This is a genomic window from Oceaniferula marina (assembly GCF_013391475.1).
In the GTDB taxonomy this organism is placed as follows: domain Bacteria; phylum Verrucomicrobiota; class Verrucomicrobiia; order Verrucomicrobiales; family Akkermansiaceae; genus Oceaniferula; species Oceaniferula marina.
Map to the genome: position 1 here is coordinate 1 of NZ_JACBAZ010000003.1, position 57,671 is coordinate 57,671.

The 57,671-nt window shown below is 45.6% G+C and carries 33 protein-coding genes (1 of these 33 running past the window's edge); 1 reads left to right on the top strand and 32 read right to left on the bottom strand.

Features of this window, described 5'->3' with window-relative positions; translation table 11 throughout:
* Positions 1–532: 532 nt before the first annotated feature.
* From HW115_RS08270 to HW115_RS08350, 16 genes are all read right to left on the bottom strand, one after another.
* Entirely contained in the window at positions 533–847 is a 315-nt protein-coding gene (locus tag HW115_RS08270) for a potassium channel family protein (protein ID WP_178932154.1), read from the bottom strand.
* 205 nt (positions 848–1,052) lie between these two features.
* Positions 1,053–2,024, bottom strand: coding sequence for a glycoside hydrolase family protein (locus tag HW115_RS08275; RefSeq protein ID WP_178932155.1), 972 nt, complete (start codon positions 2,022–2,024; stop codon positions 1,053–1,055).
* A 78-nt stretch (positions 2,025–2,102) separates the two neighbouring features.
* Positions 2,103–3,533 (bottom strand): sialate O-acetylesterase, encoded by a 1,431-nt coding sequence (locus HW115_RS08280; RefSeq protein WP_178932156.1) that lies wholly within the window; start codon positions 3,531–3,533, stop codon positions 2,103–2,105.
* Positions 3,530–4,909: an arylsulfatase gene (locus HW115_RS08285; protein ID WP_178932157.1), complete on the bottom strand. Its 1,380-nt coding sequence runs from the start codon at positions 4,907–4,909 to the stop codon at positions 3,530–3,532. The genes HW115_RS08280 and HW115_RS08285 overlap by 4 nt, the downstream gene beginning before the upstream one ends.
* 111 nt (positions 4,910–5,020) lie before the next feature.
* Positions 5,021–8,905: a PVC-type heme-binding CxxCH protein gene (locus HW115_RS08290; RefSeq protein WP_178932158.1), complete on the bottom strand. Its 3,885-nt coding sequence runs from the start codon at positions 8,903–8,905 to the stop codon at positions 5,021–5,023.
* Positions 8,902–9,744 carry a sugar phosphate isomerase/epimerase family protein gene (locus HW115_RS08295; protein WP_227021378.1) on the bottom strand — a complete coding sequence of 281 codons (843 nt, stop codon included), beginning with the start codon at positions 9,742–9,744 and terminating at the stop codon, positions 8,902–8,904. The genes HW115_RS08290 and HW115_RS08295 overlap by 4 nt, the downstream gene beginning before the upstream one ends.
* A gap of 24 nt (positions 9,745–9,768) precedes the next feature.
* A complete protein-coding gene (locus tag HW115_RS08300) occupies positions 9,769–10,701 on the bottom strand; it encodes a glycoside hydrolase family 43 protein (protein WP_178932159.1) in 933 nt (310 codons plus the stop codon).
* A 433-nt stretch (positions 10,702–11,134) separates the two neighbouring features.
* Positions 11,135–11,836: a hypothetical protein gene (locus tag HW115_RS08305; protein ID WP_178932160.1), complete on the bottom strand. Its 702-nt coding sequence runs from the start codon at positions 11,834–11,836 to the stop codon at positions 11,135–11,137.
* Positions 11,837–11,857: 21 nt separating this feature from the next.
* Entirely contained in the window at positions 11,858–15,475 is a 3,618-nt protein-coding gene (locus tag HW115_RS08310) for a hypothetical protein (protein ID WP_178932161.1), read from the bottom strand.
* 56 nt (positions 15,476–15,531) lie between these two features.
* The gene (locus tag HW115_RS08315) at positions 15,532–16,701 is read right to left on the bottom strand and encodes an aldose epimerase family protein (RefSeq protein WP_178932162.1); all 1,170 of its coding nucleotides are present in this window, start codon (positions 16,699–16,701) and stop codon (positions 15,532–15,534) included.
* Between the two features lie 15 nt (positions 16,702–16,716).
* Positions 16,717–19,920: a LamG-like jellyroll fold domain-containing protein gene (locus tag HW115_RS08320; protein ID WP_178932163.1), complete on the bottom strand. Its 3,204-nt coding sequence runs from the start codon at positions 19,918–19,920 to the stop codon at positions 16,717–16,719.
* A gap of 90 nt (positions 19,921–20,010) precedes the next feature.
* Complete coding sequence (locus tag HW115_RS08325; RefSeq protein ID WP_227021379.1) at positions 20,011–23,148, bottom strand: PVC-type heme-binding CxxCH protein; 3,138 nt, start codon at positions 23,146–23,148, stop codon at positions 20,011–20,013.
* Between the two features lie 100 nt (positions 23,149–23,248).
* Positions 23,249–25,129, bottom strand: a complete 1,881-nt coding sequence (locus tag HW115_RS19760) for a sodium:solute symporter (RefSeq protein ID WP_227021380.1) — start codon at positions 25,127–25,129, stop codon at positions 23,249–23,251.
* Between the two features lie 49 nt (positions 25,130–25,178).
* Complete coding sequence (gene araD / locus HW115_RS08340; protein WP_178932165.1) at positions 25,179–25,877, bottom strand: L-ribulose-5-phosphate 4-epimerase AraD; 699 nt, start codon at positions 25,875–25,877, stop codon at positions 25,179–25,181.
* A 25-nt stretch (positions 25,878–25,902) separates the two neighbouring features.
* Positions 25,903–27,390 (bottom strand): L-arabinose isomerase, encoded by a 1,488-nt coding sequence (gene araA / locus HW115_RS08345; protein WP_178932166.1) that lies wholly within the window; start codon positions 27,388–27,390, stop codon positions 25,903–25,905.
* Positions 27,391–27,401: 11 nt separating this feature from the next.
* Positions 27,402–29,066 carry a ribulokinase gene (locus tag HW115_RS08350; RefSeq protein WP_178932167.1) on the bottom strand — a complete coding sequence of 555 codons (1,665 nt, stop codon included), beginning with the start codon at positions 29,064–29,066 and terminating at the stop codon, positions 27,402–27,404.
* 114 nt (positions 29,067–29,180) lie between these two features.
* On the opposite strand from HW115_RS08350, the gene HW115_RS08355 reads away from it, so the two are divergent.
* On the top strand, positions 29,181–30,215 hold the full coding sequence (locus tag HW115_RS08355) for a LacI family DNA-binding transcriptional regulator (RefSeq protein WP_227021381.1): 1,035 nt from the start codon (positions 29,181–29,183) through the stop codon (positions 30,213–30,215).
* Between the two features lie 86 nt (positions 30,216–30,301).
* Here HW115_RS08355 and HW115_RS08360 read toward each other — a convergent pair whose 3' ends face one another.
* The 16 genes from HW115_RS08360 to HW115_RS08435 all read right to left on the bottom strand — a co-directional run.
* A complete protein-coding gene (locus HW115_RS08360) occupies positions 30,302–32,824 on the bottom strand; it encodes a GDSL-type esterase/lipase family protein (protein ID WP_178932168.1) in 2,523 nt (840 codons plus the stop codon).
* A 220-nt stretch (positions 32,825–33,044) separates the two neighbouring features.
* Positions 33,045–33,803 carry a LamG domain-containing protein gene (locus HW115_RS08365; protein WP_178932169.1) on the bottom strand — a complete coding sequence of 253 codons (759 nt, stop codon included), beginning with the start codon at positions 33,801–33,803 and terminating at the stop codon, positions 33,045–33,047.
* Between the two features lie 328 nt (positions 33,804–34,131).
* Positions 34,132–34,878 (bottom strand): PEP-CTERM sorting domain-containing protein, encoded by a 747-nt coding sequence (locus HW115_RS08370; RefSeq protein WP_178932170.1) that lies wholly within the window; start codon positions 34,876–34,878, stop codon positions 34,132–34,134.
* Positions 34,879–35,147: 269 nt separating this feature from the next.
* Positions 35,148–35,924, bottom strand: coding sequence for a LamG domain-containing protein (locus HW115_RS08375; protein ID WP_178932171.1), 777 nt, complete (start codon positions 35,922–35,924; stop codon positions 35,148–35,150).
* Positions 35,925–36,259: 335 nt separating this feature from the next.
* Positions 36,260–36,967: a PEP-CTERM sorting domain-containing protein gene (locus HW115_RS08380; RefSeq protein ID WP_178932172.1), complete on the bottom strand. Its 708-nt coding sequence runs from the start codon at positions 36,965–36,967 to the stop codon at positions 36,260–36,262.
* Positions 36,968–37,445: 478 nt separating this feature from the next.
* Positions 37,446–38,210, bottom strand: a complete 765-nt coding sequence (locus HW115_RS08385; RefSeq protein WP_178932173.1) for a LamG domain-containing protein — start codon at positions 38,208–38,210, stop codon at positions 37,446–37,448.
* Between the two features lie 170 nt (positions 38,211–38,380).
* Positions 38,381–41,149, bottom strand: a complete 2,769-nt coding sequence (locus HW115_RS08390) for a family 43 glycosylhydrolase (RefSeq protein ID WP_178932174.1) — start codon at positions 41,147–41,149, stop codon at positions 38,381–38,383.
* A gap of 571 nt (positions 41,150–41,720) precedes the next feature.
* Entirely contained in the window at positions 41,721–42,839 is a 1,119-nt protein-coding gene (locus tag HW115_RS08395) for a redoxin family protein (protein WP_178932175.1), read from the bottom strand.
* Positions 42,840–42,965: 126 nt separating this feature from the next.
* The gene (locus HW115_RS08400; RefSeq protein WP_178932176.1) at positions 42,966–44,105 is read right to left on the bottom strand and encodes a sialidase family protein; all 1,140 of its coding nucleotides are present in this window, start codon (positions 44,103–44,105) and stop codon (positions 42,966–42,968) included.
* A gap of 71 nt (positions 44,106–44,176) precedes the next feature.
* On the bottom strand, positions 44,177–45,562 hold the full coding sequence (locus HW115_RS08405) for a glycoside hydrolase family 27 protein (protein WP_178932177.1): 1,386 nt from the start codon (positions 45,560–45,562) through the stop codon (positions 44,177–44,179).
* 215 nt (positions 45,563–45,777) lie between these two features.
* Positions 45,778–46,701: a hypothetical protein gene (locus HW115_RS08410; protein WP_178932178.1), complete on the bottom strand. Its 924-nt coding sequence runs from the start codon at positions 46,699–46,701 to the stop codon at positions 45,778–45,780.
* A gap of 407 nt (positions 46,702–47,108) precedes the next feature.
* Complete coding sequence (locus HW115_RS08415; RefSeq protein ID WP_178932179.1) at positions 47,109–49,286, bottom strand: alpha-galactosidase; 2,178 nt, start codon at positions 49,284–49,286, stop codon at positions 47,109–47,111.
* Positions 49,287–49,290: 4 nt separating this feature from the next.
* The gene (locus tag HW115_RS08420) at positions 49,291–51,468 is read right to left on the bottom strand and encodes an NPCBM/NEW2 domain-containing protein (protein WP_178932180.1); all 2,178 of its coding nucleotides are present in this window, start codon (positions 51,466–51,468) and stop codon (positions 49,291–49,293) included.
* A gap of 254 nt (positions 51,469–51,722) precedes the next feature.
* Positions 51,723–54,242, bottom strand: a complete 2,520-nt coding sequence (locus HW115_RS08425) for an alpha-amylase family protein (RefSeq protein WP_178932181.1) — start codon at positions 54,240–54,242, stop codon at positions 51,723–51,725.
* 175 nt (positions 54,243–54,417) lie between these two features.
* Positions 54,418–55,479 carry an SMP-30/gluconolactonase/LRE family protein gene (locus tag HW115_RS08430; RefSeq protein WP_178932182.1) on the bottom strand — a complete coding sequence of 354 codons (1,062 nt, stop codon included), beginning with the start codon at positions 55,477–55,479 and terminating at the stop codon, positions 54,418–54,420.
* 105 nt (positions 55,480–55,584) lie between these two features.
* Positions 55,585–57,671 carry the 3' portion of an HzsA-related protein gene (locus tag HW115_RS08435; protein ID WP_178932183.1) on the bottom strand. 436 nt of this gene lie beyond the right edge of the window, so only the last 2,087 of its 2,523 coding nucleotides appear in the window; its start codon lies off the right edge, out of view; its stop codon occupies positions 55,585–55,587.

Genomic DNA, 57,671 nt, shown 5'->3' on the forward strand with positions numbered 1-57,671 from the left:
ACGAGCTTTATTCCAGCTAAGACCATCAGCAAGCGTACTTTGGATGTTTTTGAAAAAGGTCACCCCTATTTTGCGGCACCTCTTTCTGTGTCAATACCTTATATTAAAAAACTAACATTATTTTTTGTCGTGTGCTGTGAACCGAGACCCAAGGCATTGATCTAGTAAAATGCCCACTGACAACATCGACTACGCTGCATCAAACTGCACGGAACCGCGCTCAGTATTGCGTGCCGGCGACAGCCTTGCCTTCCACGTAGCAGAGACGAACAACGCCCATAAACAGCCCATAAACGCCTTCTGAGACGCCATGTATACGCCCGGTACCAGCCGATCAATTTTCGAGCCCGCGCACCTTAGCGACGCCCTGCAAGCCAAATACAGACACACCCGCTTCCAACTCACCATCCGCACACTCAAAATAATAATCACTTTCACCGGGTAAAAATCCTGCACTTCACACTTCAGAGCCCGGGACAACACCAGCAGTTCGGCGTCGTTAACCCTGCGCAATTGGGCCAATATTTGCCCTCTATCGTGTTGAATTCAGAGCCGCATCAACAGAATACAGACCTACTGCCACAATGATGCCTGTGAGCACTATTCCAACTAATGCAATCACTATGGCCGCCATTTTTGAAATAGACTGATCAGGCTTCAGATCACCATAACCAACCGTTGTAGCAGTAATAAACGCAAAATAGATAGCATCTGATGTTCTCCATTTCTCGATGCGTCCAACAAATAATCCCAGCAAAATAATGATCATCAATAAAAACAGCAATACAGGGCTCAACACAATCAAGGCAACCCCGAACAAATGAATAAAGTAAAATGTAACCTCCATACGTAAACTCTATAAATTAAAATTTTAAGAATTAGAAAATGCCAAGAAATCCAATTAGAGCAACAGGTTTCTCCTAATCGACTATTACAAACACCTCAAGGTTCCCTAAAGAATCATTTAATTAACAGTATAACAATTCTACGAATAGCAAGCAGCTAGGTCACGAACCTCGTTGAGATGATGCTATGCGATGGCGGTCCTTTACTTATTTAAGCTCTTGCAGCCTTTTCAGCTCCTTTTCAGTTATTTGAATCATAGAGCAGTGTTTGGCTCCTTTAGGCACGTCAATTTCTATTTCCTTAAAGGTCTTAAAATCCGACGTTTCCCATGCCTGCAGGTCAAGTATTTTGTGTTTGTTCGGGTCTGCGTAGAAATACCACTTGTCACCCTCAATGAGTTTGATCCCTGCCACAGCCTCTGTGGGATGTTGCTGATTGGGGAATACATCCTTTCCTTCTCCAGCATGATCAAAGCGTTCTACGGCCGGGTTCAGGCTCTTCGATGTTACCATAAGATTGCCTTGAGGATTGGGAATTCGCCATTGCCCCACTTGATGGAACCCATAATATAAGCCTTTGTATTTTTCAATGGTCAGGTCAATGCAGTGTTTGCCATGATCGTAGTAGATTTGGGAGTCCTCCGGATTGATGTTTTTGAAGTCCTTGGTCTTGGTATAGTGCATCACCATACGCTTTTCTGTCGGATGGTTGGATGACCAATGGACATAAAAAAGCTGCTCTTCCCCACACCAAACAAACTCCGGAGCCCAGCATTTTTGTCCTCGTTTTTTAGGCATCACTTGTATAACCCCACCTGTCCAGTTAATCAGGTCCGAGGATGTCCAATGCGCTAGAGTTACACCGCTCATGCCTGTGGTATGAACCATATGATAGAGTCCCTTGACTTTTCTAATGTAAGGGTCTCTTACAAATTGATGTTTCCAATGCGGCATATCGGCATCAAGCGAGGTCCAGTTCTTGGCATCCCGGCTCGTTGCCCACAACAGTCGTTGCCCTTTATTGACAAAATAAGCCATCAGGTAAGCTGTTTTCGGCGCTGCTTTGTCAGCATTTGTTTCACAGGCAGTTTTAGATGCTACCACAGCTTGAGGCTGGGCTGTTACCGTTACAGCCAAGAAAGCCGTTAGTAAGAGAGTTGGAATCAATTTATTGTTCATGAGTGACATGGGCTCAATGATGAGGATGAATACTTCGTTTAATTCGAGTGGCTTTGTAAAAAACCGGCAAGGCTGTGCTTAATCAACGGCTTTCTTAAAGGACCCAGCGGGCAAATTGTTCGAATTGTATAGGTTAACCGTCGGGGTATCGCTCCAAGCGTATCGAACAAATTTGATTTTTTCGACCGAGCTCGATTGCACGAGGATATTGTCAACTCCAATGATCGAAGCTGTCGCTGGAGAATAAACTTCATCTTCACCAGCCACCTCAAAGATGTTTAGAGTGTTGGTCTTAAGCTTGAGGCCTTTACCAGCGTTGCTGAAATGAAGCTCGATGGCCTTACCTTTACGCATGATTTTTTTGACCTTAGGAGCATCGGCAATGAGATCTTCTTTGAAACTATATTTCCGCGCAAGCAGTGCCAGTCGATGTGCCACTTGAGGTTTATTCTGTGGGTGCACATTGCTAAACTCGCCGAGATCATTGATGACCGCCATATGAGCATCTGGTATCAATTCACTTGCCTGTTCTTGAGCCTGCCATAGTTCAGGCAATGCGGTTCGCTCATGTTTACGGTATTTGAATGGTGCTATTTGAACAAAATAGAACGGCAATTTCTCTCCCCAATTCTTTCGCCAGTGTTTTACCATCGCCTGCATTTTTGAAGTGTAGTGGTGACCATCGCCAATATTGTTCTCCCCCTGATACCAGACGAATCCTGATAAAGACATACCAGCCAATGGGTGAATCATGGCATTATATAGGACTGATCGATTATTCTTATGGAGTCTTCGACTGTTGCCTGGAATTGGCACATCAAGTTCTTCGAGGCCTGATTCCGGCGTCCAAGGTTCGATACGCGTGCCTCCCAGTGCGGCCACTATGATACCTACTGGGCATTGAAGTTCAGCCTGCATTTCAATCGCAAAGCAATACGCAACGGCACTGATATATCGCTTCGGCAGGACACCACACTGTAGCCCCTCAGGACTTGCAGCACGCCATGTGTTGAATTTGAACACATCCTTCTGAGGACTGTCGCTCATTCCGACAATCACCGATGATAACCGAATCTGGTCGTTGGTAGATTTTGCCATAATCTCAGCGCAGTCCTTGTTATTGTTGATTGGCATCTCCATGTTGGATTGTCCTGCACAGAGCCAGACTTCACCAATAAGCACGTTTTTTAAGGTGATCGTATTGCTCCCTTTAACAACAAGATTCCGACCAACGGCCTGCGCCTCTTGGGAGGGTAAAACAATCCTCCACGCTCCTTCTGAGTCAGCCTTTGTTTGTGCTTTCAACTTACCCAATTGAACACTAACACTTTCACCTACATCTGCTGAGCCCCAGATGTTGATTGGCTTATTACGTTGCAGGACCATGTGGTCTGCAAAAAACTTAGGCAGCGTAATTTCAGCACTGAGTGAACCTCCAAGCAGTGAGAGCAGGATAAAATAATAAATTTTTATTTTCATTGATTGATGAACTTTGAGCAATGGATTCATTTTAGAAATTTAGATTTATCATCAGGAATTGAGAACATTGTCTTTTTAAGTTCTTCTACTACTTCAGGAAATTGTGAGATGATATTTTGGGATTCTCCCGGGTCTTTTTCGAGGTCGAAGAGTTGATATTCATTTCCTCGTTTAAAACGTATGAGTTTCAAATCCCCCTTTAAAAGAGCCTGAGTTTTACGCTCAGGAAAATCCCAATATAAAGTTCTAGAGGAGTCGTTTAATTTCTCACCCAACAGAGCGGGGAGCATGGACTGACCATCAGTTTCAGGGCAATCAACACGGGCAATCTCAGCGACAGTCGGAAGTAAATCTTGAAAAGCGACAATGCTATTGTTTACCGTTCCTGATGGTATTTTACCAGGCCAGTAAGCGATCATAGGGACGCGGACGCCCCCTTCGAACAAATCCCTTTTATAGCCTCGTTTGTCTCCATTCGAGTTGAAGAACTTCACATCATGTCCCCCCTCATGGTGAGGCCCATTGTCAGAGGAAAAGATAATGAGCGTGTTTGTGTCTATGCCATACTTCGTTAGCGCCTCTCTGATTCTTTTAATGTCGTTATCCAGATCTAGCATCATTTTAGCAAAACCTTTTTCCTGTATTGGCCACGTCTCGTTTTCGTATGGTCCATAGTTTGGAACTTCCATTCCTCGACCATGCCGCTCGCCTTCATTATTGGCATGAGGTGTATTGGGTGTGTAGAGCAGAAAGAATGGCTTCTTGTGATGAGTATCGATGAATTTAAACATCTTTTCACGGATCAAATCAGGAGCATATTGCTTGGCGGCTTTAGCGACACCGCTGCCTCGGTGTTCCTCGGGCAACTTTTGATAACGATCCAATAACACGTTATCGAGCGCAACTTCTTTACCATTATGAATGAGAAATTCAGGATAAAAATTGTGTGCATGGAACATATTTACATAGCCAAAAAACTCATCGAATCCATGTTTGTTTGGATTCGTTGGTTCAGGTGGGTGACCCACTCCCCATTTGCCAAAGTTACCAGTGACGTAACCCGCTTTTTTAAAGAGATCGGCAATGGTTACATCTGACTCCTTGAGTAGGACATGGTTATTGCCACGAATCGTAGAGTGGCCAGTGTGTTTTCCTGTCAGCAAAGTACAGCGTGAAGGAGCACAGACGGTTGAACCGCTGTAATTACGCGTGAAGCGCATTCCTGAGGCAGCTAGCCCATCCAGATTGGGAGTAGTAAGTATTTTCTGACCATAACATCCTAAGTCGCCGTAGCCAAGGTCATCAGCGAGAATGTAGATCACATTAGGCTTGGTTGTTTGTTCTTCTGCGACGAGGTTCACAGCCCCAATGGTAAGGGCGGCAAATATGATTTGGCTAAATTTCATCAAGAGGTTGTTGATGTAAAATGTTAAAAACCAACTCTATTTGAGACTCACGCAAGAATATGAAACAAATAGATTAGTTTCACCATAATAATGATCTATGATAGGTGCCATTTAGTTTTTCTTGAGGTATTCAAGAAGATCTGTGACATCTTGAGCCTGAAGGCCCAAGTTTTTAACTGAAGGCATGATTGAGTTTTTCATGTTCTCGCGCTTCTTGATGTCTTTCACTGCAATGGCATGGTCGTTACCACCTAGATCCTTGATTAATAAAGGGTCGGCATCGACCACCAGAAAACCAGACAATGTTGTGCCATCTTTCTTTTCTACCGTGACCGTTTCAAAGCCAAATGAAATCGCAGAGGATGGATTGATCATTGAGTCCAGTAAGGCGGAGCCGTCAAATTTCTTACCGATCCCGGTTAAGTTTGGCCCTAGATCTGTTCCTTTGTCTCCAAGCTGGTGGCAACTAGAACAAATGGCTCTACCATGAAACAGTTTCTCTCCATTAGCAACGTTGCCTTTCAGCTTAAGCAGTTTGTCGATAGATGGCAGAGTTCCGTTGTCTGCGCTCAAGTGCTTAGATAGGTCAAAGGCCTCTTTAGGCACCTCATTGCTCTTTAGTTTCGCCATTAGGTTATATGACTTCCAGCTTGAATAACTCTTGTTCTTAACCCACCAACTTGCATCTCTTTTGGTATCTTCGGGACCGACGAGTGCCATTTCAAGCATTGCTAGTGCAGCGGCCTTGGAGTCAGCAAACGCCATGGCTGTCAGCATCCGCTTGCGAGCCGTTAAACTTAATTGTGTCGACATCGCGCGCTTGCGAAAATCGGCCACTGCAGCAGGCTGGTGGAGTCTCCATGCGATACCTTCAAAGCGATCGTCCCACTCTAGAGCTGGAGCTCCAATTTTTGAACGCAACAGAGCATACATTTGTTGTTCCTTCTTGGCGCAACCTGTTCCAAATGCTTCCAAATACCAGCGGTCTTCACCGTCATATTGTTCTGCAATTCGAGTTAAAATTGCCTTACTCTTTTGGAAGCTCTCGTTACGCATCGCCAGTGCGACTTCACGTCGAACCGCGGGAGATTTATCATCCACAAGTTTTTCACAAAGCTCGTAAAACTTATATCGCTCTCTACGAAGTGCGCGGAAAGCGACAATACGGGTTTGGACATCAGAGCTATCGAGTAGGGCTTCGACTGCTTTTTTTCCGTCATCGTTAATTTGGCTTAAAAGCCAAGTAGCCCTTGCTCTGAAATAATGATTATCTGCGGTCAGCATCTTCTTGAGAGCTGGTACAGCCTTGGCTCCAGCATCTTTCAGAGCAATGAACCCTAGCGCCCTGACGTTCACGGCTGGACTCTTGAGCGCTTGGACCATCCCCTCTATCGATTTTAAATCGAATTCAGGATTATGTGGCTTGAATCCCTTGGGTGCAATTCGGTAAATCGTGCCACTACCAGTTGCATCAGCCATCTTGTGCCCCCCCACTGCTGGGTCAAACCAATCAGCCACATAAATCGCGCCATCAGCTCCGACGGCGACATCGGATGGACGGAACCAAAGTGATTTGGAACTTTTTTTATGGCTGTTAAAGAAGCTGAAATTCTCCAGTGTAAACCCTGCCCCTCTAGGAGCTGGGTAATAGCCGAGGATCTCTCTATTTGCCGATTCGGCACTCAAAATCAGACCTTCGTATGCCGGGCCTAGGGCTCCATTTTCGTAAAAAGCGATTCCTGTAGGTGCTCCTCCACCATAGACATCTCCGGCCGGGAGAGTCCCTGGGTCTTCTTGCCTCCATTCAGCAATTTGGGTACTCTGTCCAGGACGGCGGTCAGCCTTCCAACTACGGGTGCCATCTGCGGAAGAGAAGCCTGCATTACCGTATTCCATTAGCCAAGTCGTACGGCATGCTGGTGGGTCATCATTGTCATTTTGAAACACATCACCATAGGAGCTGACTGTCTGCTCATAGCTATTCCGGAAGTTATGTCCTATCACAGTAAGACCTGTCCCATCAGGCTTTGCGCGACAAGCGAAACCACCAACATACATAAAACCATCATCAGAGATTTCTCCAGTTTTGTTCTTCACGCCGCCTGTGTAGGAGGACCCAACACGGATCACTTTACCACTCTTATCCTTCACCTCTGAGTATCCAGCATTCCCTTGATTGAAGTAATACTCCCCATCTGGTCCAAACGTAACTGAGTGGAGGCTGTGATCGTGATCCTTACCGCTAAAGCCGGTCAGAAAACTCTTTCGCTTATCGATGGCAGGATCGAATCTCGCATTACCATCCACATCCGTGTACATGATCAATGACGGTGGCTGTGAAACAATCACCCGGTTCCCTATGACTGCGACTCCAAGAGGAGCTACAAGTGCCTTATCTTGAACAAAACAATGGCTCTTGTCAGCCTTGCCATCGTTATCAGTGTCTGTGAGCACCATAATACGGTCCCCTTCTGGATGCTTTACATCCATTTTTTTGTTTTTAAAAACTCGATATTGAACACCTTCTGCCACCCAGATTCTACCCTTGGCATCGACATCCATATTGGTTGGGTTATAGAACATGGGAGATTGGGCCCAGACTGTAACTTCCAGATCACCTTCAACGTTAAAACTTTCAGGCGGCAAACTTAAGATTTTTTTCGGTGTTTTATCATCGACTTCAAAGACAACTGAACCTTTTCCTCCTGATGTTGGTGATAGTGCCCCGGTAGCTTTGAATGTGTGGTAGCCCTTAGGTATCTCATAAACAATCGTTGAATGGGCATGAGTCCCAATCGAGTTTCTAATCTTGCGACCACTTAACTCGATATCTGTATTTCCTGAGCTCTTAGCAACTCTAACTTGGCCATATCCGGCGTCAGCTGAAAGCCACCTTAATTTCGTAAGGGCTAACTCTCCTTTCGGTCCAATGAGTCTGGGGTTGATCCAATTAGCATGGTCATAATTGAGACCTCCCGTTGCCTCATCAACAATCAGAACTAGGTTTTTCTTACCCTTGATATCAACCGTGATATCAACCGTCTCATCTTTGGTGAGCGTCTTACTCCGAAACAGAGCATTACTGCTATTTATTTTTTTGTTCTGATTGCTCTGTTTCCGCTGTTTGCGTTCGAGTTTAGTGTTGAAGTGCATCTCTTCCTTGGTGGGTGTCTTTGTCACAACTCCATCCTTAGGCACTTTGATTTTAGCCAACCAAACGATTGCATTGAGAATCAATTTACGGAACTCATCATTCTGCCAGTTTGCATGATAATGGCCACCGGTAAAACCGAAACCTCGACCACCGTCAGGACGTTCAACACACCAAAGAAGTGTTTCTTTTTGGCCTGCGGCATCGACAATATGCTTCATAGCACCACGAGGTGAACTTGTCTTACCAGAGCGCGCAGCTTCGTCAGGAATTCCTTGAAGTACGGCCGTATGCTTCAGAGTGTCAGACCATCGCATATTATAATACCACTCATCTTTCAGCTTGAAGCCTTTGCAGCCTGAACAAATTTCATGTTCTTTATTCAATAGCGCATCACATACCCAATGAGGATTGGTTGAAAAGCGTGTCTCATAATGCCCCCCAATCCATTTCTTAAACATATCCCCCTTTTCACCAGGGGCGACGTCACAGGCGAAGTGCATCACTGCAAGCCCCATGCCACGAGAAACAAGCTCATCCATCTTCTGAAATCTGTTATTCAGAGGGTGACGTTTCAGCCCGTCAGAATAGATGACTGTGGCGGCTGCATTTTTAAAAATATTTTCGTTTTTAGGCCAATCATTCTCAACAAGAATAATATCGAGTTGATCCCCCATGGCTTCCTCCAGTTTATTCTTGAGTAGAGTAAACCCCGCTAGAAACTCATGCGCCCCGTGGGCATGACTGTCTGCACCAGCGATAAATATGATCTTTTTTTTCTCCGCGGCAGAAAGATGCCAGGCTGAAAGGCAAAAGAGTATTAGCAATAAGGAGTGTATTTTCATGCTGTTATTTTTTTTGCAAAGTTAATCGATTGCTCACAAAGCTGAATTTTATCGCTAAACAAGTTGCGCCATACATGGGCAACTTCTGAAAAACCTTCTACATCAGAAGCAAAGGCCTCAATCGCAATCCCCCCTTTGTAACCCAAACCTTTCAATGCCTTGGTAGTAGATGACCAATCAACTTGGCCTTCTCCTAATGTCGCGCGATTGCTCTCAGAAAAATGAATATGGTTAAACAAATGGCCATATAGCGTGAACGCCTCTTCAATCGATTTTTCCTCAATGTTTGCATGATGAGAATCATACAGAATTCCTACATTTTCTTCATTAATAAGCTCTAGATAGGAAGCACAGTCTTCGCAGCAATTGAGTAGTTTGATTTCAAATCGATTCAAAAATTCGATACTCAAAGAAACTCCTCTTGAAGCTGCATACTGGGCCACCTTCTTTAATACCTTGGCCGAGTTCATCCGGGCTTCTTCAACCGTAGAAGGATTATCAAAATAACCATGAGCTGCAAAAAGTGGTCCCACTAAGAGATGGGCACCTAGCTCTACGGTCATGTCGACAACCCATTTCAAGTGATCTTCTGCTGCTGCTCTGACGACCGGATCAGGGCTAGCAGGGTCTTTATCCACAGACATAGCTGTCACAGTGCTACAGCTCAGCCCTGCCTCCCTGATTTTCTGAGCCATTACACGATAATATTCGGCATTCCCTTCGGATATTGGGACTTCCACCGAGGTATACCCTAAATTTTTTAATTGCCCGAACAGGGGAAAGTGTTCTTCTGTGACCTGAGTCGTCCACAGGAGCATATTCATTGAGAAATCCATCATACGAAAAATTGTTTTAGATGCTAATTACTGAGCCGTCTTCGCTTTGATCTCCTTAATGACCGCTTCTGGCACTTTAATGATACAGCCGTGTCGAGCTCCCTTAGGTAACTTAATAAGTTTACTAATATCTTCCCATTTCTTAAAATCTTTCGTCCGCATTGCTCCAAACTTGTGAGCACGATACATATCGTAATAAACGATCCATTGGCCGCCTACCTCGATTGGCATTGGCCCCTCGACCCAGCTTGGGGTAAAGGCTTTCACCTCTGTCTTCCACGGCCCTTGCAAATTATTTGCCGTCGCTACACGTAGATTTTTCTGGGCTTTCGGGTATCGAGTTTCATCTTTTAAGATCATAACCCATTGATCACCAACTTTACGAATTAACGGGTCAATTACGCTAAATCCCGGTTCATAAAATAACTTGGTATCACTGTAGGTTTTAAAGTCTTTTGTCGTTACAGCATAGGTCCGGTGATCGTACCCTTTCTCACAGCTTTTTTGAGTTTTAGGGAAGCGATCTGGAATAGTTGAAGACCAATAAATCAAATACTCTTTCGTTTCATCATCCCACAGAATTTCTGGGGCCCAACAATTACGGGTCGTTGGTTCATGTTTCATCACAGGAAGAAATGACTGCTCAGACCAGTTGACCAGATCCTTGGAGTGTGCAATACCTATCCCTTGCTCTTTCCAACTACTTGTCCAAACCATATGAAAAACACCATCCGGTCCTTTCACGATTGAAGGATCTCTCATCAACTTCCCACCTACCTTCGGAGTTAAAAATGAGCGATCACCGTTGAGCGCATTCCAGTGCAGAGCATCTGTGCTCGAAGCTAAATGCAAACCGTCTTCGCCATTCCCTTTGAAATAGGCTAAAAGGTAATTTTCCGCCTGCGCTGCGGAAAACATGGATATTGCTCCGATGCTTAATATAATACGTCTAAATGTCATAAAAAAAATGGTTAAAGTGTTAAATTGGTGTAATACTAGTTCAGTATCCCTAAGAGATCCTGCAGAATAATAACCTTATTGAGGCACTTACAATACAGCTTCAGGTTTACAGTAAAGACCCCCTAGAGAATAGCCCGTCTCGTGGTGGTCGTTATGATGATCGAGAAAAATTGCCAACTGAAGAGCCATACGCAAAAATCCGGACATATTCTATGGAGTGAGATAATGCCGCCACAAATTTTACAGACAATCGTACACGTGTCGCACGCCAATTGAACCGAATTATCATTTCAAACCCGCTCCCTTTGCTGTGAGCGGTTTTTTTTTACTGTTGCTGTAGCCGAAAGGGCACAGCGAACACTAACAAGTGTAATAGGAATCCCCCTTTATTGGTTGGCACATGCAACCGTTACTACCTATGATCTTTGCTGAGCTACTCGGGTGATATATCCTTAAAGCCCTTCAGCTTCATTCTTCCGCTCTCCGTGTCGTGATAGAAAAACTCATACACACGCTTGTTCCCAGGGTGGGGCCATAATCCAGCACCCACACGGTGCCATTCATTACCGATGAAACAATGAGCATACATACTGCTGTGATTTGTTTTGTTGACAGGAGGATTAGTGATAACTTTTGTCTTACCTGCTTTAATTTTTAACGACTTACCTTCAAGAGTTAAGCGCATAAGATTTTTACTAAGATTCACACACTTGACGGCCCCTTTAGGAAAACTCTCGATGGAATCATCTAAGACCAAGGCTCGATGTGCAGCCTCCTTGGTTTTCCCAGGAAATACGACAATAAGGGCTCTTTTAAAACTCAGAGGTATTTTCACTTGAAGCAAGGCTTTGTCACTAGGGTCTTCGAGTAACGGCTCTTTACATACAGTCACTAGATTCCCCTTGAGACTGAGCATGAAACGTTCATGATTTAAGTATTTTTTAAACTTTGCTTTGATACCAGCAACTCCGGGGTCAGCTAGAGGATCATGCAAGTAAACTTCACGAAAATCACGAGCTTGGCAAAACATCAAACACCTTACCGAAACAACTCTTATTGGTTTTTCACTCTCAGCAACCAAGGAAGGCTTACAAATAAAGAAAATCAAGCATAGTAATATATACGTTCGTTTCATAATAGTTAGAATTATTATTGATCAAATTTCATCCGCAGAAAGCCATCGGAAATGAGTAATCACAAACCGACGGCCAAACCTCTCGTTAACACTACTCGACAGTTGAGTGATTGGAGTAGATGGGTGATCTGATGAATCCACAAATTGAGGTAGGCGCTGTACTGTAGCTTCACACCATGCACGCGCAACAACATCCCCCTCACTGTTTCGAGAGTCACCGTATGTGCGTATTTTGAAGGTATCTCCGCGCACTGAGATCACACTCGATAACGGGCCCAACAAATCGGCCTGAGTGATCGCAACGGGAGATCCTTCTCCACTTTGGCCTTCCAGAGCATCTGTATTTTTGAGGCCTATTTTATCATGATTTGCTATTTTCTGTAGATTGACCTCGATTGAATCATCCGCTGTTAAACCATTAATTCCAGAACGATCAATAGCTTTCTGCAGCACTCCCGAGAGTGCATGAAGACCACTTGCATTGCCAATTCTTCGATTAACAAATTCACCAAGACTTTGGAAAGGAGCCTTATCTCTTTCACCACGAAGTCGCAGCTCAATCACGATACTCTCAGCAAGCAATTTGATTTCACCATCATCTAACGTGCGGAACCCTGCCCAGCGGATGGCACCAGCCAGATCAGCAGGTGGTTGATTCCCTACGTCTGGATCTCCCGCAAGGGGAAGGCCCATTCTGGGAAAAGCAGTACGATCATACATTTCATACGATCGATTCGACCAACCAGTCACAGCCTCGTCTCGGAGTGACATTAATATGGCCCTCCATGCATCTACCGAATCGGAATTTACATTAAACATTCCGGAAACCATTAATTCAGCAGAAAGACCTCTTGATGCACGAACGTCTGACTCTAGAACTTCAGTTACTCTTTGTGACACATCCATACTTAAAGAGGGCGCGGCCACAAGACGTCTATTTAGAGTTTTACCTTTACCTTCAACAAGTTCGGTCAAGACCTCTTCTCGGGACCGTTGCTGTCCTGCATAGTCAGCAGTCTGATCCACGATAGAGGAAAAATAGTACCCGTCCCAAAGTAGATCATTGAGCAAGTAGGAATGATCAAGATAAGCGTGATTAAATGATACCTCACCTCCTGATGAGGCAACCTTCGAAGACTCAACCATGGGGGGGGCATATGAATTGCCAAAGGGATGGGTCACTCGGGGTAGAGTTCGGCCGCTAACTATGTTGGAATGTAATAGCTCCCCCATGGAAGCACAAGGCCCCAGAGGAAGGCGGTGCATAGGAACATGAGATACACCTTTAGCTGCCGTGGCACTTGCGCCGTAGAAACCTCTGTTTGTCTGAGGGTCGATTTCAATACCGGGAAAATCACTGAAGCTACTCATCTCTCGCAACTGTACGTCGTAGCTCTGATGAATCATACCTACATTGGCTGAATTCTGTATTCCGCCTTCAACAACATGATTATTATACAACCAAGGTTTTGTTGAGTTCTCTTCATCAACAGTCGTTTTTGCAGTCATCGTCAATATAGCAAAAGGACTCTTTCCTCCAGGGGTATTATCGTCGTTGCTCTGAAATAAATCCCCTACTCTAAATTCACGTTCTATGACTGGCTCATCAGGGGTCTGACTTAACTCCGTCTCAACATCAGAAAACTTAAATTCAAACCGGCGTAACAAATCTTCATCATGTGAAACCTCATTGCCTGACAGAACATCCACCATGAAGTCAGGTCCACGTCCCGCACCTAGGCGTTTACCTGGTTTCACTTCGACTGTAAAAGTATCCGATTTTTTCATGCCAAACCAACCACATCTGGCATAGTAACCTCTTTCAAAAGGGTAAACCGTAGCTTGTGGTCTACTATTTAATTGGCCTAAGTGATCGGTACAGAGCCCTGCTCGGGTATTCCAGCCAGGAACACAATGAACCCCCATTTCACCGAGTGGACCATATTGCTTGCGAAAATCTTTTTCTGTCACATACATTGCTGTTTCAGTATCGAAAAAAGCACGCGGCTCAAAAGTGTCCCCCTGATAACCTGCGACTTCCAGACCCCATGTCCAATCATCTTCTACATAGGGCGAGAATACCTTTACCTCACCAGGTTTAAGAATGATCTGTTCTCCAGGCTGATCACCAGTATCCTTCTCTGACAAAATCAAATTAAAGTATTTGCGGGCAAAAGGGTTTCCTTGTTGCTCAAGCTGAAACATGGCAAGACCGCTGAATCTACCATATTCAAAATCCGTCCTCACATAGGCATCATTTTTCTTAAATCGAAAAACCACCGGTGGATCCCAAATCCGGACCCTCATGTAGGGCATCCTTATTTCTACGTCGTAAGGATTATGTAGTGTAACCACTGGATCATAACAGAGCATTGGAACACCATAGTTTTGATGACCCCTTGGGTTTCCGCTAACATCATAGAAATTCTTTCGCCCCGCGGTTAGCAGCTCATGAGATACCATCGAAAATACCATTTGAACTTTTGAAATCACCGGAAGAAGCCTGACCCGATCCGGCGCATCTGCAAATTCTTCGTATTCCTCCTTAGATGCAAATGGTGTATAATCGGACTCATCCAACGTCACCTGAGGTTGTTTATTCGCTACGTTTTGGACACGTTTGTAGAGTTCATAATAACTTTTAAGACTACTCCATCGAGGGCTTCCTTGGTCCTCAAAGTATAGTTCATCAGTGGTATCCACCCCCCTGACATCGGTCAAAAGCGAAGAGGGCGCAATGGATGACTCAAAAACAGAACTTAAGTCGACTTTTAATCCACCGCGGGCTACATCGCAGAGAACACCGAGCGAGGATTCAGTCAAATCGTGTAACCTCCCCGTGATCTCTTGCCGCCCATCTGGACCAGTCAACAACACAGAATTTCCCATGGTAACACTTGCCTTTTGATGATCTAAACCACTCAACTTAGGAGATAATGCATCTACACGCACTCTTGCTGGTGCAACACGGTTGATAATACTTGGTCCAACAGCACTACCTACCTGATCTTTCTTATTGAGCCTAATACTGGCCGCCATACTTTGGTCCATTACAGCCCAGCCATAACTTCCACCGGAACGATTACCATCCACATTCACAAGCTCAACTTTGACTCCGGGATCAGAGTATAATTCTGATGGCGAACGATTTAATGGCCCCAAGGTATCTGGATTCACTACCCATTGCCAGTCATCACCAAAATCACCAGCAAGATCCGAGTTCACCATATCTGGATCAGCTTGATCTTCATGTTTTTTTGTGGATTTCAGCCACTGTTGAAACCCATCAGCCTTTTCACTATAGTTTGGACTGCCAGACAAAGATGGCTGCCAGCGCCATGAGTCCCATACACCTAATGCATTTGGCTGAGCTGAGTTCATATCAACAAATGATGCCCTCGCTGTAACTGCCCGATCCACCCCCAGAGTCTTCTGAAGCTCTCCTATCGCTAACATCAAGGCCATGCGTGCATTCGCTTTCGCCTCATATTGAGCAGCTTGATGATTCGAGGCTCTTAATTCCACTGAGGAGAGGCTCAACATGGCAAGGGCGATCATTACTAATAGAACCATCACACTGACGGTAGCTATTAAAGCAAACCCGCCATTCGATCTTTCCAAATGTTTGCTATTTTTCATGATGCGTGAGAAGTAAAAATATTACTAATCGTAGTTGTCGCTGCTCAACAAGGTCCCTATTGACCTATGCTAAATTTATGAATCATTGTATGTTTGTATGTTTCACCAGGCTGAATAACACTATTAGGAAATGATGGCTGGTTAGGACCGTCAGGAAATTTTTGAGTCTCTAGGCACAAACCTGTCCTATGTTGATACTTCATTCCGCCTTTACCACTCACAGTGCCATCCAGAAAGTTGCCACTATAAAACTGAATCCCAGGCTGATCAGTGAATATTTGCATTTTGCGTCCCGATTTAGCGTCATAGAGAGTTGCAGCAAGCTCGACTCCTTGACCATCTCGTAGAACCCAACAGTGGTCGTAACCCCCGCCAAATTTCAACGCCTCATAATCGTCATTGATGCGTGATCCAATACGTTGCTCCGATGTAAAATCCATGGGGGTTGAAATCACAGATTCTCTTTTACCTGTAGGTATCAACCCAATTGTCGTTGGTAAATACTGCTCAGCCTCCAGCTTTAATGTATGATCAGTAATTGGCTTCGATGGGTCACCAGACAAATTCCAATAACTGTGATGGACTAAATTAACTGGGGTCTCTTGATCCGAAGTGGCCTCAGCTTCCCAAATCAATTCATTTTCATCGGTCAGCCAATAGGTAACTTTAATATCTAGATTGCCTGGATAGCCTTCCTCTCCATCCGGAGATCGATATGCAAATGTAACTCCCTGCGCTCCTGGTTTCTGTGTAACCGAAGCTTTCCAGAAAACTTTGTCGAATCCGACTTTACCACCATGTAGGTGACATTCAATCCCTCCTGGATCGTTATTTTTTGCCAGTAAGTATTCTTTTCCAGCGAGGCTAAACTTGCCCTCCGCGATTCGGTTGCCATATCGACCTACAGTGGAACCAAAATAGCTCGTGTTTGAAAGCCAGCCCTTGAGTGAATCATAACCTAGAGTTATATCTGCAAGCTTTCCGTCCCGATCCAGAGCCTCAAGAGACACCAGAGTAGCTCCATATTCCATCACCACGGCTCTCATACCGTGTTTATTGACCATCGTATACTTGGTGACCTCCCGCCCGTTGATGACACCATAAACTTCCTTAGTGACTTCTAAATTCGGCTGTGCGGGGGAATCTTGGCGATCACCACAAGATGATAGTATTAAACTGGCGCATAAACCAGCCAGTGGCAGGGATGTAAAATATTTGTTTCTCATAGTCGTTATAGATTATTAATTTGCAGCGGCCTCGACGGAATAAAACACAGATTGAACCTGTTCCGAATAATCCTCATCCGTAAATGATGTCATTGAACCTTGAATCGGGATGGGGGCTGATATAGGAACCCAGTTCACCATGTCATTCGAGCGATAAACCACAAATTCTGTACCAGGAACAAAACCTGCTGTTTTCCAACGGATCACTATATCCTGGTTTTCACGATCAATTTGAAACGAATCAATTTTAAACCTGCTATTTGCATCGGTTGGGTCTGTTCCTATCGCAATTTCTTCAGCGTCACTTTGACCATCCTTATCAAAATCTGTCTCGCTTGGAGAATCATCGGGGCCGGCAACATCGTCTAATCCTTCGATATCATCGCTCGGACTAAAATTAATAATTTTATATTCATCAACATCAGAAAGACCATCGTCATCATGATCCCTTGGTGCAGGCGTTGCATTCGAGCCATTGGTGTAATGCGTAGCCACCTCCTCAGCTGTAAGCACACCCTTCCATAGCCTTAACTCATCAAACGAGCCCACAAACCCACTATCCGATGTCCAGCGCGAACGTCCTAAATAGTTGGTTACATCAGCCATATCGGTGATATCAAAATGCGGGCTGAGATCCTTATCAACTTCGACGCCATTGACATAGAGAATCACTGCGTCATTTTCACCGTCCCAGGTCAAAACCAAATGAGTCGGTTCAGTCAACGAACTTGTAATTGCTGCAGATTCGCCCAAGCGCTGTTCAATATTTGTTGTACCCTGTTTATATCCAGCAATTAGGATATCTGTATTGGTGTGAGGTGATGCAAAAATGTAATAGCCATTACTACCACTGCCATCCGAGCCCTCTCCAAAATCGAAAAACCTCTGCCAAGCGGCATCACTGGTCACGCCGGCCCATAGCTCGATAGATATATCATCACCAAGGTTCGAAATCAGGTTAGCTGGTAAGGCTACATGATCCACATTGGCTCCAGTTTGTGATCCGTCATTCCCCAGCTCCAACTGCCCACCGGAAAAACTGCTTCCCCCAGTGATGTTTACTAACGTTCCATCCTCAGCTCCTATGGAATCGTTCACGTCACCATCGAAATTATAACGATGACGCATCACGGCTGGCTCCCCGACCGGAATAGGTGGAAAAAAGATGGCATCAAACTCAGATGCAGGCATGGCAAACATGGTGCCATGACGAACCCCGGATGGCATGGTCAGCTGATTCGTCTTTTCAGTCCAGTTGACCAAATCACTGGATGTCGCAACTCCGTAATATCCCAGTCGATAATAATCCCAATAAAGAAACCACGTATCTCCCAGTTTTGCCGCACTTGGGCCCTCCGCCCAGCCTCCGCCAGCAGCGCCGCCAAAAAGTGGTGCACTTGCGGGAATAGCATACGGTCCAGACTCGTTAATTGACGTTGTATAATGGAGCGATTTACCAGGATCACGTTCATCTTTGACGAACATACCGTAGGTTCCATCACCGACTTCAATAATCGATGCGTCAATGACATCCCAGCCTGGCTCATAGAATAGCTCAGCTTGTGTAAATGTTACAAAATCTTTGGTTGTTGTTTGATATTGGCGACCTTCGCCATTGAAGGTTCCGGTCACTCTGGATGACCAAAATATGGTATAGTGATCGTTAGATTCATCGTAAACCATTTCCGGAGCCCAAACATTTTCAGCGTTGGGAACACTACCCATCACATCCAGTCTCTGTGGTTCGCTCCAGTTGATCAGGTCATCGGAAAAAGCGTAACCCATATCCGTTCCTGACCAGTTGGTGGTCCACACCATATGGAATTTCCCATCCTTGCCTCGGGTGATATGAGGGTCACGAGTCAAAGTTCCTTCATCTGGAACTAGCACCACATTGCCGTCGTTAAGCTCTGTCCAGTTCAAGCCATCACGAGAATAAGCGAGATAAACTCCATTTTGACCATTACTGCGAAAAAAGCTGAAAACCAATACGTCTTGAAGGTCGGGAGGCGTGCTCGTACTGCTATTAGGGTCAGTTCCATAAGCGATCTCTGCCTTATCTCTGCATCCGTCGTCATCCGAGTCGTCTGATACAGGTGAAGTTGCATCACCAGGGGCATCACTCCCAGGAGTAAACGGCTGACGTAAAACACCCAAAAGAAATGGATTTAAACGGCCTGACACCTCATCACCATCTTCTAGCCCATCACCATCACTATCTTTATCATTAGGTCTTGAACCTAATTGAAACTCAGTAAGATCCGAAACCCCGTCCCCATCAAAGTCACCAGTTCCAGAGCCCGGCCCAGATCCTGCATTCCCCCCATTTAGATCATCCAATGAACTTATACCAGCAAAACCCAACTCCCAGAAATCATTAATCCCATCACTGTCACTATCGAAATTTTGTAAAAACTGGCTTTCGGGCAACGCTACATTACTAATCCGTATGTCATCAATGTACCCGCTTAACCTATCTGCATGGAGATTCTTATACAATCCACGCCCCACTGAGATTGCCCAAGCGTCAGAGCCTGAAGTTCCACTCGTATAAGCAGGAATTGTCTTTGCCGTGGCACTGCCAACGAGTTGACCATTCAGAAATAACTTCATGGTATCGTCTGATGCATTGTTAACGGCCACCACATGATACCATGTATCAACAACAACGCTCTGGCTCGATATAATCTCGGTGGCACCCACAGCATCCGTGATTAAGATTCTCACCTTATTGGCATTCGTCTTTTGAAAGTAAACGGGAGCTAAATAGCCGTATTCACCATCCATTCCCAAAATCGTAACATATCTCCCCATGCTGCCGTTCGAAAACTTCACGGCAGCCTCAATTGTCCAATCTTGAAGAGCCCCGACGTCCTCCCCGCTCAGCTCGAGCCCACCCAGTGTCATGAGACCCGCAGCGCTAGCGCTAGCATTCGTTACACTTCGTGTGGAGCCAACCTGATTATAGGCTGGAACATCATCGCCATGATTGACACCGTAACTGCCAGCTCCCCATGCGGACAAATGGTTTCCATTGCCAGAAATATCTGCAGCCGCCGACTGAAATACCCCATTAGCGGTTGTATGTCCATAGCCTCCCCCTGATACAACACTAGCGTCGACCAAGTCTTGCTCAAAATTCCAGTGCGCAATTGTCTCAGCCTGAACTGATGAGACAAAGCCACACAGAATAAAACCCAATACGTATTTACAAAGCATACGAATAGAACTATCCCTCAATATTAAAATCCGTCCAGAGGGAGAGAACTTTACAGTAAATTCTGAATCGAGAATTCGGAAGCCCTCGACCTATCTCGTTATCAAGTCCTTTTCAGTGAGATTACCTTTCTGGAGTTTATAATCTTCTCTGGCCTTTTTAACCTCCTCAACAGAAAGGGGCGGCAGATCATTTGACCAAGATTGACGGACGTATGTAAGAACGTCAGCGATTTGCTGGTTCTTGATATCCACCAATGGGGGCATTACGCCGTTATAGGCCTTGCCGTTCACTTTAATCGGACCTTTCAAGCCATGAATAAGAATAGCTGCAGCATGCATCGGCTCCGCAATTAACCAATCCGACCCATCAAGTGGAGGAAAAACTCCTGCTACACCAGCACCTTCACTACCATGACAAGCTATACACATTTGGTTGTAAATAGCCACACCGCGAGCGTGGACAGCATCGTCAATTGTATACTTTCGGACTTCAGCCTCGGTATTAGGCACTACTGAGCTAAGTTTCTTGGTGATACTCACGGCTAATGGAGAGTCTATAGCAGCAAATTTCTTTTGTAATGCAGGCATGTCCTCGGGCTCTACAACACTAACAAAATAATCAATTAGAACAGAAGTAGTTGCATCATCGAAGCCATCGTGTTTTGAAGGTTTGGCCTGCACATGAAGTATTGCCTCTGCCTGACCTCGCAGGGCCACGAGATAAGCATCGCTCAGTCCAACATCCGAACTGGGCACGTTCAATCTCATCAGAGCACTGGCTACGCTTTCAGATGGGGCAACTTTAGAGAATGCCAGTAACAATTGTTGTAAAGCTCTTGGCTCAACTTCGGTGATGAAGCCATCTCTAATAAACGTGCTCTCTAGTAGACCCTTATCGGGAGCATGCTTAATAGCCGCTCGTCGGACACCAGCATCAGGGGACGCCATCGCCCGCTTGAGCGTTTCCACATCCAAATGGTTAAGCTCCTGCAGGGTATAGAGGTGAACCAAAGTAAAGGGCGTTGCCTTTTTTAAGCTAACGACAAGCTTGAGCATCTCATCATCGGTAGTTTTATTGTTCGAGTTTACGCTATCAAGAATCTTCTGTTGTGCTTTGATTTGCCAAAATTGAGACGGAGGTTTTTCTTTTGTCAGAATTTCAACCGCCTGAGCTAAACTCATTACTGAGTGAGCCTCCGCTTCCGAGCCTTTTGGAAAAACACGGTAAATCCGGCCATGCTGCTTGTCACGTAGAGGACACACATAGGCATTTCCTCTGCCTTTCTTTGCGTCATAGCCAGCGGAGTGTTTCGTAGGAACAGGGTTGTGTTGAACAATAATGTTATACCAGTCACAGATCCACAAAGCACCATCTGGTCCCACCTCGGCAGCCACCGGTGCCGACCACGCATCTGCCGAGTTATACATATTGTTGGGAAGCTGGGTAGCTTTGAACCCAGCCCCCCTAGGAGTGAACTGAAATTGGCCCACTAGCTTCCCTGTAGGAGCGCAGACAAAGGCAATTTTATTGGTATAGGTATCAGGAAATCTCCTCCCGGTATAAAAGGCATGTCCGGCAGCAGATGTATAGCCTCCGTGCACGTCCACCTGGCGGACATCGGTCGAGGAAGGAAAAAAGAGAGGGTTCGAATCCGCTCTGGGAGTGCGTGGCTGTTTGAGATCAAACTGCTTATAAATACTTCGAGGGAAAGTCATGTACATCGAAGGGTTGGCATTAGCAGTAGAAGCAAAAATATCAAAGTCCTCGGTCATACCCAGACCCCATGTGTTGTTCGTTGTATTCTGAAGAAACTCGAGCTCGCATAGATGTTGAAGAGTTCCATCCTTACCAAGTTCCTCTTTCGCTGGTTGTGGCTTAAGCCGGAAACGAAAAATCCCGGTGCGAAAGTCATGTTTTTTACCGCCAACGGTCCCCTTGAAACCAGAGTATCCGACCGTCGCATAAATCCACCCATCATACCCCCAGCGCATATTTGATGGCCCTGCATGAGTATCGCTCATAGAAAACCCCTTAAAGAGAACTTTTCTTACATCGGCGACATCATCACCATTGGAATCCTGAAGAAAAAGCAGTTCCGTGCCATTGGTGCAAATCACCCCCCCATAGGCATGAAGCACGGAAGTGGCCAGAGAGAGCTTGTCTGCAAAAACCAAAAACTTCTCGGCGATACCATCCCCGTCTGAATCTTCACATATCTTGATACGATCGTTACCAATATTGCCAGAACGATGATTATTCGGGTAATCGATACTTTCCACAACGTAGGCTCTTCCGCGGTCGTCCCAGTTGACCGCAATCGGATTAATAATATCCGGTTCGCTAGCAAAAAGAGATATCTCAAATGATGCAGGCACTTGTACGTGCTTGATTGACTCCTGAGGTGATAACGGTTCCTGATAGGATTCAATCGTTTTCTGCTTCAAATAGCCAGGTAACCTTGCCTGGGCAAATTTCAGCGGCTGAATATCAAGATTATTCAGACTAGCTCGGTTAGCATCCCCCACACACCAGAGAATAGCGCGCCGAATAATTTCATGAAAATCTGGATGATCCCACACCCGATGATCATGACCAGAGGCAGTATAAAACACCCGCCCCTTTCCTTGATTACGGATCCAGCTCCACGGTTCATCATCACGCTTTTGAAGGATGATACGATCCTCAGCATGACGATCGTGTGCATACGTCTCATCCCATGCATGCACACACTTACAGCCACGAGTGATCGGATGGCTCGTCTCTGTATTCTTGGGGCTAAATACGCCGGTCCCATGAGACATAAAACGGGCTCCCACAAGATTTACGAATGTATCAGACTTACCATAACAAGCGGACGCGCAATGAATCGGCAAAAAACCACCTCCCTCATTGACGTAGTCCAACAAAACCTTTTCCTGATCAGGTGGCATTGTTCCATTTTGCTCCCAGTTGCCATACATCAAGAGAGCATCATACTGTTTAAGCTTCTCAGCATCAAATGCCTCTTTAGGATTTTCGGTGTAACTAAAGTTAACGCCATGGGCACCTAGATGCTTCTTAATAACTCGATAGCGGGTTATCGGATCATGGGCTGCAGAATGAGATTTTGGGGCTCCCAAAAAAAGCACCGAAATACGTTTCTCTCCCTCGACAGGAGCTCTGGAAGTTTTTGCTCCAACATCTCCAACCCATAAACTGAGAACAATGAACGGCAAGGTTCGAATCATTTTGTTGATCATCCCCATAGAGTTGTAGAGGCATAAACGTTCAAAGTCCGGCGTGCGAGCTCTCGAAGGCAGTTCGGCTCAGCCGAGAATCCAGCCCCCATCACCCTAACCAGAAGCTAAAGTAAAGGTACATTCCTAGCACAATCGCAAGAACCAGTGCGGCAAGTAATTTATTGCCCAGATCCCAACTCGTATTCCATTCGTCGTCTTCATTTTTAATGGAATGATAAGTAATGCCTTTAATTTGTTCTTCACTAGGAGGCTCTGTTAACAAGGATGCCACCACAACCATAATCGCACTGAGGGCAAACAAAACACCTGTGGCGTAAAGAAAGCTAAAATCACCTATTTGGGACAACACAGGGATATCCATCTTGCCTGCGTCTGTGGCACTGAAAAAAGTCTGAGAAGTCAATTTTATCATCCCGAGAATAAAGCCGCCACCAAGCCCCCACACAGCACCCGCAGCATTGATTCGCGTCCAAAATAAGCCCAGCAAAAATACAGCCGTGATCGGTGGAGCTAGGTAGCCCTGCACACTCTGAAGATACTGGTATAAACCTCCTCCTGAAACCATTTTCATCACAGGAATCCATAATAAGCCAAGAATAACCACCGCGGCAGTAGCCATTCGCCCTACCGATACATAGTGCCCCTGACTCTTGCCTGGTCGCAGTTTTTCATAAATGTCCACAGTAAACAATGAAGCACTAGAATTGAACAGAGAAGCCAAAGAGCTCATCAACGCAGCGAGAAGGGTGGCGACAATTAAACCTCGTAGACCCGCAGGTAATAAAGTCTTAACCAAGGAAGGGAAAACCTGATCTCCATTCACTTGAAGTTGATAAACTTGACTAACTTGTCCATCCTCGCCCGTCACTTCTATTTTTTTCAGATTCCGTGGGATGAAAAATCCTCCCTGTGCGCCTTCAGAGGTAGGGGCATTGTGAGCCTTCAATCTAGCATTCGCATCGGTAATAATCTGCCGTTGTTCAGAAGATCCAATTTCTGTTGTGTAGGTTTTACTCGATAACTCTTCGGCAAGTCCTTTATTATACTGTTTATCCAAAACCGAACCAATCATGCCGGGGATAAGGAAAATAAGGACGGGTGTTGTTTTAAGAAGGCCTCCAAACAGAGCGCCTCGTCGAGCCGTCTTCAAATCCTTTGCAGCTAAAGTTCGCTGCACAATATACTGATCTGTGCACCAATACCAGATACCGATGATGGGAGAAGCAATCAAGACACCAAGCCATGGAAAGTCAGGATCGTCTAAGGGGCGCCACAGGGCGTATTGATCTGAGTTTGTTTGCAAGGTGGTCACCATTCCAGACCAGCCTCCGTCAATACGGCTAAGACCGTAGACCGTGATTAAGAAGGAACCGATCACCAACAGGATTGCTTGTGGTGCAGAGGTAAAGATGACTGCACGCATCCCACCAAACACAGTATAGAGACCTGTAAGGATTACCGTCAAAATAGCACCTACCCAGAAGGCATTGTCTCCCCATTGTTCGGGAGGCCCCCATTGAAAAGAGTCGGGTAACAATGTTTGAAATACTAACGCCCCGGCATACACAGTCACACTCACCTTGGTAAACACATAGGCGACCAATGAAACCATGGACAAGATCCAGCGGGCCTTTGAGTTAAAGCGCTTCTCAATAAACTCAGGAATCGTGTATACCCCAGACTTATAATAAAAGGGGACAAAGAAGTAGGCTAGTAATATCATACACCAGGCATGCAACTCCCAATGTGCCATCGCCATCCCTGTAGAAGCCCCCTGCCCTGCGAGGCCCACAATATGTTCAGAGCCTATGTTTGATGTAAAAATCGATGCCCCAATGGCAAAAAAACCAACATTCCTACCTGCTAGAAAATAATCTTTCGTTGTATCCTGACCTTGACCCGATCTCCATGCGATATATCCAATGATGCAGAAGTATACGAGAATTACTAACCAATCTGTCGTTTCCATGATATGTTATTGTCTGTTGTTGATTTATTAATTGTTGAGAAATAATGAACTATTTTTGCCCATAGTAAGCATGGCTCCCATGCTTTCTGAAAAAATGCTTATGCTGAAGGTGCTCTGGGACTGGGGCCACGATGCTGTTTAGAGCCAGAGTTTGAGCGGCCATGTCAGCAACCACCTCGAGAGCCAAGGCGGTCTCGAGAGCTTTCTCTGGCGTCGCCCCCCAGGCAAAGGGGCCATGATTTCTTACCAACACGGCGGGAACTTCGAGGGGATCCATCTCCAAAAAGCTCTCGGCAATCACTTTCCCTGTCTCCCACTCATACTGTCCTATAACTTCCTCAGGTGTCATCGAACGGGTCACTGGCACAGAACCGTTGAAATAATCGCTGTGCGTCGTCCCTAAACAAGGAACGCCCATGCCAGCTTGGGCAAAGCTCACCGCCTTTCTTGAATGAGTATGAACCACAGAGTGAACACCCTGCGCGCCCCATTGATTATATAAATAACAATGCGTAGGAGTGTCAGAAGAAGGTCGATGATCTCCATCCACCAACTCACCTGCCAAATTCATGACCACCATCGATTCGGGCGTCAGCTGATCATAATCAACGCCACTCGGCTTGATTGCGAAAACTTTTACATCTGGGCTGTAAATACTCACGTTTCCGAAAGTAATATCAACTAAGCCCATTTTCGACAAGCGCCGGTTAGCGTCGCAGCATGCGGTTCGTATTTCTTCAAAATTCATAACTCAGGAGGTCAACAGTGGTCTTCTACCAGTTTTGATTCCACTTCAACTCTTTCTTAAACTGACGTAGATTGGTGCCTTCATCAATCACAAGGCACTCCACCCCAGCGATGTCAGCAAACATCTCTACTTGCTCGATCGTCGTTGTATAACTAAATACCGTATGGTGTGCTCCTCCAGCAAGAAGCCAAGCTGTTGTCGCCGTTGGTAAATCAGGCATCGGCTCCCATAAGACACGAGCGACTGGCAAATGGGGCATATCATCATCTACCGTCTTCGCATGCACTTTGTTGACAATGATTCTAAACCGTGGCCCCATATCCACGAGGGACACGTTGACGGCTTCACCAGACTTACCATCAAAGACCAAACGCACAGGATCCTCTTTCCCGCCAATACCCAATGGATGAATTTCGCAAGATGGGCGAGCCTGAGCAAGTCCAGGACAAATTTCCAACATGTGGGATCCGAGACACCGCATTCCGGCAGGGTCAAGGTGATAGGTGTAATCCTCCATAAATGAGGTTCCACGATCCCCCTCTGCATTCATCACCTTCAAAATACGTAACAAAGCAGCATGCTTCCAATCACCTTCAGCTCCGAAGCCATAGCCATCGAGCATCATTCTCTGCACCGGTAACCCAGGCAATTGCTTCAGACCATGTAAATCCTCAAACGTACTCGTAAACGCCTTGTATCCCCCGGCGTCCATAAATCGACGCAGCCCAAGCTCAATTTTGGCAGAATCCTGTAAACTCACATGCATGTCTCCAGCACGCTTTAGCTTTGGATCCATAAAATACATCTGATTATACTCATCACATAGCTCCAATATATCGGCTGAATTCACTGATTTGATCGATTCAACCAAGTCTCCAATTCCATGTGTATTAACTGAAAAACCAAACACATTTTCCGCCTCTACCTTATCCCCTTCTGTCACCGCAACTTGCCTCATATTGTCACCAAATCTTACCACCTTAAGTGACTGACTTTCGGCCCAAGCACACACAACACCACCCCATGACGCCAGCTGTTTCACTACATTGGGGTCCTGCCAATGCCCGACAACAATCGCGCGCGCCTTCCCCAAACGAGCACAAATATGACCAAACTCGCGGTCACCATGGGCCGACTGATTGAGGTTCATATACTCCATGTCAATACTCTTCCATGGGATATCCCTATTAAACTGAGTGTTCAGATGGCAAAACGGTTTGTTTAGTAAATTTAAACCACCAATCCACATTTTGGCAGGTGAGAATGTATGCATCCAACAAATCAAGCCAACACATGCCTCACTTTGATTGGCCTCCTGACATAGCCGCTTGATTTCATCTGCGCTCTTCAAACAATTTTTAAAGACAACCTTCAGCGGAATACCAGGGTTATCGTTAAACGAATTAGCGATCTCTAAACTATTTGCATCAACCTGCTTTAAAACGTCATCTCCATACAGAGTCTGACTTCCTGTGATAAACCAAACTTCCTTTTGATTATTATATATTGTCATTATTTTATCGATTACTTTGAAATTTCTTCTTTGATGGTGATTAAATCTTTCATCACAGCATACAGGTCTCCTGCCCCTCCACGCTTACCAAATCCATCATGCAGATCTCGATAGATGCCAAATAGACGGGTGTAGGTTTCATGATTCTGTTGATCCGGCGTATAAGCTCGCTCGGTCACACGCGTCATCGCCTCCTGAGCGGTGGAAAAATCCGGGTAAACCCCAGCAATCACGGCGGCCCCCACAGCAGCTCCGAGAGCACACGTCTGTGAGGATTGGGAGACACATACTTCTCGCCCAGTTACATCTGCATAAATTTGCATCAACATGGCATTTTTTTCCGCAATGCCACCAGCGCAAACAATCCGTTCAACCTTCACACCATACTCCTCAATACGTTCTAGAATCATGCGCGCACCAAAGGCAGTGGCTTCGACCAGTGCACGATAAATTTCAGATCGGGTGGTATGCAAGGTTTGACCGATCAAAGCCCCCGTCAACCGCTGATCAACAAGTACCGTTCGGTTTCCGTTATTCCAATCCAATGCCATCAAGCCGCTCTCCCCTGGAGACATCGACTCTACATCCTCAGTCATCTCTCGGTGTAACGTGGCATCACCCTGACAAACGGTTTCTACCCACCACTTAAAAATATCTCCTACCGCACTCTGCCCGGCCTCGATCCCATAATATCCAGGTAATATCGATCCCAGCACCTTGCCGCAAATCCCTGGAATATCCTCCACCGCCTTATCCGCTTTCACAATGGCACAGTCACATGTGGAGGTTCCGATGACTTTCACCAAAGTCCCCTCTTGAATACCACATCCAACAGCACCAAAATGAACATCAAACAATCCCATCGAAATCGGGATACCCACATTGAGTCCTAACTTCTTCGCCCAAGCTGAACACAAATACCCCGCCGTTTGGCTAGCATCATAGGCTTTCTCATAGAGGCGATCTCTGAGCTCTGCCAATCGAGGGTCGAGCATTTCTAAAAATTCCTTATCCGGTAAGCCACCCCATTCATCGGAGTAAAGCGCCTTGTGACCCGCCGCGCAAACACTCCGTTTAACCAGCTTAGGATCCTCGATTCCCGCCAATACGCTGGGAACCCAATCGCAGAGCTCCACCCATGAATAAGCGCTGTCAAAAACACGTTGATCCACTTTCAGACAATGCCAAATCTTGCTCCACCACCATTCCGAGGAATACACATTTCCACACTTCGCCACAAAATGGGGTCGGTGCGTTCTCGCTAAATCGGTAATCGTAGCCGCCTCCTCATGGCTGGTATGATCTTTCCATAACCAACACTGAGCTGAAAGATTCCCCTCAAACTCAGAACTCATCCCAAGTGCCTGATTCAAAGAATTAACAGGCAAGGGGCTGGATCCTGTCGAATCGATACCAATTCCCACTACCTTTTCAGCTTGAAAATCTTTGCAGGCTTTAGACTCATTGAGAGCTAGCTTGATAGCTTTTTCAGCTCCTCTGAGATAATCTCCAGGATGCTGCCGCGCGAGGTAAACATCCGACTGATCAAGCAAAATCCCCTCATCACCACTCGGATAACCATAGACCCCCGTGCCAATTTCAACACCATCATCACAGCAAACGACAACGGCTCTGCAGGAGTTGGTTCCATAATCCAGACCTATCACAAACGACATGCTTGATTATATATAAAATTTAATTCAGCTATCACACCCTTTGCAAACTTGACAGTAAAGCTCCAGAGTTTACATTGCCCTTGCATCTAAAATTTAACGTCTCAGATTATCATTATGAAGGTCACCATGCAAACGATTGCCGACGACGTCGGTGTTTCACGTAATGCCGTTTCACTTGCGTTACGCAATCACCCTTCCATTTCAGAACAAACAAAAAAACTGATCGAAGCTTCGGCAAAAAAATTAGGCTACCACCGAAACCCTACCTATGGAGAACTCATGTCCCAGATGCGTATGCGAGGTCTAGGAAAAACAGCCGCTACGATCGCTCTGTTTAATGCCAATAAAAGTAATGATGCCTTCAAAAATCACCCAACCATCCCTGAATACGTCAAAGGATGTCAAAAACGATCAACACTCTTAGGTTACCCTCTGGACTATTTCTGGCTACACCAGCCTAACACTCCAAGCTCGCGTTGGATCGATATCCTGGAGGCCCGAGGCATCCGAGGCATCATTATCATTGGCTTAATGAAAAATAACCAATTGCCTAAAGAGCTTCTCCCAATATTTGAGCACTTTCCAACCATCGTCACAGGAGTCAGGACACGCACTCCATCGCTTCCGTTCACCTGCGTCGACCACCATATTCTGTCTCTTCGAGCGATCGAAAAAGCCATAAGCCTGGGCTACAAACGGCCCGGCCTGATCATCGACAGCACCATTGATGAGCTTGTCGATCATCGATTCAGCGCAGGCTACTTCACCGGGCAGCAGAAACTCCCAAAAACCAGGCAATTAAACCCCTTCTTTGAGGCGGACCAAGCCAACGAGGACATCTCATTGTTTAAAACATGGCTCAAAAAAGAAAAACCTGACGTCATCCTGACACTTTATGATTACGTTCAAGACTGGCTCACAAAGCTGGGGTATAAAATACCTAGCGATATCGGACTCATCCAACTCGAGAAACGTAAAAACAAACCCGACTGGGCCGGAATGAATCAACATAACGATATTACGGGAGAGGCCGCGATAGATATGGTGATCTCTAGAATTCATCATGGCGAACCAGGCATCCCCCAATTCCCTCAAGCCACACTAATTGGCCCAACCTGGGAAGACGGCAAAACAGTTCGTCGTCAATAGTTTTAGAAGCCTTTCAAGTCGAAAAAGCCAAATGACTCCTCTGCTACCTCAGGCTCTCCAATTTTATGAGGTTACTTTTGGTTGCCCTAAAACCAAGTGGTTTGAATTTTCAACGGAGCGCCAAGATCGAGCATCATGCTATTAGTGCTGCCAGCAGCCTCTTCAATCCACTGATTCCACGTTCCCAGATTTGAGTTGGTGGAATCAGGTGTTGCTAGGCCTTTCCATTGGATGATCAAGGGATCTTGACCAGATTGGATAAAGGCATCTGTGATGGCAAAGTATTCCGTTTCAAATTGGGCTTGAGTAAACCCCCATGCTGACAAATCGTTAATCCCTAAACCAATGAGGACAATATCGGGTTGGTAGGCTATTGCCGATGTGTAGCTAGCGGTGTCACTGTATTTGTTGCCGGCGAGAAGGAAACCTGCTCCCGCTACGCTATAGTTCTGAACCTCAAAATTGCTGGTGCCTAAAACTTTCTCGAGCTGAGCTAGGAAGCTATCGGCGCCTCCTGCGAGGCCGGTGCTTACTGTAATACTGTCGCCGATACAGGCCACGCGGATAGTGCGACCTGGAGCGACGATCCACTTATCCGTGCGAAATGAAGAAGATGACCAACCATCGGCATTGTATAGATCAACATCAATATTCATGTGCCAGGCATGGCGAACAGCGACTGGATTCAGAACAGAACCAGCAGTAACCTCAATCGTATTGCCAACAATCGTAGCTGTCGCGGCTACAAAGTTACGATCCTTACCCGCAATTTCAAAGTTCCTCAGCAAACCGCCGTCATTATCAGTTAGACCTCCACCGATGTGATCGAACTCAAGAGTGATTTTATTTCCCGAGACAGTATGACTTTTATAGGTAGGACCACCATAAGTGATGGCATCTCCATACTGTTTAGCGCGGGCAATCTTAGCTAAACGTCCACCAACAGGTTCTTTATTAGCAGGGTGCACATTCGAGCTACTACCGCCATACTCCATGATGGTGGCAATTTCAACGCAATCCATATCGTTAGCAACACGCTGTTGGGCCTCTCGATAATACGGCCACATAGTATGACCGCCACCACTGATCCGAGGAAGCTGAACCATGTGGAAAGGAAAGTTAGGTTTACCAAACTGAGTGCGCCAGTCGTTAATCAGCGTTTTCATAACCATGGTCTGGTAGTCAGACAAGCGGTTACCATTAATCTGGTATTTACCCTTGGTAAACTCTCCATTGGATTCACCTTGATACCAGATGGCCCCCTTAAAGGTGAAATCTATAAGGAAAGGCATCGAGGTGTAATAAAGAAATCCAGGAGCCAGTGGGTGTGGGTGAGGCTTGGAAGGATCCGTGTGGGTGTAGTTACCTCCGTTGACATCGTTGTTATAAACATTTTTGAAAAGGCGAGGACTGGTCCACTGACCGAGGTTACGGCAGAGATGAGGACGCTTAAAGGCCTCTTTCAGGTGTGGTTCATTTTGCAGAGCAGCAGGGCTAATATAAGCCTCTGTGCTGGTGCCTCCATAGGAAATATCAACAATCCCGATCGGAACATTGAGATCCACAGCAAGATTGTGAGCAAAGAAATATGCCACCGCCGATTGATTTTTGACACTTGTGGCATCCATCACTTGCCATGCCCCCCTGTAAAAATTTTCAGGAGTGAGAGAGGAAAAGGCTGTTGCATTATAAACTGTACCTCCTCCAACTCCGACCGATCCCTCCCAGTCACACATGCGGATGAGTGGATAAGTAGAGGCTTGGGCTGGAGTTGGGCTTTGCTCCACCCTCCAGTTCATATTTGACTGCCCTGCGGCAAGCCACACTTCGCCAATAAGTATATCAACGATGCTTACTTCAGAAGAACCCGTCACAACAAGATCCTGCCCAATGGCATTGGCCGTCATTGGGTCAAGGGTGATCATCCAGTTGCCATCCCCATCTGTGATGGTTTTCTTGACTTGCCCAGCAAATGAAACCGAGACCGCTTGTTTACCTGGGTTCACCGAGTCATGCCCGTAAATATTAACAGCTTCGCCACGTTGGAGCACCATGTGATTTGTGAACACACGGCCAAGTTTCGTGGTTGCTGGCGGGCTTGCTGTTGCATTAACTGTAATGTTATCCGCAGTAGCGCCTGTGCCCCAGCTGTAGTTAAAGCCATCTTGAATTCCTAGAGTCAAGATGGTCTGGCCTGCATAGGTCTGGGAACCGGAGATCGCGGTGCCATCGACGTAGCCGTGCGGTAAGTAGATGCGAGTACCTGCTCCTTCTAAAAGGAAACCAAAGCCACCACCTGTGGTGCTGCTAGCCGTGATTGTCCCAGCATGAGTAGAAAAGGTCCCCGCTGAGGCAGTGGCGCCAGAAAATCCTATAGTAGGTGCCTGTAAGCTTTGCAATCCATTAGAACCCCCAGCACCTAATAACCGATTAAAACTTGCGCGCAAGCCTCCAGCCCAGCCACCACCTGGAGTTAATGCTGTCGTGTTGAGTGAGCCAGACCAAGAAATGACGACATCAGAGCCGACCTCTTCGACATCGACGGTTACTGCTGCTTCGGAGACCAACGTTGTCACCACTAGGGCTAAAAGTGTGTTTTTAAATTTCATTGTTTGTTACTAATTATTCAATCAGACAATCGGTCTAATTAGGGTTACCATACCCCCCATTATGGGAGAAATAGAGACGACTTGATTCTTTGTGTATAGACTGTTCTTCCTTCAGCGATAAGCTAAAGCTTACTTTCAAAAAAAGGCCCACCCCGACAAAAAAGAGGCGGGCATTTCTGCCCACCTCCTTCTCTTGTTTATAAACACACAAAACAAATTTCTACTTCCTGCGGCGCAGGATAAGAGCCAGTCCAGCTAACCCAAGTAAAGCTGAACTGCTTGGCTCTGGCACTGCGTTAGGTCCTGCGTCGTAACTTGAAGTTACCTCAGCAGCAGTCAATACGGTGTCATAAATACGAAACTCATCGATTGAGCCGTCAAGATAAGGATCACTCCATTGAGCTTTACCCAAATAAGCGTTGGTTGTTCCAATACTGGCTAAAGTGTTAGTAACATCTGTCTTTTCAGAAACAAACGCTCCGTTCACATAATATTTAATGGTATTGGTAGCATCGTCAAATGTCATCGCCATATGGTAGCTTCCTGCTGCCAATTTTCCTGTCTCCTCTAAAGCCTGTTCTGTAGGATTATTTTTGAGACCTATCACTTGGTTAGGATTAGACGATCCTCCAGGTTCACCGACAGGTGAGTAAAACAGATAATCCGATGTATTATCACCGAAATCAAAGACCCTCTGCCAGCGTGTGAGATCATCATGTGTCCACCATGATTCGATAGTAAGAGTTGTAAACGTATCGATGGCAATCGTTGAGGCATCAAGGTTAACGTAATCATTGCTTCCGTCAAATAGCGCCTGTCCTCCGGAGACAGAGGCTCCGTTCACAAGAGTGCCATCAGCCCCTCCAATGGAATCACTGGCATCAGTGTCAAAGCTATATCTGTGCACCATGGCCGCATTCGCCATGGCTGCAAGCCCAAGACTTATTGTCATTGTTGTTAGTATCGTATTTTTCATCATTGTATTAATTCGATTTAGGGTTGGTTACCGCTGTTCAGGTTACTTTCTTGATGACAGAGAGGTTATCTGACGACCAATAAAGAGACATTAATGACCATTAATTTGTATTTCAATGAGATTGCACGAATCATCAACTTTACAATAAAGTTGCAGGTACACTCGAGTCAAATTACTAGTAAACCGGAACTTGTATGAACAACCGCTATTTAGCTGGTGAGGAGGTAGAGCTCGTTGACCAGCGCGCTCTACCACATATCGACAAAAAAGAGGCGAGCATTTCTGCCCGCCCCCCTCTCTTGCTTAAGAAATATACAAAATAAGCAAAATTTTATTTCCTGCGGCGAAGAATCAGAGCGAGTCCAGCCAATCCAATTAAAGCTGAGCTACTTGGCTCGGGCACGGCAGTCGAAACAATCTGCACACCACTCCAAGGACCGGCATCCCCACCTGCGGCGCCATTGATCGCGATCTCGCCACCAACAGAACTGATACCTGTAAACTTGACGAAATGCGTTCCTTCAACATAGGCTGCATTACTTGTCGCAGTAGCGAAGTTGCTGGTAAGAGATTCTGCAAGATCAGCGCCAGTTCCTGTTGTAATGGTGTAATCATTTGTGCCGTCATCCCAACGCCATGAGAAATAGACATAAACGTCGTGGGTGGCTGTATCGCTAAGTCCGCTAAAAGTCAGCGTCGAATTGTTGTTATTACTACCAAACCAACCTTGGTTCATGGCGTCTCTGCCAGTATCAGAGTAAGCGGCAAAATCTTTGTTAGTAGTTCCTGAAGTGGCCAATGCCACGGTGCCGGCGTTTCCATCCGAATCCGAGATAGCTAACCCTGACAGGTGTCCCGCAGCAGCTGGAGCTATGATGTTGTTCCATTCGTTAGCTCCAACAGATCCAGCTTGATAAACAGCTCCGTCAGCAACACTTACCGCACTGCCTCTTCCTGTGCCCCCTGTATTACCTGCGAAATTCACGTTGTATAAAGTAGCAGCCTGACTGGTGGCTACAGAGAAGGCGCCCACCGCAGTTAGGGTGAGAGCTAGAGTTCGATTGTTTGTATTTTTCATTGTCGTATTAACTTAAGGTTGGTTATCGCTATTCTAGTTGTTTTCTTGATTACTGAGAGATGGACTCATGAGCGATAAAGGGACATTAGTCACTACCTACTTGCCAATCCATGCAATAGTGTCGGCCATCAACTTTACAATAAAGCTATGGACAAAACTTAGTATGATTACCGACGCAGCGCGCTACCGCTACACACCGACAAAAAAAGAGGCAAGCATTTCTGCCTACCCCTTTCTCTTGCTTAAAAAATATACAAATAAGCAAAATTTTATTTCCTGCGGCGCAGGATGAGCGCGAGTGCACCGAGACCGAGAAGGGCTGATGAGCTTGGCTCGGGCACAACGTCAGCTCCTGCTGCAAAACTTGCAGCTACCTCCTGGGCGGAAAGAGCCGTGTTATAAATACGAAATTCATCAATGGAGCCGCTGAGATTATTGTCCCCCGGATAAGAGGCTTCACCCAAATAAGCATGGGCATCACTGACATCGCTTAAGTTAATCGTCGCTGCGGTGTTCTGACCAACTTGCACACCATCGATGAACAGTGTCATCGTGTCTGTCGCATTGTTAAATGTTAAAGCCATGTGGTAGGCACCATTGGCTAACTTTCCAGGTAAGTTAATAAAGTCTTCATTATTGAAACCCGGATCAGCATCGGAAATCGCAGCATATTGTGCTGCGTCACCACCTGGGTCCCCTACAGGCGAATAAAAGAGGTAGTTTCTGCCCATACCGGAACCGTTGGTATCACCAAAGTCAAAGACTCGCCCCCAATTGGCCTGTGAGTCATGTGACCACCAAGCTTCCATTGTTACTTCTGAAAAACCGCTAATCGCAATCGAGTTCGAATCAAGGGCCGCATAGCCAGCCCCGTCTAATTGTAGCGCGCCTCCTGAAACAGTCGCAGTACCGAGAAGTGCGCCATCAGCCGCTCCGATAGAATCACTGACATCGGTGTCGAAGCTATACCGGTGCACCAGTGCAGCATTTGACATCGCTGTAAGGCCGATACCAAGGGTCATTGTTGTTAATAGTGTATTTTTCATAGTTATACTTGAGTTGAGTTTAAGTTTGAGTTTGAGTTTAGCTACCGCTCTTCTTGATTTCAGAGTGAAGGTCTCAAAAGCGATAATGTAACGATAACCTCCATCAATTTACCAATCAATCAGATAGTGCAAGCCTATGACTTTACAGTAAAATCATTGGGAACCATTCGACTCAGACGGTTAAAGAGCCTCAACCAGTGTGAAAGCCCTAGGATGCAAGCCGTCGTTTAACCCCCAAGTCAATACGCCCAATAGGACACACCGACAAAAAAAGAGGCAAGCATTTCTGCCTCCCCCTTTCTCTTGCTTAAAAAATATACAAAACAAGCAAATTTTTATTTCCTGCGGCGAAGAATCAGAGCGAGTCCAGCCAATCCAAGCAGAGCGGCACTGCTTGGCTCAGGAACAGACTGGACAATCTGAATGCCCGAGATGCCACCCCAACTATTAATGTCAACCGTGGCGGTCTGCGTAGCTCCACTGAGTCCGGAAAAGACAGCATAGTTGGCGGCATCTGCCGTAGTGGTGCCTGAGTCCGCAGCAGCAAAGACGGCATTCGAACCACTGACTGAACTCGGGCCGATGGTATTGAAGGAATAGGTCGTGCCTCCTACAGTGATGGTGCCGACCCGCCCCGCTACGTCAGAACCGAAGTAAACGTAGATGTCGTAGGAGCCGTATGCAATATCGGAAAGAGTTACCGTAGAGGTGTTGCCTGATCCAACATTGAGATAACTGTTGAGCATGTTCCGATTCCAAGAACCGTCGGTATCCACTCCTGGCTCGGCGCCAATATCCCAGATGTTGCCGGCAGTATAGGTAAAGGCGACGTCGATGGTTGTGGCAATACCCGAATCGTCTTGTAGGTTTTCGAGTGACTCGACGTTGGAGTTAGACCAATTATCAGCTAAATGGACTCCCGCAAGGCCTTGCACGGTCGTAGTGTCGACCACATTCCAGCTGACTGTAGCAGCCTGCACGGAGACCGCCATCGCGGCAAGCCCAAGGCTTACTGTCATTGTTGATAATATTATATTTTTCATGGTATTTTTTTAATTTAGGTTATGACTGTTCCAGACGCCATTTTTGTTAGGTTGAGAATATCTCACAAGTCTTCTAGAAACTAGATATAGTTTTCAACATCCACCCCACCCCTTTCAATAAAATCATACCGGCTATTAAGTTTACAATAAAGTTCACGAGACAACTCGGATCAGACTGTTGAAATCGAGGTCTTTCTTCTTAAAAACCAAATTCATGTGCTGGCTCCGCTTTTCCATGTTGATGCCAGAATCAGAATAATAGGGGAAATCACACCAAATCGCGAAAGGAAGAGCATTTTCATCACCTGACGGCTTAATGACTTAGCGTGAAACACGCTACAGTATCACCCCAGAGGCTATGATGCGAATCGTCGTTTACCCCCAAGTCAGTGCACCCTAGCTCACACAGACAAAAAGAGGCAAACATTTCTGCCAACCTCTTTCTCTTGCTTAAAAAATATACAAAACAAGCAAAAATTTATTTCTTGGGGTGAAGGATCAGCGTTATGCCCCCTAATCCAAGCAAAGTCACACTCGTTGGTTTAGGCACAACGTCATGTGCAACGTCAGGCCCTTGAGTAAAACTTAAAGCAACCTCGGCTCCTGAAAGAGCCGTGTCATAAATGCGAAACTCTTCAATCGAGCCTCCAAGGTAGGGATCTTTTTCCCATTGAGCTTTCCCCAAATAAGCCTTCGTTGCTCCAATGGATGCCAAGGTGTTCGTCACTGAGGTATTTTTTGCCACTTCCACTCCGTCCACATACAGCGTGACAGTATCAGTAGCGTCGTCAAAGGTCATCGCCATATGGTACCTTCCTGCGGGCAATTTGCCTGAATTCGTCGTCAACTGCTCTACAGCACCATTTTTGAGACCTGCGGTTTGATGATGCATATTATCAGGTTCTCCGACCGGTGAGTAAAACAGATAATCTGACGTATCGTCACCGAAATCAAAGACCCTCTGCCATTTGGTGAGGTCATTGTGTAACCACCATGCCTCCAACGTCACTGAGGAGAAAGCATTCATGCCTATAGATTTAGCATCAAGGCTAACGTAGTCGTCGATTCCGTCCAGCTTTACAGCCCCTCCTGAGATCGATGCTCCATCAACAAGAATGCCATCAGCACCACCTATCGAATCACGGGCATCGGTATCGAAACTATACCGGTGCACTAAATCAGCTGTCGACATCGTAGTAAGTCCGATGCTGATTGCCATGGTCGATAGTTCCGTTTTTTTCATAATTGCGATTGGTTGATATTGGGCGCTGAGCTCTGTATCGCTCCCTCTCGACTCCCTGAATTCAATAAAGAGATTTCTAACGAGCGATAAATTGACCCTAATCCTCTATAAATTTTCACTCAATGAGATTGCATACACGATCAACTTTACAGTCAACCTTTGACACCAATTTATGGATGAGTGTTAGCGAGTAACTTCCACTCCCAAACTCCCTGATGCCCGGCTTGAATAGAAAGCCTCCAGTAACGGGCTCGAACATCAAAATCATCCGTTTGAGGTGATTTTATTTGACGTTCTTTTGGTTGAGTAATTGTTTTCCAAGACTTTCCATCCATGGATACCTCCAATCGATAGGCATGCCCTAGCGTTGGCCGATAGAGAGAAAGTTCACTTCGTTGAACCGTATAAGGTTTCCCAAGATCCACCATCAGCCATGAGGCTTTGTCTTGTTCTTCTGGCTGCCATCGAGTGAAATTTGATTGGTCAACAGCACACGTGGGCAGGTGATCTTGTTTGCGTATCAGGCGTTTGCGATCCCTTCGCCCATAAACTGACACAGGAGCGCGAGAGCTCGATGCGGAGACAATCACCTCCTTCTTAGTAGCCAAGTTAATGCCTGTAACTGTTTCGTGTTTAGCATTGGCATTGATAAGTGGTTGAATGCCTGTGGTCGTCAACTTGACTGGCTGAATGGTGCCATCTTCATTAAATTTAAGTTGGTCAATGGAAATCTGGCGGGTGACCCCACCTCTCCCATACTCCAAATAAACAAAGTAGTAATTTTCACTATCAGATGGAGAAAAAACGGTGCCATGTCCAGGGCCATGAATACCGGACACCGCATTGCTTTTAGCAATCACATCGACCACAGGTGTTTCAAACGGTCCCAGTGGAGATGTTCTACTCATACAGTAAGCGTAGTGATAAGACTCATGGGCACCAAGAGTGTATAAGTAGTAATAAATCCCCTTACGCTTGAACATAATCGGTCCTTCGCTGTATCCTTTGCGTTGAGTCGGAATCGAAATGGGATCTCCTGATACAGCGGTAAAATCATCATTCATTCGCCATACTTTGCGATGGTTACTAAAGAGGTAGCCTTTGCCGTCATCGTCCACATACACCTCCGCGTCGATCGTATTCAATAGCGGGGTTTTATCGGTTCCGGCAATCAAACGAAAGGGGCCTTCGGGAGAACTCGCTGCCGCAACACGAATCTTTTTATCAATTGTCGGGTAGAGCAAATATGTATCATCTCGTTTGATAATTCGGCTTGGAGCCCAATAGAGCTTGTCGTTTGTTTCCGGCATTGCGTGCCCTTGAAAAGACCAATTCACCAAATCTGTTGATTTCCAAACAACCGCGGGACCGTTTTGCCAATGGCCCAAGCTTGGGCGTGGGCAGTCGTCCGTGGTCGCGGTCAGATAATATACTCCATCAAACTCCGATATGGAAGGATCTGCGGCACAGTCCGGGATGACGGGGTTCACACTGGGGGTTGGCCAATTAAGGGCTGGTTGTTTTTTCTCGCCGAGGTACTCCACGTGAATGTCATCGTACCAGGCTGTGCCTGTCGAGGTCCCCCATCCACCCAATAAGGCATTAATGGTAATTTCACTCTCATCATTTGTCTCAAAATCAACCTGGACTTTTTTCCATTTAGTGGTGGCTGTCACCGCAGTCGTTTTAACGTGACTGAGGTTATGAATATTCAACAGTGCACCATGGCCACTTCCAGGAACGACATTTTGTGTCTGAATCCACCCTGATAATCGGTAGCGACTTTGCGGGCTGACCGCTACTTGTGTTGACCATGCAGCATCAGCACCAGAAGCCGATTTGATAAGAACACAACCTGAGTCACTACGTCCCTGGTTTAAGGCAAATTTTTGCTCAGATTTTCCACGCCAAGTCACCGGACTCCAGTCTCGAGGATTTCCTTTAGTCGTTATTTCAAACGAGCCGTTTTGCAAAGGCTCCTTAACTGGAGGGGGCCCTTTATATTCCTGGAGATCATTGAAATGTTTTTCACTGATGGTAAAGATTGTGCCGTGGCGCAGTCCCTTAGGGTATCGAATCTCACTAGATATATCTTCCCAATTTTTAAAGTCTTTTGTTTTTAGCGCTCCGTAACGGTGCTTCCGATAAACATCATAATAAACATACCAGTAATCACCTACTTTGGTACATGTTGGCCCCTCCACCCATAGCCCCTTGGGCGAAAACGGCTTTGCCCCTTTACTCCAAGGACCCGTCACTTTGTCACTGACTGCAATCCGGAGGTTTTTCTCAGCAGGATTTCCAGACTCGTTTTTGAAAATCATCACGTAATGGTCCCCATTATGAATGATCGTTGAATCGATGACACTAAAACCAGGCTCGTAAAACACCTGACTTTTTGTGTAGGTCTTAAAGTCTTTGGTCGTGGTGTAATACATGCGGTGATTCCCCCCTCCCGCTCTTTTTAGAGTCTCAGTGAATTTACCGGGGATACTTGTCGCCCAATAGATCACGTACTGCTGATCATCGGGATCCCATGTGATCTCCGGAGCCCAGCAATTTTTTGCTTTCGGCTCATGCTCCATCACACCGATTACTTTTTGCTCACTCCACGTGATCAGATCTTTAGAATGAGCAATACCAATTGTCTTGTCCCACCATCCGGTAGTCCACACCATATGAAATAGGCCATCAGGCCCTTGAATGATACAAGGGTCCCTCATCAATTTTCCACCTACTTGTGGTTTCAGAAACGACCGGTCTCCCATCAACGCTTTCCATTCGAGTCCATCGCGACTGTATGCCAAGTGCAGCCCATCTTGGCCATTCCCACGAAATGAAGCAAACACATGGACCCGCTCTTTAGACGCCCCAATAGCTACCATTTGAAAAACAAGCGTCATCATCACCATCAAACTCAAGATCTCTTTTCTTCTCATGCGGTTTATCATTTTTACTATTTACGAGTCCTCAGCCAAGCTGATTTTTTATACCTCTAATCATTGCTGATTAGCACATGTTTTCAGACATTGAAGACTTTACAGTCAAGTGGCAAGGCGTGATAAGGCGAAGCTCCTTCGCCGTGTTAAAGAGAGGGATTATTCTGAACTGATGATCAGCCTAGGCGGATTAGCACGGGCTGTTTGGTTACCTGCGAATGTATGCACTAGGCCCTCCACTGTGGTTTCAGTGAAGGTAGCGGTACCGACGGAGAACTCAATTACGAGCTTGATACGAGGATTCGGGAAAAAGACATCGTTGATCGTATCCTAGTCAAAGTTCGTTGGGCGAAGTAAATGTACGGGGCTATCAACCTAGTTTGATTATTTTTATCACAGCCCCCCTTTTTTCATCAGACTCGACGATGTAGATGGGGAGCCCTGGTCGATTCCAGCTGAGTATCAACAGCGTTAAATTTAAGGCCAGACTCGACACTGATGACGGATGGTCATGGCAAAAGTGAGCCGCAGTGGATCTTGCTAAATCACCGCTGACACGATGTTACTACCTTTACTTGTGTGGCTTTGGTAATTTTTCAATGACAAGGACATCGATCTCTTGCGTTTTTTCGCTGATGTTTAGTTGATCTTGATCAACGATGAGTTTGCGCAAATTAGTGATGTAGCCTTTTTTAGGTAGGCCGCTCAGGTAAATATCAGTGAGCTTGGATTGATCAATAACTGGGGTGTTTTCGTAATTTTCTAAGAGAGGAACGATTCGTTTCATCTCCATACGGCGCGCATTTTTGGTGGTATTTTGCCCCCCTTTACCCCCCGCTTTGACAACTAAAGTTTTCAGTGGTCGTTTTGTAAGCTCGATGCTGAAACCAAGTTGAGTCATCAGGTCATCGGCCAATTGGGGAAGCTCATCCTGTTCTTTAACGTTGATGATGAGATCAAATTTGTGTCCTTCGAGGAGTTCTCTACCGATGATACGTGTGCGTTGGATTTGGAGAAGAATTCGGTAAAGCATCTCAGCGTTGATATTAATTAGAGTAAGCTGAGTACCATCACGGCTTCTGTTGAATGACATTTTGGCCTGCGGATAGGCTGTCTCGCGTAAAATATTCAGACCTGTTCTTTTTGTAGTTGGGTCTGTTCCTGGCGTAATTTTGATAGCTTCTGTCAAAACCTCAGGAAGTGCTTTTCCTGCGATGAGAGCATCGATAACCGCTGGAGTCAGCTCACTGGGACGGGTGATTGCCGCAATCTTCCCCTCGGGACTAATCAGCACGGTTTGAGGTAGGCTTTTAAATCCGAAAGCCTTGCGTAAAGCATCGTCGGTATCAAAACCAAGCCAAGTATGGAGTGGCTTTTTTTTAAGCACGTTATGAGCGACTTCAGGTGTTTCGTGGGTGACAGAAATAAATACGACATTTTTATCCTGATACTTCTTGTTGAGGTGGTTAAGATGAGGGAAAGAGGCTATACACGGACCGCACCACGTAGCCCAAAACTCGAGTACCACGGCTTTACCTTTAAGTGATGCTATCTCTGCTTTTTGTCCATCTGGAATTTGTGCAGTGTGCTCGAAATTGAGAGCCGGAGCATCATCACCAACTTGAAGCTGGGCAAAACATGATGAGATCGTAGCTAAGCCTATCCATAAACTAAGTAAAAAATATTTCATATGTCATTACATTTGGTTAAGCTCTCCAGTAGGGCAAGTTCAAAATAGGTATGGGATCATACCCACCCTCGCAAATCTGTCAGAACAACCTCAAGGGCTTGCTCCTAGCGCCTCAGTCCGCGATTATCATTGGTCGATCTTGATTCGCTTAAAAACGATATCGGCATTCACCGGTGTGGTTTTAGATTTCAATCTCGCCCGTTCTGCTAGAATGCCTATATCTCCATTTTTTAGCACGACGAGAGAACTATAACCAAAATGGTCGTCGCCGCTTAGTTTGGCTACTTCCTTCCAGCTTTTCCCTTCATCATGACTGCGGTAAAGACGTCCTTGGGTTCGGCTTCGTGTCAATGGAGTCGCCATGTAGAGGAACTTTCCATCATTCACTAAATCAACCTCGCAGCGCCAATGATGTGGCGCGGGGAATGGGAGAGCTTCGCTCCAACGTTGAGATTTGCGCTCATAGGTCATATTGATGCGTTGAGGTGATATGCGAGTAGAGACAAAATATTTGCCTCCTGAGATGGCAACTACCGCTGTTTCATTGCCCTTCACCGGCATTGATGGAGAAACTTCAAAACCTTTAAGATCTTTTGTCCAGATGAGTCGGGCGAAGCTACTACCATCAGATTTTTGGCTACCTGTAATAGCGAACATCAGTGAACCGTCTTGATCAATTTGTAGTGATGTAGGCGATGGCCAATAGCCTTTCGCATCCGGCACATTAATAGCAGCCTGCACAGGCTTAGACCAGGTTTTGAGATCGGCAGAGGTCACAAACCAAACTCTGGATTTAGTCAGATAGATCGCCACAAACTTCTTGATCGCTGGATACCAGACAACTTGCGTCTCCTGAGTTCTTTCGGTCATAGGAAAATCTGTCGCCGGCCTCGCAACCATATTTTCGTAGTCAGTATTGAACGTGATTTTATTCCAAGTTTTCCCCTCATCTTCGGAAACTGCAAAAAAGCTAGTGCTCTTACTGTGATCACCGCTTCTACTACAACGGCAGACAATCGTAGCCACGAGTCGACCGTCGGGAAGCTTTGTGAGGTCTGGAATGCGGTATTGCTTAACACCATACGCGTCCTTTTCCTCGATGAAGAGATCATCGACGTATTTTACGATGCCGCTTCTGAAAACAAGCGTCTCGTCTTCTTGATATTGAGGATAGACGGGTTGGTAGTCATCGGCTGCAGAGTGGGTCGTTGTCAATGATACCCCCAGCGCTGTTATGGCAAATAGTCGTTGAATTCGTTTTTTCATAGAAAAAATGAGATGAATAAGCTCAATGGCTCACAAAGCTTTGCCGAGAAGTCGACCTAAGGACATTAGAATTATTCCTTCGGAGTCACTTTATAGAGCTTCGAACCATGTTTAGGAACGATTACTGAATAGCTTTCTTCAGCATCGCCAAGGTCTTTGGAGGTCCATAAGTCTCTCACTTTACAAGTGCCTACTAGGCCGATGTCTTTAAAATTGAGTGTCATGTTAACTGGCTTTTCTCCATTTGGAGAATGAACATTAAACAAAGCCACGTATTTCTCCTTCGAATGAGGGACATCCGCCACCCATATACTAAGGCCATCCTTGTTTAAAATCTCACGGTTGCCTGTACTAGCCTGATTGACAGCCATGACCTCTTTATTATTGAGTAGAGACAAGGTGAACTCATCATTGCTAGGAAGGTCACCACCAAACATCAGAGGCGATCGAAAAATACTCCAAAGGGTCATCAGTGTGATTTGCTCATCTTTGGATAGCTTACTCATTCTATCTCTACCGCGCTCACCACGAATTGAGAGCCTACCAAGTGGAAGCATATCAGCATCTGGCCAATGCCCGGTGCCTACATGCTTTGACCAGGACCTGCAAAGAGCAAAGCTATGCTCAACAGACTTCCAATTGTCCCAAAGATCACCTGACATACGCCATAGATTCGCGTGCCCTTTGAGGTGTTCGGCCTCACTCAATGGAGACTTTCCAGGTGAGGTACTAAATACAATGCGGCGTCCCGTTTTATCAATCGCCTTACGGATCATTTCGATCTCATCTTTGTGATACGGGAAAGAGAGATCGTCTACCTTGACATAGTCAACACCCCACTCGGCATACATTTTAAAAATAGAATCGTAGTATTCCTGTGAGCCCTCACGTCCCGCTTCCACTTTATACATGTCTTTTAACCACCGGCACATCTTTTCCTGACTATGCACATCCGCAGCCTTGGCAGTACTACCAAGAATGGGAGTGTTCTTCTTGACCGCCGCAATGGGAATACCACGCATGAGGTGAATACCGAACTTCAAGCCCTTGCTGTGAACATAATCAGCCAAGGGCTTAAATCCTTTCCCTCCTGCGGACGAAGGAAAACGATTGGTTGCTGGTTGCAGACGCCCGTATTGATCCATCACATACTGAGGATTATTCCTGTTATAGCCACCCGCCTTGGTATTCTCAACATACCATCGAATATCGACGACAATATATTCCCAGCCCGTGTCCTTAAGGTGTTTAGCCATATAGTCAGCATTCGCCTTCACCTCATCCTCCGTCACTGTGGGACCATAACAGTCCCAACTATTCCAGCCCATGGGAGGTGTCGAAGCCCATGCGTGAAAGGCTTTCTTACTGTTCTCTGAAACCGACTCCACAGAATTGGCCAAACTTACACTAACCGAGCCAATGAGCACAGTTCCTAGCATCTTATTTAATAGTCTCATAATCTTGAATAGGTATTTTAACTAGCAGTTCTTAGTCGCTCATGCGTCGTACTCGCTACCCTCTGAATCAAACAAGCTGCTCACTTGGAAGCTGCTTACTTGGTTCTTATCTATAAGCATATCGAAACCTATGGCTCGAAACAACTCGACACCCAGTTTACAGTAAACCCATCATCCCTTAAATCGTGGAATCGACTAAAAACAACAGATCCCCCTTAATAGAACACGTTCTCTTGATTTCCAATCAATTGCTTTCGGTTTTGACTAACGTATCCACAAAACCCGCTGAGAGTCGCTTCATTTAATATTCTTAAATTTGCATTTGTGCGCCCTCTATATTGAGTAACGTCACTCTCCATTTGAGTGAAATTAAGAACATTTATTCCACCTTCCAGCCACAATAGACTCAAGCTATCCGTGCAGATTTCCACACTTAGTGAAAACAACGTCGTGCCATGAATTTCGAAAAAGGTAGTTATTTTTTGATAGTGCCTGGCCATCACGCCAAGTAGATCACTTTTCTCATTTTCGTCTAGTAGATCAAAATTCAAGTCTTCCCTGAAATCAACCACATCTGGAATTATACCTTGATCAAACAGCTGAAATACAAGCTCTATCAAACATTCAGAAACAGTAATCACCATCTCAGTAAATAGCTTCGGTTGATTTCGATACACACTGACGATTTCCTGATCAGTATAAAGGTTGCGCATCCACCCTATCAGGCTCATTGAACCAAGCACTAAGGGCTTTTTTACATTACTTTTGACCCAATCCTGATGAATACCCTCACAAGTCTCTTTGATATACCGCCTGAGTATGTGAGACCCGCTAAAGCCAAATTGGTTTTTGGTCGTTCCAAGATCTGAGAGAAACACTTCAATTTTACGAGTTGGCTCACCCTTGTGGCCATCAATAAACTTATTCACAAGATCATTGCAAACGCATAAAGGAATCACAGTAAAACACTGGTCGATTCCTCTTAGAGCACTCATCGACTTTTCAGCATTTTGCCCCAGCTTAGAGGAACCCCAGCGTGATTTATCCTGCCATAATGAACCAGATACATTTTCAAGATCTTCAATAGAGGATCGTTCAAAATACATCGAAGCTATGGTGTTATTACTAGATCTTTCCATGGTTATTATTTATGCAGAGGTAACATTTCCGACTGGCGCATTTCGCCAACTCATTGGGTATTGCAATACGCAGGCGGAAAAAAAATTACCCCATCCCGCCTGCGCGTCTTGCAATAGAAACAACCACACACGTCGTTTCCAAAATAACTTAAGTAGTAAATACTGCCTTGCTTGCTCGCTTATTGATAGTTTGACTTAAATTTCCTGGTCTCTGTATAACTCGACGAGAAACGGTTATTTGAGTTCTAAGAATCTATTGACTCAACAAATAATCATAAGTCGTCTTCATCTGAAAGCTATATACAGACGTATCAACCAGATATCAACACACCCATAACTTTACAGTCAACTCGAACCCTTTTTTGAGGGAACATTCCCTCGTAATACTCCCTGTATTGGTCCCAGATCTATTCCTTGATGAACCTTATCGAAGCGCTGTCCCACTGCCGGGTAAATACTAACGGAACCCCAGACTTCATCCATGCTGCTCCTGATTGGCTGATGTTAACTCCTTTCGCTAGTCGCGGCCCTTGATCACCATCAGGCAAATTGATTTCATATACCGTGTATACCGACTGTTCATCCAATCCGGAAACAGGTGCATTAAAAGGCTTCGGTTGTTTGATCGGGTCTGTTTGAAAGGCTAATATCAAAGCCTGCTTTTGATCTTGGGAAACGTAATTGAGTGAAGGTGTTGGTGAGTCCTTCGGATGCGCATGACGATATTGATTTCCTTGCTGAACAACAGCTCTGATCTCCTTGTAAGCAGCGATACCAGTACGGGCCGCGGCAAGATAGTCAGGTGACGATTTACGGGTATCCACTTCCATGCCTAATTGGCCCATCATAGAAACATCAAACCTAAACTTAGGAGTCACCTTTCCACCACCGGCGTGAGTCACATGTCCCGTAATAGCCAAGGGAGGCATGAATGATGAAAAATTCCATTGCGCGTGCAGCCTATATCGAGGGTCAGTGAAGTCACTGGGCCAAAATGTATGGCCATAACGCATCGCGCCAAAGTTTGCCCTACCTCCTCCTGCACCACAGGCCATAAAATCGACCTTTGGATGAGCCTCGACTAAACGCTTCATGACGCTCAGATACCCATAGTTGTATGCATTTATCATATTCCCTTGATTCTTAGCTCCAAGGTAAGGAGAATATGGGTTATTAATGTTAGAGTTAGCATCCCATTTAACATAACGAATATCTGGGTACGAGCTCAATACATCATTCACGACTTTAAACATGTGGTCTTGAACTTCAGGGTTGGCGACATCTAAGACATATTGCCGGCGCTGAGCTGCAAGGTGTCGTCCTGGGTTTTTCATGACCCACTCAGGCTTATTTTTATACAACTTACTTTTAGGGCTTACCATTTCTGGCTCAAACCAAATACCAAACTCAATATCAAGCTTTTTGGCTTCTTTCATGATATTGGTTAAACCATTTGGGAAACGCTTCTCATTAAACTCCCAATCGCCTAATCCATACCCAGCTCTCACTCGGGCTTCTGAGCCATTACCAAACCATCCATCATCGAGGACATACAATTCTATGCCAAGCTCTGCGCTATCTTTCATCATTTGAATAATAGCATCTTCAGTAACATTCATTTTGCACCCCTCCCACGAGTTGTTATCAACCGGGCGCAACCTGTCCCCTCCAGGTAAAAAATGCTTTCGCGCAAATTGGTGTAAATTGCGGCTCGCCGCGCCCATTCCAGCTTGGCTCAAACTATATATCACATGGGGTGAGGCTGTAGATTTTCCCGGTTCGACAACAGGGGGTTGAGATTGGTTAACCCCAATGGATGCTTCCAGCTCAATCCTTTCATTAATTTCAAATGAAAACTTTGAACTGCCTGGCCACTCTAATGCTGCGATCATACAAGGAACCTTTGTTTCGTCTGGAGCAGCGCCAAACCCCAAGACAAATGCGGGAATAGGCCCTGACTTATGGCGTATGCCGTCCCTGCTTTCCAATACCCTTATACCCATGTTCAATTTTTCACGAAAGGGTTCACCTGCTGTATGATATTCATTACTGCCATACCACTCAAGATGTATCCCTCGTTTTGCATTCCCACGGAAATACAAAGAGTCTAACCGAGGAACCTGCACAGATGCCTCCATGTCATTTTTCAATACGAGCCATTGCTCAAACGTGTTCTCATCGCGATAAGCTTTCTGGTGAAGCTCCACAGTGATGGGGTGTATACTATCTTTCAATACGACCTTCAGGTATTGCACCCCAGGTTTTGATTCAGTCAACGTATGAGACTGATAGGACAACTCCAAGCCATTGCTGCCATTGGACGTAATCACAGAAAGAGGGCTCAAGTAACGCGGTCCATTACCAAGATGGCAAGGAGTCGGTGAGAAAAGAGGGCCTCCCAATGGAGATTTCCATTTACCATCAGTAGAGCCTACAAAATCGAGATGGATCTTTCGACCTTTGTCCACTCTGTAGGCAAACTGGTAGTTTTGGGTTTCAATTTTTATGGCCTCATCAGCATTTGCAATGTTCAAGCAAAGACCTAAAGCCATCACGCCAACCACTCTAATCCATTGTTGTTTCATATCGTTATTTTTCGAGATTTAATCGCAAAGAGACAAGAACCACGCCGTGCGCGTTCACCTCCACAGAAAATTTTTCGCGAAATTCACCCAGATTTTTTTGCCTCCAAAGATCACGGACTATCCATGATTGATTCGCTAAACCTAGCTGTTCCCAACTGACCGTAATATTACGTTTTTCGTTCCCTAGGTTAAACACCCCCAGCGCATAGCTTCCATCCTCAAGCTGTTTCAACCATAATTCCCTACTCCCATTGACAGGAACTGCCGACTTACCTAGTGGATCCTGATTCACATCAATCACCTCACTATTACTCAATAAGCCTAGTGTAAAGTCATCCATACTTTCCACATCACAACTGATGAGTAACGGCGCCGACAACAGAGACCAAAGCGATACATGTGAATATTGCTCGTCTGGAGTTAACCGGGTTGGCTTGAGCTTACGGACAAATTGATTGGGCACACCAAACATCCCCACTTGTAACATATCGGGATCACACCAATGCCCTGGTCTAGTGTAAGGAATCCATTGCGGTTTCTTAAAACCGTTTTTCAAAATTGAACTCCATCGATCATGTATATCGCCCCCCGTTCGCCAAAGATTGGCCAACTCGCTTAGCTCTTTAGCTTCTGAAAATGGAGAATTATTAGAAAGACTATAGACAATATCACGCCCACTCTGTTGTAGATCTGAAAGTAAACGCTTTGTGGTAGGGACATCATTCGGCTTCCAGTCATATTTTACATAATCAAAGCCCCACTCAGCCCACTGTTTTGCGTCTCGGTCACAGAACCAATGTTCACCAACTCGATTTAATTTAAGTTTGATCACATTCGGACAACGGCCATACACCTGTGTGGGTTGCACCCTTTTTTCTGGTGCCACGTAAAGCTCCGGGGATTGACCCGTTGTATTCAAAGAAGTTCCTCCAATAAATCCAGCATAACTCCCCATCCATGGTGTTGAGTAAATACCAATTTTTAAACCATGACTGTGGACATTCTCACAGAGTCCCTTCATATCATCAAAGCGTGCATTTCCCTGAATAGCTTTCAGCGGACCACCCCGCTCACCTTGCCAGCAATCATCAATATTTACGTAGGTCCAACCGTGGTCAGCAAGCCCCTTATCAACAAAAGCCTGAGCCACATTTTTAACCTTTTCTGCACTGATCGATTCTGACCAACAGTACCAGCTATTCCAACCCATAGGCGGAGTCAGGGCCAAGGTGTCACCCGACACAATTCGTAGCTCCCGCTTAGCCTGACCATACTCATTTTTTGCATGAATTGTAATCCGGTATTCACCTTTCTTTGAGGGAACAGTCCCCCGTAATATTCCCTTTTTAGGGTCCAGCACTATCCCCTGAGGTAATCTCTCAGCACGAAACTCAATAGGCCGCTTACCGGTAGTCGGAATTCTAAATATAAACGGTTTTCTAGGCGTCCCTCCAACTACTTTTGCACCGTTAATCTTAGGAGCAGGTCCAGGCTTGGGAGTCAAAATATACGCTGCGTAATTTGGCGTCCAAACTTGAGGGGTTGGAGCCTTAGCTCCGTATGTAAATTTTGCATTAACCCAATTGGCATGATCATAACTATTTCCATCCACACCGGCATCGACCACCAATCTTATTTCTTGAATTCCAGCCAATGGAACATTTACCTGTTTGGCCTTTTCACCCGCTGACATAAAGCCACTTTCCCAAAGAGTTTTTCCATCGCCGACAACTTTGAAAGAACACCCTGATTTTTTACCTTTGTCGGACTTACCTATTTCACTGTCTGAAACGCCCACTGAACTCGTAAAATTGATGGTTTTATCAGGTATCATATACACCGCTCGGGAATTGGCGTGCGTGCCTATTCCACGTTGGTATTTGACGCCTCCTATCACCAAGTCCAATCCTGTGACGCTCTTATTCTTTTGAGGTTTTCCCCAGTCTTGTTTAATATGAGAAACCCCAAGATCATCTAGCCACACCTGAGAAACATCTAGTTCTTCGTGTTGGCCAACCTCATTTTGCCCTAGAAGTAAACTACTCGATGCAGGGAGAGATGTAGATAGAAAGCCAAGAAATAGAAGGCACACAGCCCCAATAAGCCCCTTTTTACAAAAGTTGCTCTCACTTTGATTTCGGGCTAGTTTTTTTTTATACTTATTGTGTGATTTATTCTTCATGGTCTTCTATTTTAGTTTGATTCGCGTTATTTAAATTTTACCGCCTTGTAAGTATGAAACAGGGGTCATTGTAAATGATGACTACCTCAACTTACTCGACTGCCATTACTTCCATCTAGAGCTCTCGAGCATTACAAAACACAGACGGGAAAGAATTGCTCCTAACCCGCCTGTGCATCTTGCAATAGAAACAAACAAACACGTTGTCTCCGAAATTTTTACTTAGGTTGGCATATGTCCTCTTGATATCACCACTACTTACAGCGCAGTTTAAACGGCATCGCTTTCGTTTTATCCGAGGTAAAAACAAGATCGATAAGATCCATATTCCCCTCGTGCTTTTTGATGGTTGCCCCATCACAAGAAACCACTTTGCTGCCGTTACATGCGACAGTGAGAACAAAATCCTCTCCTTCGACAACATTGGCCTGACCACTTAAGGTTTTTTTCTTGTTATCCCATGTGACATTCTTGGTGTCCATCATGCCTTGCATGAAGTGGCGGTTCGTCGATAGCATCTGAGGATGAGCGGAAACTTTGCGCACTGAAAGCATGGCAACTTCACCACCTCTCAACTTCGATTCAAGATGCTCACTGCCCTTCAACTTTCCAACATACTTTTGACTCCAAAAATCGAAGACATGATAGCTCGCGTTCTCATCCAATCCTAACGAACCCGTCTTCACTTGTGATCCAGCAAGAGGCGTCTTAATCGCTTTCTCTCCATCCTTGTCATTATTAACAAGTAGCACTTGATTCCATCCTTCCGTCACTTGGTAATCATAAATCTCGGGGTGCTTCTTACCCAGAAGCATGTCCACAGGTCGGGGTGACCTCGTTCCTCTTATCATTGGGTAAAGGCGAGTAACGTCATGGATCATCTCATCGGTCATCTGACTAAACGAACTTCCAATTTCTAGTCTGCCCGATAAAAAGGCGATTAAGGTCAAAAATGATCTCCTCTTATAGGTGGGGATAGGTTTTCCATGACTAAAAAATGATTTTCCGTCTGGATAGTAGAGGTAAACACTTCTGCTCTTATACCAGCGAAGGCCGATACGAGACGCCATCTCAGGCTCAAAATGGCTAGCATCGCCCCAAACACGTTGGAGGTCGACAAGCCCGGCCGTTGTATCCTGACGAGGAGCTCCCATAATTCGCTCATGAATGAAAGCGTCTTCCCCTAAACCTTGACGGCAAAGGTCATACATTTCACGATATGCAGAGGTGCTGGTAAATGTCTTATCTTCAAAACCTCCGGTCGTGATCCAAGCCGTTTCAGGGTAATCAAATTTGACACCATCCAGACCATCCTTACCAAGGCGTGTCCACATTTTTAATGTGTAATCTCGGAAGCCTGGGTCAGTAAAATCAAACTTCACAAGCGGCGAACTATGACGGTGTGCCACGTGTAACTGTGAGATGTCATTGTTCAACATCCACTCGGGGTGTTGACGGGCAAAATCATGAGACGGCATATTCGCTTGGAAGTAAGTAAATGTCTTACCTCCTAAGTCAGAAACAGCCCCACAGAATTTAGCAAACGTCTCGTAAGGTTTTTGGAGCGACCCTTTACCAGTCCCAATTTCATCTTTGCTAACAGGACCACGAATTCCACCTGGACCATATTTTTGCCAATGTTTGTCGTCCCACCATCCTTGCTGTGAGTTCCCCTGATCACCGGCACAATAAAAATCAGGCTCTAGACGCACGGCGAGCGGTGTGTATTTCAGCAAGCCTCGTTTCTTTGCCAGCTCGAGTTGATTCACCATTCCAGGTGAGTTATTAATCGGCAGACCTTCACCCAAGTGTGTTGTCGATACCATCCAGCCACACAATGTTGGAAAATCATAATTATTGGGCTTGGCATTGTTTGCCTTACGCAAAGCCATTCCATATTTCTCAAGAGCGACAAATGGGTCACTTGTAGAAAAGTCTAAATAGCAAGTATCAGGCGAGTAGTAAGTCTTTCCACCTTCAATTTGCTTACCCTGTGGGTCCCAACACTTCATACTGAGGTATTTAAACTTCCTTTTGTCCTCTTGAATTTCAACCCAACGTCCAAACTCGTTATACTTCAGGCCTCCAGCCACCAAGGACCGGCGTATGCCTTTATCTTCGTAAGTTAGCATCACTCCGTTATGGGCGCTCATTTTCCAGTTTTTCTCAACGAGATTTGCCTCACGGCCGGCACCACTTCTCAATACGCGTGGGTTTTCAACCGTCTGACCATTAAATAATCCCCCCATCGTTATGACCTCTGCATGTTTAATACGCACAGGGTATTTAAACTGGTTTTTGATTCCCCATCCAAAGACCACAAACTCATGCTCTTGATAAAGACGAATCGTTTGGATTTTAATTGGATCATATCCTGGTCCTGGAGTATGCATCACATACACCGTTGTCCCCTTACCAAACTCATCGACATCATCCTTTTTCGTCCAAGTAATTTTTAGCGATTCAGGCTTCCAACGAGCGCTTCCGGTGGTTTCATCGATGCCAAAACTAGCATCTTTAAAGATCACGGTATCGGTCCGCTTGTCCTTTCCTGAGTAGCGTCCACTCTTTAAGTCAATTTTAATTTCTGCATTGGCATTTTGAAGCACCAGCAATCCACTCTCTTCTTTAACCGAAACCGAGGTGCGTGTGAGTTCAGCGTTTTTCGACTGAGCCACTTGAGAAACTTTCACATCTTCCGCCAATGCGCCCTGAAATGAGATGTTCATAGTCACTCCTAGAAGCAGGAGGTTTTTAAACTTATTTTTCATCATACAATTTTAATTTATTATCTTATTAATTCGTTAGTTATTCTGAACATCGTCACACAGCTTCCAACTAAATCGTAATGGCAAGCACTTCTAGTGACCCGGCATGACGATTTCAACTTTTTCTGATCACGCTTCAACTTTACAGTATAGTAATGATTTCCCTGTGCCGCAGTGTTGATTATTTAATTTGAAACTTGGAGATGTGGTTTACTTCATCGTTCTCGCGATTCATGAGCCCAGGAAAGGTCATGTCGAAGTTAACGATTAGAAGTTCCTCACCTCGAATAATAGGTTCACATGGTTGGTCAAGAAGCCCAGTTTCACCAGTATCATCAGCATTCTGCCAAAGTCGTTGCATGGAGTTCGATGTGATATCGTAGATCCACACTGAATTCATGGCAGAGTTCGTCAGGTAAATTTTATTGGTCTCTTTATCACAGATGATTCCGTCGCAGCACTCGAATGCTGGGTCATTAATGATGCGTGTAGTTTTTTGAACTGACCCATCCTTATGGAAAGATGTCTTAAAAACCTGACCATCACCAAAAAGGCCGCAATACATGTTGCCCGCTTTGTCGAAGGTCACACCATCTGCACCGAAACCCGTTTCTCCCGTATATGTCACGAGGAGGTGTTTTTTCTTATCAACCTTGAGTGGAGCACCTTTGAGCTCGTTGATATGAAACCGGTAAACTCCACTCTGGTTCTTCTTGCCCTCGAGTGTAATAACTGTATCTGAAAGGTAGAGGTAATCACCTTGCCAGCGGACAGCATTTGAAAGTTCAGTACCTTCAATGACTACTTCACATTGGGTAGGTTTACCGTTTTTGTACCGAAGGCGGAGGACGCGCGATTGGTGGTCAGTATTGCTGAAATACTGATTGTCTGCGATATACAGGTGTCCGTCGGGACCAAACCCGATTCCCATCGGGTGTACCATACCTGTTACCTTACTAGGAGGAAGATCATTAAAACTGTCGATAATATTACCTTTAGCGTCAAGGGTTACTATTTTTGATCCGCCTACTTTCTTGTAGTCGATGTAATTTGGAACCGATAGGACGATATTGTTTTGAGCATCCAGAGCAAGACCATCAGGAACGGTAAAGGTGTCTCCCAGATTAGAAAACATTGAGGGCTTCACCTCAAGAGATTCTTTTTTGAATGTAGGGCTTACAGCCGAAACTGTCAGTGATAGAGCTGAGCATACACACGCTGTGAGAATAGAATAGTTGATCATTTTTTATTAGTTTGTGTTAATTGATTATAGTTACATATATTGTTAGTTGACCTTGCCACATAATGTTGGCTCCATAACCCGCCAGCCAACCGGACACGGCGAAAACTATTTTACGGAGCGCAATTCGACACCAGTGTAGTTCTCGGGATCTACGTCATAGATAGGCCAGACGATCTCGCCAAGCTTCTGTTTATCGAGTTCTTTGTAGGCGGAAAACTCGTTAGAATTCATATCCAACCACATGGTAATTGTACGTATATCCTGCTGGGTAAACTTGCCCGCCTCCAATGACTTCTGATGGTTCTCGTTATAGAGAGCCTTACCCATGCGTGAGGCCCTAGCTCCAAATTCACCCGGGGTTGTACGACTGCCACCATGCTTAGCTTTCAGGTAACCATGCCCTAAATAAAAGGAGTATTTCTCCAGAGCTTTATAACTCATGTCTGTCGGCCCTGTTTTCATGGCGGCAGCTCTCTTCGGATCCGACTTCCACAGCGTCATTTTCTTCGTCGCCATCTCATTGTGGCAGGAGACGCACTTACTTTCAAGGATAGGCTTTATATGACGATGAAAGTTAAACATGATGTGATCATCAATTTCTGGCTTTAGGTCTGATGGTTCCCGCTTCAAGGCGAGTGGCGCATGACTGAGCTGAGGCGCCTGCTGTTTGCTCTCATGGCAGCCGATGCATGACATCATTTCTCCTGGGTGCACATAGGTTAAAGACCGCATGGATTGGACGGCCATCCCCTTCTCATCAAGCAGTTGAAAATAGATCGCTTTCCCAACCGGCGCTTTAAAATACACGCTGCCATCTTTCTCAACGGGAACCACGCCAAGCGGTATCCTAGCCATACTCTGGCTAGCGAACCCGATCCTCGGCTGATCAGACAGTGTAGTTGACTTAGGGATTACTTGAACAACACGGAGCTGTTTAATCTTAGCATTATCAGGAAGCTTTCCATGGTCATCAGTGGTATATACATTCATTACGCTGATTGTGGCACTCGGAGCATCCTTTGTGGCCCGCTCACCCTGATAGGTCTTGCAGGGAACCACCGGCGGCTTCTTTCTAGCCTTGAGTGGTATTGGGTCAATCGGCCTTAGGCCATTCGTTAACTTGCAGATCAGCTCTCTATTTCCAAATTCATCTAAAAGGCAGATGCTGTCCTTATAATTACAAAGGTAAAAACTCTCACTTAGCGGCCAAGCGGTACCAAAAGCCATATCATGCCAACTCCTGGTCCTTGTCTCAGACTCGGGAAACAGGTAGTCAGGAGTTATCCGCTTTACTTGGGACATCTTATTATCGTCCTCCACCTCAGTATCAATGATGATCAATGAGCCAAATGATTGGCCGTGATGAGGGCCAGCAGTGGCAATGTACTTATCCGAACCTGGTATGCTACGACAATTAAACTCCGCCCATGGTCGTAGATGCAATCCTTTCACCTTTTTAGTGTCGCCAACGGTGCTCAGCGGTAGCGCATAGTTACCATGGAAAGAGCGTGGGTTTCTTCCATCAGGCGCACAATGCCACATATGATGGCTAGCATTATGATCCCTATCGAGATAATCCCAGCGCGTGTAAACAAGCATGCCGTTATTGTCGACGCTTGGCTGAAATTCGTTGGTTTCGTGGTAATCAATGGGATACATGTCACTGCCATCCGCTTTCATGGAAAACATGGTAAAGGTAGGAACTCGACGGCCGTGGCACCTGCCATATCCAAACCTGCCAGCACTCATAAAAACAATTCTTCCGTTAGGTAACCAAACGGGGTCAAATTGATCAACTCCACTATCCGTTAAACGAGTGAGGCCAGAGCCGTCCACCCCAACCTTAAACAGGTTAAACGGAGCCGCAGGATCCCATTTTTTATTTCCACCGGAACTCCAACCGAAGATGATCGTTTTTCCATCCCAAGATAAGTCAGGTGAAATAAACGTGCCCTCGCTCATCAGGCGCCCCTTATTGGTACCGCTCGGAACTTCAAGTCCTGCGACGACGTCGATGATTTCAGCGTCTTCCGACTTCCAATTCTTGATGATGAAAAGGCCGCCACCCGTTTTAGCGTTATGACCATAGTATTGATCACAGAAATGATCGCCATCAATTTCCCTCTTCCTTTTTGCATGGTCGTTCAGAACTCCGCGTGCCACAAAAAGAATAGAGTCAAAATCAAGAAGTG

What these genes read in the sequence shown, in the direction of transcription:
- HW115_RS08315 (WP_178932162.1), bottom strand. Translation starts at nt 16,701, where the DNA reads ATGAGAAACAAATATTTTACATCCCTGCCACTGGCTGGTTTATGCGCC.
- HW115_RS08325 (WP_227021379.1), bottom strand. Translation starts at nt 23,148, where the DNA reads ATGATTCGAACCTTGCCGTTCATTGTTCTCAGTTTATGGGTTGGAGAT.
- HW115_RS08370 (WP_178932170.1), bottom strand. Translation starts at nt 34,878, where the DNA reads ATGAAAAATACAAACAATCGAACTCTAGCTCTCACCCTAACTGCGGTG.
- HW115_RS08420 (WP_178932180.1), bottom strand. Translation starts at nt 51,468, where the DNA reads ATGAAGAATAAATCACACAATAAGTATAAAAAAAAACTAGCCCGAAAT.
- HW115_RS08360 (WP_178932168.1), bottom strand. Translation starts at nt 32,824, where the DNA reads ATGAAATTTAAAAACACACTTTTAGCCCTAGTGGTGACAACGTTGGTC.
- HW115_RS08365 (WP_178932169.1), bottom strand. Translation starts at nt 33,803, where the DNA reads ATGATGAAAAATACGATACTAACAACAATGACAATAAGTCTTGGGCTT.
- HW115_RS08275 (WP_178932155.1), bottom strand. Translation starts at nt 2,024, where the DNA reads ATGAACAATAAATTGATTCCAACTCTCTTACTAACGGCTTTCTTGGCT.
- HW115_RS08415 (WP_178932179.1), bottom strand. Translation starts at nt 49,286, where the DNA reads ATGAAACAACAATGGATTAGAGTGGTTGGCGTGATGGCTTTAGGTCTT.
- HW115_RS08385 (WP_178932173.1), bottom strand. Translation starts at nt 38,210, where the DNA reads ATGAAAAAAACGGAACTATCGACCATGGCAATCAGCATCGGACTTACT.
- HW115_RS08350 (WP_178932167.1), bottom strand. Translation starts at nt 29,066, where the DNA reads ATGTCGTTTGTGATAGGTCTGGATTATGGAACCAACTCCTGCAGAGCC.
- HW115_RS08380 (WP_178932172.1), bottom strand. Translation starts at nt 36,967, where the DNA reads ATGAAAAATATAATATTATCAACAATGACAGTAAGCCTTGGGCTTGCC.
- HW115_RS08320 (WP_178932163.1), bottom strand. Translation starts at nt 19,920, where the DNA reads ATGCTTTGTAAATACGTATTGGGTTTTATTCTGTGTGGCTTTGTCTCA.
- HW115_RS08295 (WP_227021378.1), bottom strand. Translation starts at nt 9,744, where the DNA reads ATGATGGATTTCTCAATGAATATGCTCCTGTGGACGACTCAGGTCACA.
- HW115_RS08405 (WP_178932177.1), bottom strand. Translation starts at nt 45,562, where the DNA reads ATGAGACTATTAAATAAGATGCTAGGAACTGTGCTCATTGGCTCGGTT.
- HW115_RS19760 (WP_227021380.1), bottom strand. Translation starts at nt 25,129, where the DNA reads ATGGAAACGACAGATTGGTTAGTAATTCTCGTATACTTCTGCATCATT.
- HW115_RS08285 (WP_178932157.1), bottom strand. Translation starts at nt 4,909, where the DNA reads ATGAAATTTAGCCAAATCATATTTGCCGCCCTTACCATTGGGGCTGTG.
- HW115_RS08290 (WP_178932158.1), bottom strand. Translation starts at nt 8,905, where the DNA reads ATGAAAATACACTCCTTATTGCTAATACTCTTTTGCCTTTCAGCCTGG.
- araD (WP_178932165.1), bottom strand. Translation starts at nt 25,877, where the DNA reads ATGAATTTTGAAGAAATACGAACCGCATGCTGCGACGCTAACCGGCGC.
- HW115_RS08430 (WP_178932182.1), bottom strand. Translation starts at nt 55,479, where the DNA reads ATGATCAACTATTCTATTCTCACAGCGTGTGTATGCTCAGCTCTATCA.
- HW115_RS08280 (WP_178932156.1), bottom strand. Translation starts at nt 3,533, where the DNA reads ATGAATCCATTGCTCAAAGTTCATCAATCAATGAAAATAAAAATTTAT.
- HW115_RS08300 (WP_178932159.1), bottom strand. Translation starts at nt 10,701, where the DNA reads ATGACATTTAGACGTATTATATTAAGCATCGGAGCAATATCCATGTTT.
- HW115_RS08310 (WP_178932161.1), bottom strand. Translation starts at nt 15,475, where the DNA reads ATGAAAAATAGCAAACATTTGGAAAGATCGAATGGCGGGTTTGCTTTA.
- HW115_RS08425 (WP_178932181.1), bottom strand. Translation starts at nt 54,242, where the DNA reads ATGATGAAAAATAAGTTTAAAAACCTCCTGCTTCTAGGAGTGACTATG.
- HW115_RS08400 (WP_178932176.1), bottom strand. Translation starts at nt 44,105, where the DNA reads ATGAAAAAACGAATTCAACGACTATTTGCCATAACAGCGCTGGGGGTA.
- araA (WP_178932166.1), bottom strand. Translation starts at nt 27,390, where the DNA reads ATGACAATATATAATAATCAAAAGGAAGTTTGGTTTATCACAGGAAGT.
- HW115_RS08375 (WP_178932171.1), bottom strand. Translation starts at nt 35,924, where the DNA reads ATGAAAAATACACTATTAACAACAATGACCCTTGGTATCGGCCTTACA.
- HW115_RS08395 (WP_178932175.1), bottom strand. Translation starts at nt 42,839, where the DNA reads ATGAAATATTTTTTACTTAGTTTATGGATAGGCTTAGCTACGATCTCA.
- HW115_RS08390 (WP_178932174.1), bottom strand. Translation starts at nt 41,149, where the DNA reads ATGAGAAGAAAAGAGATCTTGAGTTTGATGGTGATGATGACGCTTGTT.
- HW115_RS08410 (WP_178932178.1), bottom strand. Translation starts at nt 46,701, where the DNA reads ATGGAAAGATCTAGTAATAACACCATAGCTTCGATGTATTTTGAACGA.
- HW115_RS08305 (WP_178932160.1), bottom strand. Translation starts at nt 11,836, where the DNA reads ATGAAACGAACGTATATATTACTATGCTTGATTTTCTTTATTTGTAAG.
- HW115_RS08355 (WP_227021381.1), top strand. Translation starts at nt 29,181, where the DNA reads ATGAAGGTCACCATGCAAACGATTGCCGACGACGTCGGTGTTTCACGT.
- HW115_RS08270 (WP_178932154.1), bottom strand. Translation starts at nt 847, where the DNA reads ATGGAGGTTACATTTTACTTTATTCATTTGTTCGGGGTTGCCTTGATT.